53 protein-coding genes and 1 riboswitch are annotated in these 57,671 nt (G+C 50.0%); of the genes, 25 read left to right on the top strand and 28 right to left on the bottom strand.

Translation table 11 applies throughout. The features are described from left to right. Window positions 1-293 precede the first annotated feature (293 nt). Window positions 294-1,160: a glutamate racemase gene (gene murI, locus DES37_RS19085; RefSeq protein ID WP_110027352.1), complete on the bottom strand. Its 867-nt coding sequence runs from the start codon at window positions 1,158-1,160 to the stop codon at window positions 294-296. Next, a complete protein-coding gene (gene btuB, locus DES37_RS19090; RefSeq protein WP_110027447.1) occupies window positions 1,105-2,973 on the bottom strand; it encodes a TonB-dependent vitamin B12 receptor BtuB in 1,869 nt (622 codons plus the stop codon). Before btuB ends, murI begins: the two co-directional genes overlap by 56 nt. 69 nt (window positions 2,974-3,042) lie before the next feature. Further along, window positions 3,043-3,246: riboswitch (cobalamin riboswitch) on the bottom strand. Between the two features lie 115 nt (window positions 3,247-3,361). On the opposite strand from btuB, the gene trmA reads away from it, so the two are divergent. Continuing rightward, entirely contained in the window at window positions 3,362-4,462 is a 1,101-nt protein-coding gene (gene trmA / locus DES37_RS19095; protein ID WP_036115886.1) for a tRNA (uridine(54)-C5)-methyltransferase TrmA, read from the top strand. Window positions 4,463-4,516: 54 nt separating this feature from the next. Here the strand turns inward: trmA and DES37_RS19100 are convergent, their stop codons facing one another. Then, window positions 4,517-4,870, bottom strand: a complete 354-nt coding sequence (locus tag DES37_RS19100; RefSeq protein WP_036115883.1) for a YijD family membrane protein — start codon at window positions 4,868-4,870, stop codon at window positions 4,517-4,519. A 10-nt stretch (window positions 4,871-4,880) separates the two neighbouring features. Further along, on the bottom strand, window positions 4,881-5,519 hold the full coding sequence (gene fabR / locus DES37_RS19105) for an HTH-type transcriptional repressor FabR (RefSeq protein WP_036115881.1): 639 nt from the start codon (window positions 5,517-5,519) through the stop codon (window positions 4,881-4,883). Window positions 5,520-5,713: 194 nt separating this feature from the next. Between fabR and sthA the strand changes: the two genes are divergently transcribed. Then, window positions 5,714-7,114 carry a Si-specific NAD(P)(+) transhydrogenase gene (gene sthA, locus DES37_RS19110; RefSeq protein ID WP_036115879.1) on the top strand — a complete coding sequence of 467 codons (1,401 nt, stop codon included), beginning with the start codon at window positions 5,714-5,716 and terminating at the stop codon, window positions 7,112-7,114. Here sthA and oxyR read toward each other — a convergent pair. From oxyR to argC, 5 genes are all read right to left on the bottom strand, one after another. Further along, window positions 7,097-8,014 (bottom strand): DNA-binding transcriptional regulator OxyR, encoded by a 918-nt coding sequence (gene oxyR, locus DES37_RS19115; RefSeq protein WP_036115876.1) that lies wholly within the window; start codon window positions 8,012-8,014, stop codon window positions 7,097-7,099. The two genes, sthA and oxyR, sit on opposite strands and share 18 nt — an antisense overlap. A gap of 292 nt (window positions 8,015-8,306) precedes the next feature. After that, a complete protein-coding gene (gene argH, locus DES37_RS19120; RefSeq protein WP_110027353.1) occupies window positions 8,307-9,680 on the bottom strand; it encodes an argininosuccinate lyase in 1,374 nt (457 codons plus the stop codon). Window positions 9,681-9,766: 86 nt separating this feature from the next. After that, the gene (locus DES37_RS19125) at window positions 9,767-10,984 is read right to left on the bottom strand and encodes an argininosuccinate synthase (RefSeq protein WP_036115872.1); all 1,218 of its coding nucleotides are present in this window, start codon (window positions 10,982-10,984) and stop codon (window positions 9,767-9,769) included. Between the two features lie 70 nt (window positions 10,985-11,054). After that, window positions 11,055-11,831 (bottom strand): acetylglutamate kinase, encoded by a 777-nt coding sequence (argB, locus tag DES37_RS19130; RefSeq protein WP_072007007.1) that lies wholly within the window; start codon window positions 11,829-11,831, stop codon window positions 11,055-11,057. 14 nt (window positions 11,832-11,845) lie between these two features. Next, window positions 11,846-12,850, bottom strand: a complete 1,005-nt coding sequence (gene argC / locus DES37_RS19135; RefSeq protein WP_036115868.1) for an N-acetyl-gamma-glutamyl-phosphate reductase — start codon at window positions 12,848-12,850, stop codon at window positions 11,846-11,848. A gap of 191 nt (window positions 12,851-13,041) precedes the next feature. Here argC and argE point away from each other — a divergent pair, with 191 nt between their 5' ends. From argE to DES37_RS19150, 3 genes are all read left to right on the top strand, one after another. Continuing rightward, the gene (gene argE / locus DES37_RS19140; RefSeq protein ID WP_110027449.1) at window positions 13,042-14,193 is read left to right on the top strand and encodes an acetylornithine deacetylase; all 1,152 of its coding nucleotides are present in this window, start codon (window positions 13,042-13,044) and stop codon (window positions 14,191-14,193) included. Window positions 14,194-14,495: 302 nt separating this feature from the next. Then, window positions 14,496-17,147: a phosphoenolpyruvate carboxylase gene (gene ppc, locus DES37_RS19145; protein ID WP_036115866.1), complete on the top strand. Its 2,652-nt coding sequence runs from the start codon at window positions 14,496-14,498 to the stop codon at window positions 17,145-17,147. A gap of 177 nt (window positions 17,148-17,324) precedes the next feature. Then, the gene (locus DES37_RS19150) at window positions 17,325-18,425 is read left to right on the top strand and encodes a glycerol dehydrogenase (protein WP_110027354.1); all 1,101 of its coding nucleotides are present in this window, start codon (window positions 17,325-17,327) and stop codon (window positions 18,423-18,425) included. 67 nt (window positions 18,426-18,492) lie between these two features. On the opposite strand, the gene metF is transcribed toward DES37_RS19150, so the two are convergent. From metF to metB, 3 genes are all read right to left on the bottom strand, one after another. Then, a complete protein-coding gene (metF, locus tag DES37_RS19155; protein WP_036115860.1) occupies window positions 18,493-19,383 on the bottom strand; it encodes a methylenetetrahydrofolate reductase in 891 nt (296 codons plus the stop codon). Window positions 19,384-19,624: 241 nt separating this feature from the next. Beyond that, on the bottom strand, window positions 19,625-22,057 hold the full coding sequence (locus tag DES37_RS19160) for a bifunctional aspartate kinase/homoserine dehydrogenase II (RefSeq protein WP_036115857.1): 2,433 nt from the start codon (window positions 22,055-22,057) through the stop codon (window positions 19,625-19,627). A gap of 2 nt (window positions 22,058-22,059) precedes the next feature. Continuing rightward, entirely contained in the window at window positions 22,060-23,220 is a 1,161-nt protein-coding gene (gene metB, locus DES37_RS19165) for a cystathionine gamma-synthase (RefSeq protein WP_036115855.1), read from the bottom strand. A gap of 294 nt (window positions 23,221-23,514) precedes the next feature. On the opposite strand from metB, the gene metJ reads away from it, so the two are divergent. Further along, window positions 23,515-23,832 (top strand): met regulon transcriptional regulator MetJ, encoded by a 318-nt coding sequence (metJ, locus tag DES37_RS19170; RefSeq protein WP_036115853.1) that lies wholly within the window; start codon window positions 23,515-23,517, stop codon window positions 23,830-23,832. Between the two features lie 76 nt (window positions 23,833-23,908). Here metJ and rpmE read toward each other — a convergent pair whose 3' ends face one another. Beyond that, a complete protein-coding gene (gene rpmE, locus DES37_RS19175; protein WP_036115851.1) occupies window positions 23,909-24,121 on the bottom strand; it encodes a 50S ribosomal protein L31 in 213 nt (70 codons plus the stop codon). 204 nt (window positions 24,122-24,325) lie between these two features. Here rpmE and priA point away from each other — a divergent pair, with 204 nt between their 5' ends. From priA to rraA, 7 genes are all read left to right on the top strand, one after another. Further along, window positions 24,326-26,521: a primosomal protein N' gene (gene priA / locus DES37_RS19180; protein WP_110027450.1), complete on the top strand. Its 2,196-nt coding sequence runs from the start codon at window positions 24,326-24,328 to the stop codon at window positions 26,519-26,521. 150 nt (window positions 26,522-26,671) lie between these two features. Then, on the top strand, window positions 26,672-27,706 hold the full coding sequence (cytR, locus tag DES37_RS19185) for a DNA-binding transcriptional regulator CytR (RefSeq protein ID WP_036115848.1): 1,035 nt from the start codon (window positions 26,672-26,674) through the stop codon (window positions 27,704-27,706). 87 nt (window positions 27,707-27,793) lie between these two features. After that, window positions 27,794-28,771, top strand: coding sequence for a cell division protein FtsN (ftsN, locus tag DES37_RS19190; protein WP_110027356.1), 978 nt, complete (start codon window positions 27,794-27,796; stop codon window positions 28,769-28,771). A 136-nt stretch (window positions 28,772-28,907) separates the two neighbouring features. Continuing rightward, window positions 28,908-29,438, top strand: a complete 531-nt coding sequence (gene hslV, locus DES37_RS19195; protein WP_036115842.1) for an ATP-dependent protease subunit HslV — start codon at window positions 28,908-28,910, stop codon at window positions 29,436-29,438. 9 nt (window positions 29,439-29,447) lie between these two features. Continuing rightward, window positions 29,448-30,779: an ATP-dependent protease ATPase subunit HslU gene (hslU, locus tag DES37_RS19200; protein WP_110027358.1), complete on the top strand. Its 1,332-nt coding sequence runs from the start codon at window positions 29,448-29,450 to the stop codon at window positions 30,777-30,779. 146 nt (window positions 30,780-30,925) lie between these two features. Further along, entirely contained in the window at window positions 30,926-31,855 is a 930-nt protein-coding gene (gene menA, locus DES37_RS19205) for a 1,4-dihydroxy-2-naphthoate polyprenyltransferase (RefSeq protein ID WP_036115838.1), read from the top strand. A 135-nt stretch (window positions 31,856-31,990) separates the two neighbouring features. Then, the gene (gene rraA, locus DES37_RS19210; protein ID WP_110027359.1) at window positions 31,991-32,476 is read left to right on the top strand and encodes a ribonuclease E activity regulator RraA; all 486 of its coding nucleotides are present in this window, start codon (window positions 31,991-31,993) and stop codon (window positions 32,474-32,476) included. Window positions 32,477-32,529: 53 nt separating this feature from the next. On the opposite strand, the gene zapB is transcribed toward rraA, so the two are convergent. Next, window positions 32,530-32,775 carry a septal ring assembly protein ZapB gene (gene zapB / locus DES37_RS19215; protein WP_110027361.1) on the bottom strand — a complete coding sequence of 82 codons (246 nt, stop codon included), beginning with the start codon at window positions 32,773-32,775 and terminating at the stop codon, window positions 32,530-32,532. A 440-nt stretch (window positions 32,776-33,215) separates the two neighbouring features. Here zapB and DES37_RS19220 point away from each other — a divergent pair, with 440 nt between their 5' ends. From DES37_RS19220 to fpr, 4 genes are all read left to right on the top strand, one after another. Next, the gene (locus tag DES37_RS19220) at window positions 33,216-34,067 is read left to right on the top strand and encodes an MIP/aquaporin family protein (protein WP_036115832.1); all 852 of its coding nucleotides are present in this window, start codon (window positions 33,216-33,218) and stop codon (window positions 34,065-34,067) included. 22 nt (window positions 34,068-34,089) lie between these two features. Continuing rightward, window positions 34,090-35,604, top strand: a complete 1,515-nt coding sequence (glpK, locus tag DES37_RS19225) for a glycerol kinase GlpK (protein ID WP_036115827.1) — start codon at window positions 34,090-34,092, stop codon at window positions 35,602-35,604. Window positions 35,605-35,743: 139 nt separating this feature from the next. Then, a complete protein-coding gene (gene glpX, locus DES37_RS19230; protein ID WP_036115823.1) occupies window positions 35,744-36,754 on the top strand; it encodes a class II fructose-bisphosphatase in 1,011 nt (336 codons plus the stop codon). A gap of 93 nt (window positions 36,755-36,847) precedes the next feature. Further along, a complete protein-coding gene (fpr, locus tag DES37_RS19235; RefSeq protein ID WP_110027363.1) occupies window positions 36,848-37,594 on the top strand; it encodes a ferredoxin--NADP(+) reductase in 747 nt (248 codons plus the stop codon). Here the strand turns inward: fpr and DES37_RS19240 are convergent, their stop codons facing one another. Further along, the gene (locus DES37_RS19240) at window positions 37,595-38,014 is read right to left on the bottom strand and encodes a DUF805 domain-containing protein (RefSeq protein WP_036115819.1); all 420 of its coding nucleotides are present in this window, start codon (window positions 38,012-38,014) and stop codon (window positions 37,595-37,597) included. Window positions 38,015-38,127: 113 nt separating this feature from the next. Here DES37_RS19240 and DES37_RS19245 point away from each other — a divergent pair, with 113 nt between their 5' ends. Together DES37_RS19245 and tpiA are read left to right on the top strand one after the other, a co-directional pair. Continuing rightward, window positions 38,128-38,727, top strand: coding sequence for a DUF1454 family protein (locus DES37_RS19245; protein WP_036115816.1), 600 nt, complete (start codon window positions 38,128-38,130; stop codon window positions 38,725-38,727). 102 nt (window positions 38,728-38,829) lie between these two features. Then, on the top strand, window positions 38,830-39,597 hold the full coding sequence (gene tpiA, locus DES37_RS19250) for a triose-phosphate isomerase (protein WP_036115813.1): 768 nt from the start codon (window positions 38,830-38,832) through the stop codon (window positions 39,595-39,597). Between the two features lie 59 nt (window positions 39,598-39,656). Here the strand turns inward: tpiA and DES37_RS19255 are convergent, their stop codons facing one another. The 5 genes from DES37_RS19255 to cpxP form a co-directional block, all read right to left on the bottom strand. Beyond that, window positions 39,657-40,442, bottom strand: a complete 786-nt coding sequence (locus DES37_RS19255) for a CDP-diacylglycerol diphosphatase (protein ID WP_110027452.1) — start codon at window positions 40,440-40,442, stop codon at window positions 39,657-39,659. A gap of 88 nt (window positions 40,443-40,530) precedes the next feature. Beyond that, complete coding sequence (locus DES37_RS19260; RefSeq protein ID WP_110027365.1) at window positions 40,531-41,520, bottom strand: sulfate ABC transporter substrate-binding protein; 990 nt, start codon at window positions 41,518-41,520, stop codon at window positions 40,531-40,533. 149 nt (window positions 41,521-41,669) lie between these two features. Continuing rightward, a complete protein-coding gene (pfkA, locus tag DES37_RS19265) occupies window positions 41,670-42,632 on the bottom strand; it encodes a 6-phosphofructokinase (RefSeq protein WP_036115802.1) in 963 nt (320 codons plus the stop codon). Window positions 42,633-42,818: 186 nt separating this feature from the next. Beyond that, window positions 42,819-43,721: a CDF family cation-efflux transporter FieF gene (gene fieF, locus DES37_RS19270; RefSeq protein WP_036115800.1), complete on the bottom strand. Its 903-nt coding sequence runs from the start codon at window positions 43,719-43,721 to the stop codon at window positions 42,819-42,821. 123 nt (window positions 43,722-43,844) lie between these two features. Beyond that, window positions 43,845-44,348, bottom strand: coding sequence for a cell-envelope stress modulator CpxP (cpxP, locus tag DES37_RS19275; RefSeq protein WP_110027366.1), 504 nt, complete (start codon window positions 44,346-44,348; stop codon window positions 43,845-43,847). Between the two features lie 150 nt (window positions 44,349-44,498). On the opposite strand from cpxP, the gene cpxR reads away from it, so the two are divergent. The 3 genes from cpxR (at window position 44,499) to trmL (ending at window position 47,118) form a co-directional block, all read left to right on the top strand. Further along, a complete protein-coding gene (cpxR, locus tag DES37_RS19280) occupies window positions 44,499-45,197 on the top strand; it encodes an envelope stress response regulator transcription factor CpxR (protein ID WP_036115795.1) in 699 nt (232 codons plus the stop codon). Continuing rightward, window positions 45,194-46,570, top strand: coding sequence for an envelope stress sensor histidine kinase CpxA (cpxA, locus tag DES37_RS19285; RefSeq protein ID WP_110027368.1), 1,377 nt, complete (start codon window positions 45,194-45,196; stop codon window positions 46,568-46,570). Before cpxR ends, cpxA begins: the two co-directional genes overlap by 4 nt. A gap of 74 nt (window positions 46,571-46,644) precedes the next feature. Further along, the gene (gene trmL / locus DES37_RS19290) at window positions 46,645-47,118 is read left to right on the top strand and encodes a tRNA (uridine(34)/cytosine(34)/5-carboxymethylaminomethyluridine(34)-2'-O)-methyltransferase TrmL (RefSeq protein ID WP_036115788.1); all 474 of its coding nucleotides are present in this window, start codon (window positions 46,645-46,647) and stop codon (window positions 47,116-47,118) included. On the opposite strand, the gene cysE is transcribed toward trmL, so the two are convergent. The 5 genes from cysE to DES37_RS19315 all read right to left on the bottom strand — a co-directional run bounded on the left by cysE (window position 47,115) and on the right by DES37_RS19315 (window position 50,249). After that, complete coding sequence (gene cysE / locus DES37_RS19295; protein WP_036115785.1) at window positions 47,115-47,936, bottom strand: serine O-acetyltransferase; 822 nt, start codon at window positions 47,934-47,936, stop codon at window positions 47,115-47,117. The two genes, trmL and cysE, sit on opposite strands and share 4 nt — an antisense overlap. Before the next feature lie 76 nt (window positions 47,937-48,012). Next, a complete protein-coding gene (gene gpsA / locus DES37_RS19300; protein ID WP_110027370.1) occupies window positions 48,013-49,029 on the bottom strand; it encodes an NAD(P)H-dependent glycerol-3-phosphate dehydrogenase in 1,017 nt (338 codons plus the stop codon). Next, window positions 49,026-49,493, bottom strand: coding sequence for a protein-export chaperone SecB (secB, locus tag DES37_RS19305; protein ID WP_036115781.1), 468 nt, complete (start codon window positions 49,491-49,493; stop codon window positions 49,026-49,028). The genes gpsA and secB overlap by 4 nt, the downstream gene beginning before the upstream one ends. Before the next feature lie 52 nt (window positions 49,494-49,545). Then, window positions 49,546-49,797: a glutaredoxin 3 gene (gene grxC, locus DES37_RS19310; RefSeq protein WP_036115777.1), complete on the bottom strand. Its 252-nt coding sequence runs from the start codon at window positions 49,795-49,797 to the stop codon at window positions 49,546-49,548. 20 nt (window positions 49,798-49,817) lie between these two features. Next, window positions 49,818-50,249 carry a rhodanese-like domain-containing protein gene (locus tag DES37_RS19315; protein WP_036115775.1) on the bottom strand — a complete coding sequence of 144 codons (432 nt, stop codon included), beginning with the start codon at window positions 50,247-50,249 and terminating at the stop codon, window positions 49,818-49,820. 246 nt (window positions 50,250-50,495) lie between these two features. Between DES37_RS19315 and gpmM the strand changes: the two genes are divergently transcribed. Genes gpmM through DES37_RS19330 form a run of 3 tightly spaced genes read left to right on the top strand, consistent with a single transcriptional unit; the run spans window position 50,496 to window position 54,272 of the window. Further along, the gene (gpmM, locus tag DES37_RS19320; RefSeq protein WP_110027371.1) at window positions 50,496-52,043 is read left to right on the top strand and encodes a 2,3-bisphosphoglycerate-independent phosphoglycerate mutase; all 1,548 of its coding nucleotides are present in this window, start codon (window positions 50,496-50,498) and stop codon (window positions 52,041-52,043) included. 9 nt (window positions 52,044-52,052) lie between these two features. Further along, complete coding sequence (envC, locus tag DES37_RS19325; protein WP_036115770.1) at window positions 52,053-53,339, top strand: murein hydrolase activator EnvC; 1,287 nt, start codon at window positions 52,053-52,055, stop codon at window positions 53,337-53,339. Window positions 53,340-53,342: 3 nt separating this feature from the next. Next, window positions 53,343-54,272 (top strand): divergent polysaccharide deacetylase family protein, encoded by a 930-nt coding sequence (locus DES37_RS19330; RefSeq protein ID WP_110027373.1) that lies wholly within the window; start codon window positions 53,343-53,345, stop codon window positions 54,270-54,272. A 27-nt stretch (window positions 54,273-54,299) separates the two neighbouring features. Here DES37_RS19330 and DES37_RS19335 read toward each other — a convergent pair whose 3' ends face one another. From DES37_RS19335 to kbl, 3 genes are all read right to left on the bottom strand, one after another. Continuing rightward, entirely contained in the window at window positions 54,300-55,253 is a 954-nt protein-coding gene (locus tag DES37_RS19335) for a glycosyltransferase (RefSeq protein ID WP_110027375.1), read from the bottom strand. 96 nt (window positions 55,254-55,349) lie between these two features. After that, window positions 55,350-56,375, bottom strand: coding sequence for an L-threonine 3-dehydrogenase (gene tdh, locus DES37_RS19340; RefSeq protein WP_036115757.1), 1,026 nt, complete (start codon window positions 56,373-56,375; stop codon window positions 55,350-55,352). A 10-nt stretch (window positions 56,376-56,385) separates the two neighbouring features. Next, window positions 56,386-57,582, bottom strand: coding sequence for a glycine C-acetyltransferase (gene kbl / locus DES37_RS19345; protein WP_110027376.1), 1,197 nt, complete (start codon window positions 57,580-57,582; stop codon window positions 56,386-56,388). Window positions 57,583-57,671 lie beyond the last annotated feature (89 nt).

Below are 57,671 nucleotides of genomic sequence, written 5' to 3' on the forward strand. Positions count from 1 at the left end.
CTCTTTAAGACTTGATAATTTTTAGCGTCTTTCGACGTTAAGATATCAGTGCTTATGAGTGCCCACACAGATTGTCTGATAAATTGTTAAAGAGCGTTGCCACCGTATTTCCGGGTGGCGCGGGCTGCGTATATTACGCTTTCCCGCTGCAGAGTCAAGCATTTATTTTCACTTAACTTTGCCTGACAGGCCAGTTTGTTTGCCGTTGTGCCGTGTCAGTGGAGGCGCATTATAGGGCCTAATCTGAAGCTGGCAAGCCCTGTTTTGCAAAAATTTTATCAACCGTTGTTTTTTTACTCAATTGGAGATAAAAGCGGCAATACTTCAAGCTTTTGGAACCCATAACGAGATAAAACGGGCATTAAACAAGCAGTTTCCGGCGTGAGTGCCATACAGTAAGCAATATTCTCATCCGTTGACTTAGCATCTGGCGCTTCATGCTCTAATAGCCAGGCGGTTCTTCTTGCTATTGCCGCACCAGAATCAATCAAACGCGTACCTTCCGGTAATACCTGGGCCAGCTCTTCTTGTAACAAAGGGAAATGAGTACACCCGAGCACAACGGTGTCTGGCGGCTCAGCCATTTTTAACCACGGGCGCAAGATATGGCGCAGTTCATCAAGGGATACGGGTTGGCCATGTAATTTATGTTCAGCCAGTTCAACCAGTTCGGCAGACCCCAGCATTTCAATACGGCATTCATGAGCAAAACGGTCAATCAGTTCACGCGTATACGCCCTGCGGACGGTCCCACGGGTTGCCAGTAGGCCCACAACCCCGTTTGCTGTCAGGCGCGCGGCTGGCTTAATAGCAGGAACCACTCCCACTACGGGGAAAGCGAATTTTTCACGTAATGCGGGCAGAGAAACAGTACTTGCGGTATTGCACGCAATAACAGTCAGGGCAAGCGGAGTGCGTTTCTGGACGGCAGTAACAATGCTGACGACACGCTCAACGACAAACTCCTCACTTTTTTCACCGTAAGGGAAAGCGACGTTATCGAAAGCGTAGATGTAATGGAGATCCGGTAGAAGATGCCGGATCTCATCATAAACAGATAACCCACCGACCCCGGAATCAAAAACAAGGACGGTGGGTCTTGCATCAGAAGGTGTAGCTGCCAGACAAGTAGTACTCTCGTCCTGCAGTTTGGTAGCCATAAGCTGTCTCGTAATTTTTATCGAACAGGTTTGCTATTTTACCACGAACTGTCAGATGGGAGGTCACTGGATACGATGCAGCAATATCAACCGTGCTATAACTCGGCAAAATTTGTTGTGACGGATTGTAATCGGACGAATTATTGTCATAACGTTTTCCATAGTATTGCCATGATACATCCATACCTACATCAAACATCGTCCAGTCCAACTGGTATTTAGCCTGCCGTTTAGCACGACGAGCAAGAACCTCACCATTCTGGTCATTACGAGGGTCCATATACTGCAGCGTTACACGGTGGGTAAAAATGCCAGTATCAACACTGCCCGTCCATTCAATGCCTTTTATTGTTGCCGAATCAATATTGGCATAGGCACCGTCATAGGTTACCGGGTCAGTGTAATAGGTAATGAGGTTACGAATTTCTTCACGATATGCTGACAAACGCCAGTCAACAGGCCCACTTAACCCTTCCAGGCCAAACTCCCACTGGCGAGATTCTTCAGGTTTGAGGTCAGGGTTCGCAGCAATGCCAAAACGAGTCGATCCAAACTCTTGGCCAAGCGAAGGAGCCAGGAACGCAGTACCATAAGAAACAGATGCACGATACCCGTCAACGAATTCCCACCCTAATGCACTTTGCCAGGTGCTATGCCAGCCAAGCTGCTCATCATGATCGCTACGCCCGGATGCCTCGAGAGTAAAATCACCAACCTGCTGCTGTCCGGTCAGGTAGATACCGGTGTTATCTCGCTTATAAGTGTCAGAAACCGTGGTATCTGAAGAACGCAGGCGCTGTTGTTGCCAGTCAACGCCAGCACTCACCGAACCGTGTCCAACAACAATATTATTTCCCCATTGAATATTGCGTTGCTCTATTTGGTCCAGAGAGGTGCCATCGTTATAGCGCCCATAAATACTGCTGTAATTGTAATCTTTTTCTTTCTGATAGCTGGCAATAAGTTGCGAGGAGTATATCCCTGAGTTGAAGTGCATCCCTGCATCAAAAGAGCGGCTATAAAGCTGTTCTTCATCCGCACTGTATGCCGCACTATATGGCGCACTACCTAAATCGTAATCGGTGTTATTGCTATAGCCATATCCACGAATAAAACCATCAAGATTCTCGTTGAACTGGTGCTGTAAGCCGCCCCAGAAAGATTTACTACGCCAGCCATCACGGTCATTATCATGAGACCAGGTTGAGCCAGGCTGCACATTAAAGCCTTTAGTACTCTGATATGAGCCAGCAAGTGTAGCGACTGTATTATCAAAACGTTGGCGCCAGGCACCATCATACTGCTGAAAACCTTTTGACCCCGTCCCTACATTAATTTGAGATTTCGCATTGTCATCCTGGGTAATAATATTAATTACCCCACCAATTGCACCAGAGCCATAAACCGATGACCGTGGCCCACGGATATATTCAACACGTTGAACCAGAGATAGTGGAATTTGGTTGAAATCAACAGTATTTGAAATTCCTGGGCGAGCTACCGGAACACCATCAATCAAAACCAGAACATGGCTGGCACTGGTCCCCCGAATATACATAGAGGACGTTTGCCCCATACCACCATATTGAGCGATATCCACACCGGGTAAGCGACGCATCACATCATTCAGTGTTTTCGCCTGCCATTTATTAATTTCTTCTCTTGTAATGACTTCAGTCGGTGCCAGCACACTACTCACAGGCTGCTGAAAACGGCTGGCCGTTACGACCATGGTATTGGATTGATTGTCTTGCGACCAGGCAGAAAAAGCCGTGACAGAAGCGGCTGTCAGCAGCGAGAGTTTTTTTATCATCATTAAAATAAGCATCCGGAGATTCTTAAGGATGCCGCAGGCTCACTCCATAGCACGCGATGAGTGATCAATTGCGACGTGTATCCGGCAGGTCTTCGGGCTTAATGGTTTTACATGGATGAAAACTTCCCACCTGAATTCTGTTTAATGCAGAAAATAAGCAGTGTTTGCGATAAACGCCATCATCCAACCAACTATTACCGCTGCGCGTCAGCTCCAGATTTACACTGGATTCCCTTTTAACTCACGGAGGCCGGAAAATGCATGCTACATTCGCCCTATATAGATGTCCAGACTTCCGAAAATTGAATTTGATAATAACGGGGCTGGACAATACGCCACCATTCCCTACAATCCCCCGCGTAATTTCTTATTCAGGACAGCAGGTATGACCCCCGAACATCTCCCGACAGAACAGTATGACGCTCAACTGGCTGAAAAAGTGTCTCGCCTTAAAGCGATGATGGCCGCTTTTGCAGCGCCGGATGTAGAGGTGTTTCGCTCGCCGGTCAGCCACTACCGCATGCGGGCCGAATTCCGGGTCTGGCATGAAGGTGATGATCTTTATCATATTATTTTCGACCAACAAACCCGCCAGCGCATCCGGGTAGACAGTTTTCCGGCAGCAAGCGAGCTGATTAATGCACTGATGGTTGCTGTACTGGATGCCGTGCGCGCTCAACCCGTGCTGCGCAAGAAGTTATTTCAACTGGACTACTTATCCACACTGAGTGGTCAGGCAGTTGTCTCTTTACTGTATCACCGTGCGCTGGATGACGAGTGGCGTGCTGCGGCAACGCAACTGCGCGATACTCTGCGAGCACAGGGTTTCAATGTGCATCTGATTGGGCGGGCAACAAAAACAAAAATCATGCTCGACCAGGACTTTGTGGATGAAACGCTGCCTGTGGCCGGGAAACCAATGGTTTACCGCCAGGTGGAAAATAGCTTCACCCAGCCAAATGCAGCCATGAACATTCAAATGCTGGAATGGGCACTGAACGTGACTCAGGGCGCGACCGGGGATTTACTGGAGCTTTATTGCGGTAACGGGAATTTTTCACTGGCGCTGGCACGTAACTTCGACCGGGTACTCGCAACCGAAATCGCCAAGCCGTCGGTTGCGGCTGCACAGTACAACATTGCGGCAAACCATATCGATAATGTACAAATTATCCGGATGTCTGCAGAAGAATTTACCCAGGCCATGCAAGGTGCCCGGGCATTTAACCGCCTGGAAGGTATTGATTTACAAAGCTATCAGTGTAATACCATTTTTGTCGATCCGCCGCGTAGCGGATTAGATGATGAAACACTGAAAATGGTGCAGACTTACCCGCAGGTTTTGTATATTTCCTGCAACCCGGAAACCTTATGCAATAACCTGCAAACCCTTTCCCAAACGCACCACATTTCACGCCTGGCACTGTTTGATCAGTTCCCTTATACCCATCATATGGAATGTGGCGTATTGCTCCGCAAAAAATAAGCACACCAACAAAAAAGGCGCATCAGCGCCTTTTTTATTACCTGAAGCAGGTTATTAGCTGTTTTCGCTGCGCGCACGCAGTTTGTAAAAAATCCAAAACAGCAACACAACAGACAGCACTGATGGCAGGAAATTAGAACCAATTGACGGGTATTCAGCACGCACTACTGCACTGTATACCAACACGCCCAGGATAAAGCAGGCGGCGGCAATCCCCGGTAACCCTTCAGGCATAGTACGATTTTGGTAACGTTGATGCAGGCAATACACCGCCAGCACCAGAGATATTATGGGAAACAGGGAAAATGGTACAATTGAACTAAACAGCGCTGAACACGCGCCATTAATGGACAAACCGGCGATGAGCGCCAGTAGCAGAGTCGCTTTTTCTTGACCAGGTTGTTTCATTGCTCGTCCTTCACTCCTCGGAATGTTGTGCCATCTTTTCTTGTTCGCGGCGATACCAGTAGTAAGCCCCTTTAGAAATCATACGCAACTGTAACACCAGGCGCTCTTCAAGCTGCCGCCGTTGGTCTATATCGACATCCAGAGCTTCAGCACCCGCACTGAACACAATCGTGACCATTGCTTCTGCCTGTGCCTCTGTAAATGACCGCGGCATACGATTTTCGAGTTCTAAATAATCCGCAAGTTCCGCAATAAAATGTTGGATCTCGCGGGCAACCGCTGCCCTGAACGCAGCAGAAGTTCCCGAACGTTCGCGGAGAAGAAGGCGGAATGCATTGGGGTTGTTGCCGATAAACTCCATAAAGGTGGATACCGATGTCCGAATAACACTCCCACCACGGGCAATACGTTGCCTGGCCTGCCGCATCAACTGACGCAGCATAAGGCCACTCTCGTCAACCATCGTCAGCCCCAGTTCATCAACATCACGAAAATGCCGATAAAACGACGTGGGCGCAATACCAGCTTCACGTGCAACTTCACGTAAACTCAGGCTGGCAAAACTACGCTCAGCACTCAACTGGCTGAATGCAGCCTCGATTAACGAACGGCGAGTACGTTCTTTTTGTTGCGCTCTTACACCCATCATGGTCGCCTGAATCCTTCTACTCCTTGTGGCACTATACCAGAGAATCGAACCTGCTGACTTGTCCAGGATTGTGACTGATTGTTTATATGGGCAATATTACGTCAGAATAAAATTCACCCAATCTATATTGGGTTATTGTCCCATGAATGTTACTATCATGTTGCTCTAATGTATAAAAATAGGTAAGCCTTACCATGCCACATTCCTACGATTATGACGTAATAGTAATTGGGTCCGGCCCTGGCGGCGAAGGTGCTGCAATGGGTCTGGTGAAACAAGGGGCCAGAGTCGCCGTCGTTGAGCGATATCATAATGTCGGCGGTGGATGTACCCACTGGGGCACCATCCCGTCGAAAGCGCTCCGTCACGCAGTCAGCCGTATTATCGAATTCAACCAAAACCCACTGTATAGCGACCACTCCCGACTTCTGCGCTCATCCTTCGCTGATATACTGAACCACACTGAAAATGTTATTAGCCAACAAACCAGCATGCGCCAGGGGTTCTACGAACGTAACCACTGTGAAATTCACCAGGGTAATGCGTCGTTTGTCGATGAGCATACACTTGAGCTTGAATATCATGACGGTACCATCGAGCAGATAACAACAGAAAAATTTGTTATTGCCTGTGGTTCCCGGCCTTATCGCCCACAGGATGTTGATTTCTCCCATCCGCGAATCTACGACAGTGACTCCATCCTCAATCTGCACCATGAGCCGAAGCATGTCATTATTTATGGCGCGGGTGTGATTGGTTGTGAATATGCCTCAATTTTCCGGGGAATGAACGTCAAGGTTGACCTGATCAACACCCGTGACAGGTTGCTGGCATTTCTGGATCAGGAGATGTCAGATTCGCTTTCTTATCACTTCTGGAATAGTGGTGTTGTTATTCGCCACAACGAAGAGTACGAGCGAATTGAAGGTGTTGATGATGGTGTGATTGTCCACCTTAAATCCGGTAAGAAAGTCAAAGCCGATTGCCTGCTGTATGCCAACGGGCGCACGGGTAACACTGATTCACTGGCGATTGAGAATGTTGGGTTAGAAGCGGACAGCAGAGGGTTGCTGAAAGTAAACAGTATGTACCAAACTGCACAACCCCATATTTACGCAGTGGGGGATGTGATTGGTTACCCAAGCCTTGCATCTGCTGCCTATGACCAGGGGCGTATCGCGGCTCAGGCTATTATTAAAGGTGAAGCATCCGCACACCTGGTTGAAGATATCCCAACGGGAATTTATACCATTCCGGAAATCAGTTCGGTAGGTAAAACAGAACAACAGCTAACAGCAATGAAAGTGCCGTATGAAGTGGGCCGGGCACAGTTTAAACACCTGGCACGGGCGCAAATTGTTGGGATGAATGTTGGCACCCTGAAGATTCTCTTTCACCGCGAAACGAAAGAAATCCTGGGGATACACTGTTTTGGAGAGCGTGCCGCAGAGATTATTCATATCGGCCAGGCAATCATGGAACAGAAAGGTGGTGGTAACACGATAGAGTACTTTGTTAACACCACCTTTAACTACCCGACCATGGCAGAAGCTTACCGGGTAGCAGCGCTGAACGGCTTAAACCGCCTGTTTTAGCGCACTGTCGAAGTGACCAGCCATCTGTTTACGGATGGCTTCCGCCAGCTGTTCATAACGGCTGCGCAGCGGTGAGCCGGGGCGATATACCAGGCCAATTGTCCTGCGAGGTTCAGGTTTATAGCACGGCAGATAAACCACGCCATCACGGCGTTTTTCGTGAGGAACCGCGAGGGCTGGCAGTAATGTAATACCGCTGCCAGCCGCAACCATATTACGCAGGGTTTCAAGACTGGTTGCCCGGAAGTGCGTATCTTCATCGGCACCGGCTTCAAAACAGAACCCCATTGCCTGGTCACGCAGGCAATGCCCGTCTTCCAGCATCAACAATTTCTCGCCAGACAAATCGGACATCGGTACACGGTCACGATCAGCCCATGGGTGCCCTTCATAAATGGCCAGCAGCATCGGCTCATCGAACAGTGGAACTTCAATAAAAGCTTCACTTTCCTTCACTAACGCAAGGATAGCGCAGTCCAGTTTTCCACTATCAAGTTGCGCAAGCAACTGATGGGTTTGGGCCTCATGCAGGTACATTTCCAGTTTTGGAAAAGCCTGGTGAAGCGCCGGAATAATGTGGGGCAGGAGGTATGGCCCTACAGTAGGTATCAGGCCGATATGCAATGGCCCTGACATTGTCTCTCCCTGCTGGCTTGCCATTTCCTTGAGCACTTTCACTTCACGCAATACCGTGCGGGCCTGGTCCACCAGCAGCAAGCCTGCCTGAGTGAATAAGACTTTACGGCTGGTACGCTCCAGCAACATCACACCCAGTTCATCTTCCAGCTTACGAATTTGCCCACTTAACGTAGGCTGGCTGACATGGCAGGCATCGGCAGCACGACGAAAATGGCGGTGTTCGGCTAACGCGACTAGATATTCCAGATCACGAATGTTCATTCATCTCCCTCCGGGGCCACGATAGCCCTTGGCGATAGATAGAATAGCAATCAGCGATTATCCCTATCAAGCATCTTTTGCCATAATGCCTCTCACAGCAGCAAAGCACGTGAAATGACCCTCACTTATTGCTGCGACCAGAGATTCTCTCTGACATGAAAAAGCCAACGTGAACGTTTAGCGGACAGTAATGTCCGCTTTTTTTTGCCTGTTTAACACACACCGGTTCCTGGTTTGGTTCGGGGCACAAAAAAGCCCGACCAAAGCCGGGCGCTAAAGGAGCAAACAAAGATTAAACTAAACGCTGTTTCGCTTCTGCAATTGCCAGTGAGACCTGTGCGGGAGAAACACCGCCTTTGGCTGCACGTTTATCCAGGCAAGATTGCAGAGATAAAATGGGGTAGACATCCTCACCAATAGTGGCACTGAATTTTTGTAATTCCACCAGTGGTAAGGCTTCCAGCGCTTTACCCTGACGAATGGCTTCAACCACCGCTTCACCTACAATGTGGTGAGCTTCACGGAATGGCACACCTTTCGCAACCAGGTAATCAGCCAACTCTGTCGCATTCGCATAACCCTGCTCTGCTGCTTCCTGGCAACGCGGGCGTTTCACCTGAATGCCGTCCAGTACCAGCGCCGCCATATGCAGGCAATCCAGCCAGGTATCCAGTGCGTCAAACAGGCCTTCTTTGTCTTCCTGCATGTCTTTGTTGTAGGCCAGCGGTAACCCCTTCAGGGTCATCATCATGCCGGTCAATGCACCCTGAACACGGCCACACTTGCCACGAATCAGCTCCAGTGCATCCGGGTTCTTTTTCTGCGGCATCAACGAAGAACCGGAAGTAACACGGTCAGACAGTTCAACAAAACCAGCTTCGCCAGTATTAAAGAAGATAAGGTCTTCAGCGAAACGCGACAAATGCACCATGCCAATAGATGCGCCAGACAGCAACTCCAGCACATGGTCACGGTCGGAAACGCTGTCGAGACTGTTGCGTGTTGCACTGGCAAAGCCAAGCCACCCGGCCAGTTGTTCGCGATCAATCTCATAAGCAGTACCGGCCAGTGCACCACATCCCAGCGGGCTGACGTCAAGGCGCTTTAATGCATCCTGCAGGCGGCTTTCATCACGCGCCAGCATTTCGACATAAGCCAGGCACCAGTGGGCGAACGTAACAGGTTGGGCACGTTGCAAATGGGTATAACCCGGCATAACGGCATCCTGATTAGCTTCAGCCGTTTCTACCAGCGCTTTTTGCAGTTCACGGCTGGCACTGAGCAGATAAGTAATCTGGGATTTACACCAGAGTTTTAAATCAGTTGCGACCTGGTCATTACGGCTACGCCCGGTGTGAAGTTTTTTACCCAGTTGGCCTACTTTCTCGATAAGTTTGCCTTCCACCCAGCTGTGAATATCTTCAGCATCACTGGTCAGGATTGCTTCCGGCGACGCCTGAACTTCTTCCAGAAGAACGTTGAGTGCGGCTTCCAGTTGCAGTTGTTCATCTGCAGTCAGCACACCAACAGTGACCAACGCTTTAGACCAGGCGACAGAACCCACAATATCCTGCTCAGCCAGCCGATAATCAAAGCGTAATGAGTCGTTAAACTGCTTAAACCGTTGATCTGCTGCCTGAGTAAAACGCCCGCCCCAAAGTGCCATAATCCGCTCCGTAATACATGAATCCTGTTTAAAAAAGGCCCCCATATTGCCCGTGTCTACGCAACATGGGGGATAAAACTAAAAACTTATTTCTTCTGTTCGTTCAGCGCACGAATACGTGAAGACAGGGAGAACAAGCGAATGAAGCCGCCAGCATGGCTGTGGTCGTAAACTTCATCTTCACCGAAAGTCGCGAACTCTTCGCTGTACAGGCTGTTGGGTGATTTTTTCTGAATAGCAGTTACCCGGCCTTTATACAGTTCCAGTACCACTTCACCATTCACTTCACCTGCCAGGGATTCTGCAGCTGCCTGCAAAGACTGGCGCAGCGGTGCAAACCAACGGCCGTCATAAACCACGTAGGACATTTCCAGGCCAACCTGTTCACGCCATTTGAAGCTGTCACGGTCCAGTACCAGCTGCTCAACAGCACGCAATGCAGCCATCATAATGGTGCCCCCTGGGGTTTCGTAGCAACCACGAGATTTAATACCCACCAGGCGGTTTTCCACGATATCAACACGGCCAACGCCATGTTTAGAACCCAGAACATTCAGTGCTTCCAGGCATTTGAACGGGCTCATTGCTTCACCGTTCACGGCAACCACTTTACCGTGCTCAACAGTAATGGTGACTTGCTCAGCGGCATCCGGCGCTTCTTTCGGGTCAACAGTCCATACCCAGCAATCTTTATTCGGTGCATTCCACGGGCTTTCCAGCACACCGCCTTCAGTAGAGATATGCCAGGCGTTTTCATCACGGCTGTAAATTTTTTCCAGAGAAGCAGTTGTCGGGATGTCGCGCTCTTTCAGGTATGCCAGCAATGCTTCACGGGAACGCAGATCCCATTCACGCCATGGAGCAATGACTTTGAGGCCAGGAGCCAGGGCAGCCCATGCAGACTCAAAACGAACCTGGTCATTACCTTTACCAGTTGCGCCGTGAGCCAGTGCATCCGCACCCACTTTTTTCGCCACATCCACCAGCGCTTTAGCGATCAGCGGACGAGCCATGGAAGTACCCAGCAAGTAGCTGCCTTCGTACAGCGCACCGGTTTGCAGTACCGGATAAACATAATCACGAATAAATTCTTCACGCAGATCCACAACGTGGCATTCAATCGCTCCGGAACGCAGCGCTTTTTGTTCAACCCCTTTCAGATCATCACGATCCTGCCCAATATCCACTACGCAGGCGACAACTTCGCAGCCCTGATAGTTTTCTTTCAGCCAGGGAATGATAGCGGAGGTATCCAGACCACCGGAGTAGGCGAGAACAACTTTTTTGATGCCGTGATTTTGCATTTTCTTTTCCTTCAAGAGCGCATTAGGCCTGACCCTGCAGACCATATGGAGTCGTTAAACGTGTAGTGCGTTACGCAATGATACGGGTACCAATCGCAACACCATTGAATAGCGAGGGTAATTGCTCCGCATGGCGCCATGAGGCGATATCTACCGGGCGTCCAAGTGTACGCGCAGCATCCAGTGCAGCATTAACTTTCACAATCATCCCATCGGTAATGATGCCCTGAGCAATCAGTTGCTCCGCTTTTTCAGCTGTCATTTCAGCAATACGCTGGCCTTTACCATCCAGGATACCACTCACATCTGACAACAGGATTAAATCAGCACCCAGAGTTGCAGCCAGAGCCGTGGCAGCCTGGTCTGCGTTCACATTCATCAGCAGGCCATCTTCTGTTATGCCAATAGAACTGACTACCGGGAGAAACCCACCGGCTAACAGTGAGTTCAGCAAACGATCAGAGCCCGGTTTTGCCAGGCCAACATGGCCCAGAGACTCATCCAACTGAGTGACGGTAACACTGCCACCATCCGCAAGGCACAGCCCTACAGCATCAATATGGTGCTTCTGAGCCCAGGCGAGCAATGTTTTATTTGCCGTACCAGCCAGAGCCCCGGTGATAATGTCTATCTGGTCTGCTGGTGTAACCCGCAGACCATTTTTTTTCTGTACGGGCAGGGCAAGTTTCTTCATTAATTCATCAACCAGACACCCGCCACCATGGACGATAACCAGAGGGCGCTGGTGAGACTCACGGTACGTAACCAGTGCAGCAAACAGGCGTTCCAGCGCTTCTTCACTATCCAGCAGAACACCGCCTAACTTAATAATTAATGGATTCATCATCTCACCTGATTGCTTTAAATAAGAGCCTGAGTCTCTGTAAAACCGAACCGAATATTTGCGCACTGCATCGCCTGAGCAGCTGCACCTTTGAGCAGGTTATCTTCCGTGGCGACAACAATCAGATGCTGCCCCTGTACGGCAAAACCGATATCACAGAATGGTAAGCCAACAACATTCTTCAGTGCAGGCATACCTTTTTCATAAAGACGAACCAACGGCTTATCACCATAAGCCTGTTGGTACACCGCCGCAATTTGCTGCTGAGTGACTCCATCCTGCAAACGGCAGGTGATGGTTTCCAGAATGCCGCGTGGGAAGTTCCCCAGATGCGGGGTGAAAATAATATCAGCGCCAAGATGCGATGCGATTTCAGGCTGGTGCCGGTGGGTGAACACACCGTACGGCTGCAGGCTGACTTCACAGAAACTGTTAGACAGTGACGCTTTACGCCCGGCACCGCTCACACCACTGGTAGCATTGATAACCGGCCACTGAGTGAGATCCAGCAGGCCATTATCAATCAACGGTTTCAGCGCCAGTTGTGCGGCTGTTGGGTAACAACCCGGAACAGCAATTAAATCAGCCTGCTTAATTTTGTCTGCCTGCCATTCGGCAAGGCCATAAACGGCGCTGTCGAGCAAATCTGGGTGCTGGTGAGTAAAACCGTAATACTGGGTATAGAACTCAGCATTATTAACCCGGTATGCACCGGATAAATCAAACACGACACAACCCGCAGCAAGAAACTGCGGAGCCAAGTCATGGCTGACTTCGTGGGCAGTGGCAAGGAAAACGACATCAACACCCTGTGTAAATTCGCTAATATCAGACATAGGCTGAAGCGGCAAATCCACAATCCCTTTCAGTTGAGGGTGAAGACTTGAAAGTAATTTTCCTGCATCTGAACTTTGCGCAGACACTGTCAATGCGGTTATGTTCATATGAGGATGGCGATTCACATAGGAAGCAAGCTCTGCGCCGGTATAACCGCTGGCACCTACAATCAGCGTATTCAACATTGGGGTTGTATACCTTCTTTCCGTCATTTTTAACCTGGCTTCGGACTCTGCCGGAACCGCGTATTACTGGTTTACTCTTTGCCCTGTAACAGCAGAGCAAGAAAAGATTCATTTTTGAGCAATGTTAATGTATTTTTATTCATTAATTTTGCATGATTATCTATACTATTGTGACCCAGGACATGTCAACAGTGAAGATGAAATTACCGCCTTTTATCGAGATATATCGAGCGTTGATAGCAACGCCATCTATCAGTGCAACCGAAAGTTCACTGGATCAAAGTAATGCTTCTTTAATCAATTTGCTTGCAGGCTGGTTTGGCGACCTCGGGTTCCAGGTTGAAGTCCAGCCAGTCCCTGGTACACGTAATAAGTTTAATATGCTTGCCCGTATCGGCCAGGGTGCTGGCGGGTTGCTGCTTGCCGGGCATACCGACACCGTGCCATTTGACGACGGGCGCTGGACTCGCGACCCGTTTTCATTAACTGAACACGACAATAAACTTTACGGGCTGGGCACAGCAGATATGAAAGGCTTCTTTGCCTTCATTCTTGATGCACTACGTGATATCGATGTCACCCGCCTGACCAAACCGCTCTACATTTTGGCGACCGCCGATGAAGAGACCTCCATGGCCGGTGCTCGCTATTTTGCAGAAAATACACAAATCCGCCCGGATTGCGCCATCATTGGCGAGCCTACCTCATTGCAACCGGTGCGTGCACACAAAGGCCATATGTCCAGCGCCATCCGGATCACCGGGCAATCAGGACATTCCAGCGATCCCGCCCGGGGCATTAACGCCATTGAACTGATGCACGATGCAATTGGCCATATCATGGCGTTGCGTGACGACCTGAAATCCCGCTTCCACCATGATGCGTTCACCATTCCATATCCAACACTTAACCTGGGCCATATTCACGGCGGTGATGCATCCAACCGTATTTGTGCCTGCTGTGAATTGCATATGGATATTCGCCCGTTACCTGGCATGACACTGGATGATTTAAATGGCTTGCTGCAAGAGGCCTTATCTCCCGTCAGCAACCTGTGGCCTGGCCGTCTGGATATTTCCGAACTACATCCGCCAATTCCCGGTTACGAATGCCCGGTGAACCATGAACTGGTCGCAGTGGTGGAAACACTGCTCAACACACCAACAGAAGTCGTTAACTACTGTACCGAAGCGCCGTTTATCCAAACCTTGTGCCCTACTCTGGTGCTCGGCCCTGGCTCCATTAACCAGGCGCATCAACCGGACGAATACCTGGAAACACGGTTTATCAAACCCACACAAGAACTGATAACCCAGGTTATTCATCATTTTTGTTGGCATTAAATCAGTGGTAAGACCAATTCACTCTTTTGTATCAGGCAAAAGAGTGAATTAGTAATATTTAACATTTTCGCGCGAAAATAATCGGTATTTCCGCGTGAAAGTGCTGGAAATCAGTGTAATTCCATAAGAATTACTTATCGGGAGCCAGCAATATTAAATTTCATAAATTCACCAAATTTACGTGTTTGCTGAAGCGATTTCGCAGCAATTGACGAATGGAAACTAACGTGGCTTTATAAAAGGCGGTGTTTAACCCGCCAGGGTGAAAATCAATTGCATTTAGATGGGGTGTCTGGGGTCATATGAACGAACAATATTCCGCTTTGCGAAGTAATGTCAGTATGCTCGGCAAATTGCTCGGGGATACCATCAAGGATGTTTTGGGAGAACACATTCTTGATCGTGTAGAAACAATCCGTAAATTGTCGAAGTCTTCCCGCGCTGGCAACGACGCAAATCGGCAGGAGTTACTGAATACTTTACAGAACCTGTCTAAAGATGAGCTACTTCCAGTAGCACGCGCCTTTAGTCAGTTTCTGAACCTTGCCAACACAGCAGAACAATTTCACAGCATTTCAGCCAATGGTGAATCAGCGAATAGCCCTGAAATTATTGCAAAAACAATTAAAAAGCTAAAAGCACAACCCAATTTAACTGAAGCTGCGATAAAAGAATCATTAGAATCTCTGTCACTAGAATTAGTGTTAACCGCGCACCCGACAGAAATTACTCGCCGGACACTTATTCATAAAATGGTGGAAGTGAATAATTGTCTTAAACAACTGGATCACAGTGATATTCCGGAATATGAACGTAATCAGATAATGCGCCGTCTGCGCCAGCTAATTGCCCAGTCATGGCATACCGATGAAATTCGTAAACACCGCCCGTCCCCGGTTGATGAAGCTAAATGGGGCTTTGCTGTTGTTGAAAACAGCTTGTGGGATGGCGTGCCTGGCTATTTGCGTGAACTGAATGAACAGTTGGAAGAGCATCTTAACTACAAGTTACCTGTTGATTTCGTTCCGGTACGCTTCACTTCGTGGATGGGTGGCGACCGCGATGGCAACCCAAACGTTACCGCCGACATTACTCGCCATGTTTTATTGCTCAGCCGCTGGAAGGCTACTGACCTGTTCCTGAAAGATATACAGGTACTTATCTCTGAGCTTTCAATGGCAGATGCCACACCTGAACTGCTTAAACTGGCCGGTGATGAACATAGCGAAGAACCTTATCGCCATATCCTTAAAGGGTTACGCAGCCAGTTAATGGCTACACAGACCTGGCTGGAAGCCCGGCTGAAAGGCCAGAAATTGCCGCGCCCACAAGGCTTGCTGACGCAAAACGAACAATTGTGGGATCCGTTGTATGCCTGCTACCAGTCACTGCACGCTTGTGGCATGGGTATTATTGCTAATGGTGAGTTGCTGGACACGCTGCGCCGCATCAAATGCTTCGGTGTACCGCTGGTTCGTATCGATATTCGTCAGGAAAGTACCCGCCATTCAGATGCCATGGGTGAAATCACTCGTTATCTGGGCCTTGGCGACTATGAAAGCTGGTCAGAAGCAGACAAACAGGCATTCTTAATTCGCGAACTGAATTCCAAACGCCCGTTACTGCCTCGCCAGTGGCAGCCAAGCGAAGACACGCGCGAAGTGCTGGAAACCTGCAAAGTCATTGCCGAAGCGCCGCGTGGTTCTATCGCCGCTTATGTTATTTCCATGGCGAAAACGCCGTCTGATGTCCTGGCCGTACATTTACTGTTGAAAGAAGCGGGTATCGAATTCGCGCTACCAGTCGCACCGCTGTTTGAAACACTGGATGACCTGAATAATGCCAACGATGTGATGACTCAGTTACTAAACATTGACTGGTATCGTGGGTTTATTCAGGGCAAACAAATGGTGATGATCGGCTATTCCGATTCAGCCAAAGATGCCGGTGTTATGGCCGCTTCATGGGCACAATATCAGGCACAGGATGCGTTGATTAAAACCTGTGAAAAAGCAGGCATTGCATTAACACTGTTCCATGGCCGCGGTGGTTCAATTGGCCGTGGCGGCGCACCAGCTCATGCGGCTTTGCTGTCTCAACCGCCAGGCAGCCTGAAAGGTGGCCTGCGTGTTACCGAACAGGGCGAAATGATTCGCTTCAAATATGGTGTGCCTGAAGTCACTATCAGCAGTCTGTCGCTCTATACCGGGGCAATTCTGGAAGCCAACCTGTTGCCGCCGCCGGAACCGAAAGCCAACTGGCGCAACATTATGGACGAGCTGTCCGTGCTTTCCTGCAATATGTACCGGGGTTATGTGCGCGAGAACAAAGACTTTGTTCCGTATTTCCGCTCCGCAACACCTGAGCTGGAACTGGGGAAATTGCCACTGGGTTCACGCCCGGCAAAACGCCGCCCGAACGGTGGTGTGGAATCCCTGCGTGCCATTCCGTGGATTTTTGCCTGGACACAAAACCGTTTAATGCTGCCGGCATGGTTAGGCGCGGGCGCTGCACTACAGAAAATTGTGGATGACGGGAAACAGGACCAGTTAGAAAGCATGTGCCGCGACTGGCCATTCTTCTCCACACGCCTTGGCATGCTGGAGATGGTGTTTGCGAAAGCCGACTTGTGGCTGGCCGAGTACTACGACCAGCGTCTGGTGAAACCAGAACTCTGGCCTCTGGGCCAGGAGCTGCGCAAGCAACTGGAAGCAGACATCAAGCTGGTGCTGGCTATCGCCAATGATTCCCATCTGATGGCTGACTTGCCATGGATTGCGGAATCTATCACTCTGCGTAATATCTACACTGACCCACTGAATGTTCTGCAGGCTGAGCTGTTGCACCGCTCACGCCAGGCCGATGCCGAGGGCAGTGAACCTGACCCGCGTATCGAGCAGGCACTGATGGTAACAATTGCCGGGGTTGCCGCCGGGATGCGTAACACAGGCTAACTGTTTGAATACATAGCCGCTCAGCTTTGCACTGGCGGGTAAAACAAAAACCCGGGAGCATGCTTCCGGGTTTTTTATTCCTGCAATTTACCGCCTTCAGCGCAATATTTTCCTGTTTCTGCCGCAGTAAACTGCTCATTAGCGCACTCCCATCGCACTTATCGTTGGAGGTTTATCATGGACAGTATTACGGCATCACCCGGTAAATATATTCAGGGCCAGCATATTCTCAGCCGCGCCGGGCAATACCTGAAACCACTTGGGCAGCACTTTCTAGTGCTCGCAGACAGCTTTGTCGCCGATCTGGTGGAAGAGAAGCTGCGCCGTACCTGTGAAGAGCATCAAATTGATGTGGAATTCGCACTCTTTGGTGGCGAGTGTTCACAATCCGAAATTGACCAACTATGCATACTGGCACAAAGAGCAGATTGCGATGCAATTCTGGGCATTGGTGGCGGGAAAACGCTTGATACAGCAAAGGCTGTGGCTTGCCTGATGAAAAGCCCCATGGTCATTGCGCCAACAGTGGCATCCAGTGACGCCCCTTGCAGTGCGCTGTCTGTTATCTACTGTGAGGATGGTTCTCTCGACCGTTACCTGCCATTACCACATAACCCGGATCTGGTGCTGGCAGACAGTGCAATTATTGCCGGAGCTCCACCACGGTTACTGGCTGCAGGCATTGGAGATGCCTTGTCCACCTGGTTTGAAGCCCGCGCCTGTGCAAAAAGCGGCGCGGTGACCAGTGCCGGAGGCTTGCCTGGCAGAGCCGCTCTGGCACTGGCTGAACTGTGTTACCACACGCTCCTTGAATCGGGTGTTACTGCTGTCTCAGATGCACAACAACACAACGTCACCACAGCGCTGGAACGCGTTATTGAAGCCAATATTTACCTGAGTGGTATTGGGTTTGAGAGTGGTGGTCTGGCAGCGGCACATGCTGTGCATAACGGGCTAACAACCCTGCCGGATACGCAAAAAACGCTGCATGGCGAAAAAGTCGCGTTTGGTACACGGGTGCAGTTGATACTCGAAGATGCGCCACAGGAAGAACAGGCAGCGGTACTGAACCTGTGTCGCAACGTAGGTTTGCCCGTCACCTTAAGTGAATTAGGTATTACACAAGGGGTTGAGGAAAAAGCCCGCCAGGTTGCACAGGCCAGTTGCCAGCCAGACAACCCAATGCACAATATGCCAGGCAAGATAACACCACAACAGGTGTTCGACGCCATTTTACTGGCAGATGAACTGGGCCGTATGCAGCCCGCATCATCATAACTTCGGCGCTTTCGCAGGCCAGGGGGCTTATGCGCCACCTGGCATGACATCAGTACAAATTAGATAATTAGATCGCCGGGCGTACACCCAGAGTGTGGCAAATGGCATAACTCATTTCAGCACGGTTCAGTGTGTAGAAGTGGAAATCTTTCACCCCTTCCCGGCTTAAAATTTTCACCATATCCATAGCAATGCTGGCGCCCACCAGCTTACGGGTTTCCGGGTCATCATCCAGCCCGTCGAACATTGTCGCCATCCATTGTGGGACACGCACATTCGTCATTGTGGCGAATTTCTGCAGTTGCTTGTAGTTACTGACAGGTAAAATGCCCGGCACAATTTCAACATCAATGCCGGCAGCCGCGCAGCGGTCGCGAAAACGCAGGTAATTTTCCACATCGAAGAAAAATTGGGTAATAGCCCGGTTAGCGCCTGCGTCAATTTTCCGTTTCAGGTTAATTAAATCTGCCTGAGCACTCTTCGCTTCCGGATGCACTTCCGGATAAGCGGCAACAGAAATATCAAAATCCGCAACGTCTTTCAGTAACGCCACCAGGTCAGCGGCGTACATATCCGGTTTCCCGCTGCCAGGCGGCAGATCACCACGCAGCGCGACAATCTGGCGAATCCCGTTATCCCAGTAATCCTGAGCAATGGATTTGAGTTCGTCGCGAGTGGCATCAATGCAGGTTAAATGTGGTGCAGCCACCAGCCCGGTGCGCTCTTTAATATCTTTAATAATGCTGTGAGTACGGTCGCGCTCACCAGAGTTAGCACCGTAAGTAACAGAGACAAATTTAGGGCGCAGGCTGCTCAGCCGGTCGATAGAGTTCCAGAGCGTTTGCTCCATTTCACTGGTTCGTGGCGGAAAAAACTCAAACGAGACATTAATGTGCCCCTGAACCTCAGCCAGGCTCTGATTCAAAGCATCTCGCTGGTTGGCGTGAAAGAAACTCATACCTTACCTCATCACTCTTATCGCTGTTCTGTTATTTATTTACATCTATACGTTTAGACGTCCAGATGTAAAAATGAAGGAAAAGCCTCGCCTCGTCAACTGAAAAATTCTTGTGTGGCAGGAATAATTATCAGCCAACGTGAAAAAATTTCATGGATAAGTGATGATTTTTATACGCAGAAGGTGATGGCATACCGCCTTCAGGCCATCAGGCCCGAATAGCGGTATGAAATAGCAGGATTTAAAGCAGTTTTGCCAGTCGATTGATATCAGACTGAATGGCACCAGCAGTAACATCCCGCCCGGCACCCGGCCCGCGAATCACCAGGGGGTTATCCCGATACCAGCGGCTTTCAATGGCAAACACGTTGTCACAGGGCAGCAAGGAAGCTAACGGATGCTCCTGGCGTACCGCTTCCACACCAACCCGGGCTTTACCATTGGCATCAAAACGCGCGACATAGCGCAATACCAGCCCCATCTCTTGCGCAGCTTCCAGCCGTTGCAACATTTGCTCATTCAGTGCGTCGCCATTTTCGAAGAAATAGTCAACAGAACCAGATTCACAACCAACCGGAACCAGTGATTCTACCCGCACCTGTTCAGGTTCGATGTCGTACCCGGCCTCACGGGCCAAAATCACCAATTTGCGCATGACATCCTGCCCGGAGAGATCTACCCGCGGATCAGGTTCAGTCAGCCCCTGCTGCCAGGCCTGATCCACCAGATCGGTGAAAGGCACTGTGCCGTCAAATTGCAAAAACAACCAGGAAAGTGTTCCGGAGAAAATCCCACTGATCGCAAGGATCGAGTCACCACTGTCTCGCAAGTCGCGCACCGTATGGTTTACGGGTAAACCCGCACCCACAGTTGCGTTGTATAACCAGTGGCGCCCTGTTTTCGCAAACGCATCGCGAATCAGGCGGAATTTATCGCTGGAACTGGCTCCTGCCAGTTTATTCGCACTAATGACATGGAAACCGTGGCTGGCAAAATCCAGATACTGATCAGCCAGTTGTTCACTGGCAGTTACATCCAGCACCACCAGGTCATCGTACGGGTGAGCTCGCATCCACAGGAACAGCGCTTCTTCATCCAGCTCTACCGCTTCATCATTGAAGAAAGCCAGTGCCCGGCTGGCATCGAGCCCATCATAGCTCAACAAACTACGGCGGCTGTCCACCACCCCGGCCAGAATAAATTCAAACCCTGTCCGGGCGGATAATGATTCCTGCTCACGGGCAAATAATTCCAGCCAGCGAGAACCAATATTGCCTTTTCCAAACAGTACCAGACCAATACGCTTCTCGGCGCGGAACAAAGACTGGTGCAGCCCCTGAATCAGGTGTTCAGTTGGCCCGCTACGGAGTACCGCAACCAGGCTGATACCTTCATCGGATTGCCAAATAAACTCGACCGGCTGGTCTTTTAGCTGCTGCCAGAAACGATGGCTGTGCAGAGGATTACGGCACACACCAGCCCCTACCATTGCAACCAAAGCCAGCCCTTCACGCAGCACCAGTTCACCTTGCGGCGCAATATCCTGTAATTGCTGCCAGGCACTGTTCACCACTTCCGAGGTATAGCACAATTGCAACAGATGGCGGTCAGGATGCACGCCAATAGCAAGAGGGCGAAGTTGAGCGCGTTTCAGCACCGTATCCACCTCTTTTTGCGCCTGGCGGAAATCTTGTTCCGGTGCCAACTGGAGCTCAATCAAACACACGTCGTCGTGACTGGTCACAATACGAGCCCCAGTCCCGGAGGCTAATACGCGTTCAATACGCGTTGAGCCTTGCTCTGGGTTATAGCTACAACGCAACTGCAGGTCGATATCGCTGCCGGATACAGGCTGAAGGGTACGGGTATGCAGCACTGGAGCGGCAAGGCGAGCCAGTTCACTGGCTTCATCCAGGCGCAATAACGGCAGCAGGCAGGCATCACTCACCTTACGCGGATCTGCGCTATAAACACCAGCCACATCACTCCAGATAGTGACGCGGGAAACCCCTGCCAGCGCACCAATTTGCGTCGCAGAATAGTCAGAGCCATTGCGGCCCAGCAACACCGTTTCTCCGGCGTTGTTACGGCAAATAAAGCCGGTTACCACAATACGCTTGCCAGGATGCTGGACCAGGAGTTGTTGTAACAACGGATAAGACAGGCCTTCATTTACCTGAGGCTGTGCCGCACGTTCTGCCCGCATAAAATCGCGGGCGTCCAGCCAGGCTGCTTCCATCCCTTGCAACCTGAGGACCTCAGACATCAACCGGGCTGACCAAACTTCACCATGCCCGACAACTTCGGCATAAATGGCATCAGTGATTGTGCTGTCCAGTAATACAGCCAGGCGCTCCAGGTCATGAACAAAATCGGCAATCAGCCCATCAGCAATCTCAGCAGGCAATAACCCACTAATCAGTTCGGTCTGATAGCGGCGCAGCGCTTGCTGCACCTGGTGAGCAGAGAGCCGGTCAGTCTGGCTCAGTTTCAGCCAGCTAATCAGTTGGTTGGTTGTGCTGCCAGCGGCAGATACCACCACTAAATCGCCTGGGCAGGAATACTCTTCCAAAATTGTGGCCACCCGCAAGTAGCACTTCACATCGGCAAGACTGCTCCCGCCAAACTTATGTAACTGGCGGCCTGCGCCCCCTGCTGGTGCAGTAACACTCATACTTACCCCTCAGATGCAGCCCGGAATCCATTTTCCAGGTCAGCAATTAGATCGTCACCATCTTCTATTCCGGTTGAGATACGTAGCAACGTCTCAGAAATACCGGCAGCCGCACGCGCTTCTGCTGACATTCCGGCATGGGTCATCGTCGCGGCATGGGAAATTAAGCTTTCAACCCCACCCAAAGATTCCGCCAGTGTAAAGAGAGAGAGCCCTTTGAGGAAGCGGCGTAATGTTTGTTCGTCACCATCCAGTTCAAAACTGAGCATCGCACCAAACCCTTTTTGCTGGCGTACAGCAATATCATGCCCTGGGTTTTCAGGAAGTGATGGGTGATAAAGACGCTTAACCAGGGGCTGTTTTTTCAGATAGTCCACAATGGCAAGTGCATTGCGTTGAGCGAGTTCAACTCGCGGTGCCAGGGTACGAATCCCACGTAGCAGCAAATAGCTGTCAAAAGCGCTTCCTGTTACCCCGATATTGTTTGCCCACCAGGCAAGCTCTGTCGCCATATCGGCATCTTTGGCAATCACGGCGCCCGCTACGACATCAGAATGCCCGTTAAGGTATTTGGTGCAGGAATGAACCACCAGGTCCGCGCCCAAAGCCAGCGGGTTTTGCAACGCGGGGCTCAGGAAAGTGTTATCAACAACAGTGATTGCACCGGCAGCTTTTGCCGCCTGGCAAATTTTTGCGATGTCCACGACACGCAGTAAAGGGTTGCTCGGGCTTTCTATCAGCACCAGTTTGGGGTTCTGTGCCAGAGCCGATTCCAGTGCAGCTTCATCATTCTGGTCAACAAACTGTACACGGTAGCAACCACGTTTCGCCATGCTGTCGAATAACCGGTAGCTGCCGCCATAACAATCATGGGGCGCAACTAACAGGTCGCCGGGGTTCAGGAAAATAGCCGTCAACAAATGAATGGCAGACATGCCCGTATTCGTCATAACTGCACCGGCACCACCTTCCAGTTCAGCCAGTGTACGCTGGACAACATCGCGCGTTGGGTTGCCACGGCGAGAATAGTCATGCTCGCGTGGTGAATTGAAATCAGTGAAGTTATAAGTCGTGGAGAGATGAATCGGCGGCACAACACAACCGTACTGTTCATCATTGTTTAATCCGCTACGTACAGCAATTGTGGCTTGTTTGCGTGTCATGGTGAGTATCCCTGGCTGACACCTGAACCGGCAGGCGCGTAATACAGTAATCAGAAGACAGCCAACAGAGTAAACAGAGTTAACATAGACGTCAATACATCTGGACATCTAAACTTCTTTGCGTATAGATTGAGCAGAGCGCCAATAACCGTTAAACTTATACGCTTAAGATCCGCAACACAGCAACGCTGTCTAAAAACGTGCGAATCTGTGTACGGTAAAAATTTACTTTAATGGTCAGTTCCCGCAAGGGGTTGGGCCTTTTTTAATGACTGAGAGGACTAAAGGTATCTCATGGCTGAATGGAGCGGCGAATATATCAGCCCATACGCTGAGCACGGTAAGAAGAGTGAACAAGTAAAGAAAATTACGGTTTCCATTCCTCTGAAAGTGTTAAAGATCCTCACTGACGAACGTACTCGTCGCCAGGTAAATAACCTGCGCCACGCAACGAACAGTGAATTGCTGTGTGAAGCATTTCTCCACGCATTTACCGGGCAGCCGTTACCAGACGACGATGACCTGCGTAAAGAGCGAAGTGATGAAATTCCGGAACATGCAAAAGTAATTATGCGTGAGCTGGGAATAGACCCGGATACATGGGAATATTAATCCGGTGCAGCGTTATCATCAGATAACAGATGCAAAAAAGGCGCCTCTCGGCGCCTTTTTTGTGGCTGGCAAAATCTTACTTGCTGCCCGGAATGCTGAAACGTTTGTTGAAACGTTCAACACGACCGCCGGTATCAACAACACGTTGTTTACCAGTGAAGAACGGGTGGCATTTACCACATACGTCCAGGTTCAGGTCGTGACCCACGGTAGAATGGGTTTTGATGACGTTACCGCAAGAACAAGTTGCAGTAATTTCTACATAATTCGGGTGAATATCTTTTTTCATGGAAAACCTCAGGTCTAAGGCCGCGTCGCTCTTCCAGCCCTAACGCCAGACACCACGCGAAGTTGATAGTAATGTTTTTGAGTGCGAAATTGCACATCAAAGGCGGCGAATCATACAGAAATTAACCAGGGTATGCAAACTGATCCGCACACAACCGCAGCCACAGTGTACACTAGGCTGCCTTTTTTTGCTTTGGAAGCGCTGATGCCCGTTGCCCACGTTGCTTTGCCCGTTCCGCTAAACCGCACTTTTGACTATGCCGTACCTGAAAATATGGTGCTGATAGCAGGCTGCCGAGTCACCGTGCCTTTCGGAACGCAAAAACGCACAGGTATTGTGGTCAGTATTGATGACTCCAGCGAACTCCCTCTGGCAGACCTGAAAACTGTGCAAGAAGCACTGGACAGCGCACCGCTTTACTCAGCATCTTTATGGCGTTTACTCCAGTGGGCCGCTAACTACTACCACCACCCGATTGGTGAAGTGCTGTTCCACGCCTTACCCATTCCATTACGCCAGGGTAAACCTGCTCTGTTGTCGCCGCAAAGTTACTGGTTTGCTACCGAACAAGGCATGGCAACGGACCTGAATGGGTTAAAACGTGCGCCAAAGCAACAGCAAGCGCTGGCGGCTCTTCGCCAGGGCCCGGTGCTGCGCCAACAAACGACAGAACTTGACCTGAACGATTCCGCTCTCCAGTCATTGCGCCGTAAAGGGCTGTGTGACATTCGCCAGGAAGAGCCAGCAAGTTCGCCATGGCAAAACACATTCACACTTGCTCAGGAGCGCCTGCGGTTGAATACCGAGCAGGCAATGGCGGTTGGGGCAATTCACGGTGACGATGACCATTTTACTGCCTGGCTACTGGCGGGTATAACCGGCTCCGGGAAGACAGAAGTCTACCTGAGCGTGCTGGAAAACGTGTTGGCACGAGGTAAACAGGCGCTGGTACTGGTGCCAGAGATTGGGCTTACACCACAAACCATCGCCCGTTTTCGCGAACGATTTAATGCTCCGGTAGATGTGCTGCATTCAGGGCTGAATGACAGTGAGCGGTTAGCCACGTGGATCAAAGCCAGCCGGGGTGACTCCGCGATTGTGATTGGTACGCGTTCAGCGTTGTTTACCCCATTTCGCAACCTGGGCGTTATCGTTATTGATGAAGAGCATGACAGCTCCTATAAGCAACAGGAAGGTTGGCGTTACCACGCCCGTGATCTTGCCGTGTGGCGTGCTCACAGTGAAGACATTCCCATTGTGCTTGGGTCTGCCACGCCTTCGCTGGAAACGCTGTATAACGTCCAGCAACGCAAATATCGCCAACTTAAACTGACCCGGCGGGCAGGAAATGCTCGCCCGGCAATGCAACACGTTCTGGATCTGAAAGGCCAGTCACTTCAGGCTGGTTTATCTCCGGCACTGATTAACCGCATGCGCCAGCACCTTGAAGCGGATAACCAGGTGATTTTATTCCTGAACCGGCGCGGATATGCACCGGCTTTGCTGTGCCATGATTGTGGCTGGATTGCTGAATGCCAGCGGTGTGATCACTATTACACCGTTCATCAACGTCAGCGGCACCTGCGCTGCCACCATTGCGACAGCCAGAGGCCGATTCCTCACCAATGCCCGGGGTGTGGTTCAACCCACCTGGTACCCGTCGGCACGGGTACAGAACAACTGGAAGAAAGCCTTGCCCCATTTTTTCCTTCAGTACCCATTTCCCGTATTGACCGTGACACAACCAGCCGTAAAGGCGCACTGGAAAAACACCTTGAGGCGGTTCACCGTGGAGGGAAGAGGATCCTGATTGGTACCCAAATGCTGGCTAAAGGGCACCACTTTCCCGATGTCACCCTGGTCGCCTTGCTGGATGTCGATGGTGCATTATTTTCAGCTGATTTCCGCGCCGCAGAGCGCTTCGCTCAACTGTACACTCAGGTATCAGGGCGAGCCGGGCGGGCTGGCAAACAAGGCGAAGTTATTTTACAAACTCACCATCCCGACCATCCCTTACTACAAATTTTGCTCGCAAAAGGTTATGACGCATTTGCCAGCCAGGCGCTGGCTGAGCGGCAAAAAGTCATGTTGCCCCCCTGGAGCAGCCATGTGCTTATTCGCGCTGAAGACCACAACAACCAGCATGCTCCGGTCTTCTTACAGCAATTGCGCAACCTGCTTCAGGCGAGCCCGGCGGCAGACCAACAACTGTGGTTGCTCGGCCCGGTTCCGGCTCTGCAACCCAAACGTGGTGGTCGATTCCGCTGGCAACTCTTGCTGCAACACCCTTCACGCGCCCGTCTTCAACAAGTATTGGCAACTGCACTGGTTCTGGTTAACACCCTGCCTGGGGCGAAAAAAGTAAAATGGATGCTGGACGTCGATCCGATTGAAGGATAATTCGCCAGAAGAATGCGAGGATGCTCTGAAAAACAACACAGATCACACTTCAAATGAAAGAGTTGTAACAACTTGCTGCGATTATCTGATAAAAATGTGAACAGCATCAGATAAAATGCATCATTTGCGGTTTCGGACGAGGAGAGCACGTTGAAGGCGAACAAAAAAGTCGTGGCCCCCACGATGAAAGATGTGGCAGAAAAAGCAGAAGTGTCCACAGCAACAGTCTCTCGCGCATTAATGAACCCCGAGAAAGTTTCGCAGGCAACACGCACTCGGGTTGAACAGGCCGCTATTGAGCTGGGCTATCTGCCGCATGCTCTGAACCGCAGTGCCAAACGCAACGACTCCCGCACCCTGCTGGTCATTGTGCCGGATATTTGCGATCCCTTTTTCAGTGAAATTCTGCGCGGTATCGAAACCACTGCGGCACAGCATGGCTACCTGGTGTTAATTGGCGACTGCGCCCACCAAAACCAGCAAGAAAAAAACTTTATTGACCTCATCATCAGTAAACAAATCGATGGCATGCTACTGCTCGGCTCCCAACTGCCTTTCGATGCCAGCCGCGAAGAGCAACGCAACCTGCCGCCAATGGTGATGGCGAACGAATTCGCACCTGAGCTGGAACTACCAACAGTTCACATCGACAACCTGACTGCGGCTTTTAATGCTGTCGCCTGGTTGTTACAGCAAGGTCATACTCATATTGCCTGTATTGCCGGCCCCGAAGAGATGCCGCTCTCACACTACCGCTTGCAAGGGTATATTCAGGCCCTGAGGCGCAATGGCATCACGGTAGACTCAAACTATATTGTACGCGGCGATTTTAGCTATGAAGCCGGCGCGAGTGCGCTTGAGCAATTGCAACGCCTGCCTGTTCCGCCCACCGCCATATTTTGCCACAGTGATGTCATGGCGCTGGGTGCACTTTCATGGGCAAAACGCCACGGCCTGCGCGTACCACAGGACCTGTCTATTATGGGTTTCGACGATATTGCATTATCACGCTTTTGCGACCCGCCACTCACCACCATGGCGCAGCCCCGCTTCAAGATTGGCGAGGAAGCGATGCTGCTGCTTCTGGAACAGTTGAATGGGAACACCATCAGCCCGGGCTCCCGTTTGCTTGACTGCGATCTGGTCATCAGGGAATCGACTGGTCCGGCAAAAACAGGGATTTAACGCTTTCGGAATCCTTAATCTGGTCAAACTCCCGCCCCTTAAGTAACATGGCGGACTGATAAATACGATATTCACAGCGAAACGATAGTGGCACAACGAGATTACGTACGTCGTGGGCAATCGACGCCGGCACGGCGGAAAAAAGGAAATTCCCGCAAAAAGCAGGCTCAGGGGTCTGCACTCTCTCCAGTGATGGTTGCCGTTGCGGCTGCTGTTCTGGTGGCTTTTGTTGGCGGGCTTTACTTTATTACCCATCATAAAAAAGAAGAAAGCGAGGCGCGAAGCGGGCAAAGCATTCCTGGCAATGGTCTGCCGCCGAAGCCCGAAGAACGGTGGCGCTATATTAAAGAGTTGGAAAATCGCCAGCCAGGCATCCGCACGCCTACAGAACCCTCTTCAGGAGGGGAAATTAAGAATGCTGATCAGCTAACCAATGAGCAACGCCAGTTACTGGAGCAAATGCAGGCAGATATGCGCCAGCAGCCTACACAACTGAGTGAAGTGCCCTGGAATGAACAAACGCCAGAACAACGCCAGCAAACATTGCAGCGTCAACGCCAGGCCGCCGCGGCACAACAACAGGCACAGCCTTCGGGTGCGTCATCCCGCGCGGCGGCGACTCAGTCTCAGCCTTCAACAACGCGTAATACACAAACTTATTCGCACTCTTCCCCTGTGCGGGCACCCACATCAGCCTCACCTTATGAAGACCTGATGCAAACGCCTGCGCATACATCCCAAAGGGAACAGACGCGGAGTACCACTGCAACCCGAACCGAACAGCCTGCGCCTGTCACACAGGTACAGGAACCGGCCAAAACTGCAGAGAAAAAAGATGAGCGTCGCTGGATGATACAATGTGGCTCATTCCGCGGGTCAGACCAGGCCGAAACTGTGCGTGCGCAGTTAGCATTTGAAGGTTTTTCTTCACATATTACCGTGAATAATGGCTGGAACCGGGTAGTCATTGGCCCGTTGAAAGGGAAAGATAATGCTGACTCTACTATCAGCAGGTTGAAGATTTCCGGCCACACAAACTGCATCCGTATCGCATCCGGGGGTTGAAACCCCCAATTTTCCCCCCATCTATAATTTCATTCTCTTCCGGGCATTTTTTGGTGAGCTGTAGTACTGGCAGCAAATAGTACAGGCAAACCCGGCCCGGAATACCCTCATTCAGCTATCCACAAGGGGTCTGCTCGTGACAACAATAGTAAGTGTACGCCGCAACGGCCATGTAGTAATCGGTGGCGATGGTCAGGCCACGCTGGGCAATACCGTAATGAAAGGTAACGTCAAAAAAGTACGTCGCCTCTACAATGACAAAGTCATTGCGGGTTTTGCTGGCGGAACAGCAGATGCCTTTACCTTGTTTGAACTGTTCGAACGCAAACTGGAAATGCACCAGGGTCACCTGGTCAAAGCCGCGGTTGAACTGGCCAAAGACTGGCGTACTGACCGTATGCTGCGCCGCCTGGAAGCGCTACTGGCTGTAGCGGATGAAAATGCCTCACTCATCATTAGTGGCAATGGCGACGTTATCCAGCCCGAAAATGACCTGATTGCGATTGGTTCTGGTGGCCCTTATGCCCAGGCCGCTGCTCGTGCATTACTGGAAAACACAGAGTTAGGCGCACGCGATATTGTCGAAAAAGCGTTGGGTATTGCAGGTGATATCTGTATTTACACCAACAGTTTCCAGACCATTGAAGAATTACCGTCAAAAGTTTAAGGACTGCCCATGTCTGAAATGACCCCACGCGAAATTGTCAGCGAACTCGACAAACACATTATTGGTCAGGACGCAGCAAAACGTTCTGTCGCTATTGCGCTGCGTAACCGCTGGCGCCGTATGCAGCTTGATGAAGAGCTGCGCCATGAAGTGACACCAAAAAATATCCTGATGATCGGGCCAACAGGTGTCGGTAAAACTGAAATAGCCCGCCGCCTGGCAAAACTGGCTAATGCGCCGTTCATCAAAGTGGAAGCAACCAAATTCACCGAAGTGGGCTATGTTGGTAAGGAAGTAGATTCCATTATCCGCGATCTGACCGATGCCGCCGTGAAAATGGTTCGTATGCAGTCCATTGAAAAAAACCGTTATCGTGCAGAAGAAATGGCAGAAGAACGGGTTCTGGATGCGCTGATCCCACCGGCAAAAAATAACTGGGGCCAGTCTGAAGCTCCCCAGGAACCCTCTGCTGCGCGCCAGGCGTTTCGCAAGAAACTGCGTGAAGGCCAGTTGGACGATAAAGAAATAGAAATCAACCTTGCGGCCGCACCTATGGGTGTTGAAATCATGGCTCCTCCAGGTATGGAAGAAATGACCAGCCAGCTTCAGTCCATGTTCCAGAATCTGGGTGGGCAGAAACAAAAGCCGCGTAAGCTGAAAATCAAAGATGCGATGAAGCTCCTGGTGGAAGAAGAAGCCGCAAAACTGGTGAATCCGGAAGAACTGAAGCAGGACGCAATTGATGCCGTTGAGCAGCATGGCATCGTGTTTATCGATGAGATCGATAAGATTTGTAAGCGTGGTAATGCTTCTGGGCCGGATGTGTCCCGCGAAGGCGTACAACGCGATTTGCTGCCTCTGGTTGAAGGTTGTACGGTATCCACGAAGCATGGGATGGTGAAAACAGACCATATTCTGTTTATTGCTTCTGGTGCATTCCAGGTTGCCAGCCCGTCAGACCTTATTCCAGAACTGCAAGGCCGCTTGCCTATTCGCGTAGAGTTGCAGGCACTGACCACTGAGGATTTTGAGCGGATCCTGACAGAACCGAACGCGTCCGTCACTGTACAGTACAAAGCGCTGATGGCAACCGAAGGGGTTGATATTGCCTTCACTGACGACGGTATTCGCCGCATTGCTCAGGCTGCATGGCAGGTCAATGAAACCACTGAAAACATTGGTGCCCGCCGTTTGCACACTGTGCTGGAACGCCTGATGGAAGATATTTCGTTTGATGCCAGCGAGATTGGTGGTGAAACCATCACTATTGATGCCGCCTATGTCAGCAAGCACCTTGATGAACTGGTGGCAGACGAAGACCTGAGCCGGTTTATTCTGTAATCACCTGGCACCCGCGGGTATCACGACACCAATGGGTAACACTCTTTCAGGTTAGGCCATGTACCGTGTACAATTCGGTTCCGAGCCTAATCCTGTTCATTTCAATGGGGGCATCGCGCCCCCATTTTTATTGTTGGCGATAAAACATGACTGATGCCCAACCTGTGAGTGTTGCCCGCGCGTGGTTTGAAAGCCTGCGTCCTCGTACACTGCCCCTGGCGTTTATTTCTATTGTTGTGGGGAGCGTTCTGGCCTGGTGGCAACATACTTTTGATCCGCTTGTTGCGGCGCTGGCTTTGTTAACCGCCGGGTTATTACAAATTCTTTCAAATTTAGCCAATGATTATGGCGATGCACTTAAAGGCAGTGATAAGCCAGGCCGTATAGGGCCATTGCGGGGTATGCAAAAAGGCCTGATCAGTGTGCCTCAAATGAAAGTTGCCCTGATTATCACCGTTACACTAACCTGCCTGTCTGGCCTGGCCCTGGTGCTGGTCGCCTGCCATACCCTGTCTGACTTGTTTGGTTTTCTCTTGCTGGGCGTGCTGGCTATTATCGCCGCGATTACCTATACCGTTGGCAATAAACCTTATGGTTACATGGGCCTTGGTGACATATCAGTACTGATTTTCTTTGGCTGGCTGAGTGTTGTGGGAGCCTGGTATTTACAAACTCACCAACTGGCAGTTTCTATCTTCATTCCTGCGACTGCAACCGGGTTGTTAGCAACAGCGGTACTGAATATCAATAACCTGCGAGATTTAGACAGCGACAGGGAGAATGGTAAAAACACGCTCGCTGTGCGCCTTGGGCCGTATAACGCCCGCCGTTACCATGTCATGTTGCTTATCGGTGCTCTGTTATGCTTTGCCTTGTTTAATTTATTTTGGCTGAAGCAAGTATGGGGATGGTTGTTTGTGCTCTCGGCTCCATTACTGCTGCGCCAGTGCCGTTATATTCTGCGGGAAACCAACCCGGTAGCAATACGCCCAATGCTTGAAAAAACAGTGAAAGCAGCCTTGCTGACCAATATCTTGTTCATTGCAGGCATCATCATCAGCCAATGGGGCGGATAACTGACCCACATCAACGCATCCTGCGGTTTTTTAAGGACAATACGCAACAGGCTGAAAATTACTCATTACAGCAGGACATCGCCAGACATTAAGCGATATACTGAAAACTACCAGCGGCAACTAAGTGTTAATCCTATGAAATACGATACTTCAGAGTTGTGCGATATCTACCACGAAGATGTTAATGTCGTCGAACCGTTGTTTTCTAACTTCGGTGGGCGTCACTCCTTTGGTGGACAGGTCATCACAGTAAAATGTTTCGAGGACAACGGGTTGCTGTATGAGCTTCTCGAAGAAAATGGCCGTGGGCGTATCCTGGTTGTGGATGGCGGTGGCTCAGTACGTCGTGCACTGTTCGACGCCGATCTGGCTCGCCTGGCTATGCAAAACGAATGGGAAGGCATTGTTATATACGGTGCTGTACGCCAGGTGGATGATCTGGAAGAAATGGATATTGGTATTCAGGCTATTGCCGCGATTCCTGTGGGTGCCGCGGGAGAAGGTACCGGCGAGAGTGATATCCGGGTCAACTTTGGTGGTGTAACGTTCTTTTCAGGCGACCACCTCTACGCAGATAACACTGGCATTATTCTTTCTGAAGAACCTCTGGATATCGAATAGGCGTACTATTGGGCGCAGACATCACTGCGCCCAAAAGGCCTCGCCTGGGGAAATTAAACCTCTTCCATTTTTCCCAACAGTGCCTGTAAACGCTCTTGCCAGACACCCTGCTGCTCTTTCAGTTGGTTATTTTCCTGCTCCAGCGCTCCGCGGTTTTCCTGTGCAAGCTGTACTTCCTGCGCCAGGTTGTTGTTCTTTTCTTTCAGCTCTTCGATTTCCATCTGCAACAGCGTGATGGTATCAATAGCCTGTTGTACTTTGGCTTCCAGTTTTTCAAACACTTCAAATGACATTGTCATACCTCTCCTGAATTACAAAGGCGCTGATGGATGACTATCCTGTCCCGCTTCGGCGACGCCTTAATGATATACGTTACATCACGCAAGACTTCGATTGTAAGAAGCCTGACAGCCCCTGTCCAGCGAGATACCGGGCTGTTTGCGGATTGCAACACTTTTCAGCATTTGCTGAACCTCACACGCCACTGTTCAGCCCAATTGTTAATATATCCGTTAAAAAAATGAGGTATTTCTTATCACGCCCGATAATTATCCAGCTCAACAGTCTGGTCTGCGCAGCGCGAAAACGCTCATTTTCTTGACGACGCACACAAAAATCACTTTCGATATTTCTCGTTTTTGCTCGTTAACGATAAATTAACAGTATGTCTACACGACATGGCGGGTTATTGGCTTACCCGTACAAACAATAATCATTAATTTACCTTCAGGACCCGATTATGAGTCAAACTTCAACCTTAAAAGGTCAGTGCATCGCCGAATTTATTGGTACCGGGTTGTTGATTTTCTTCGGTGTTGGCTGTGTTGCCGCTTTAGTTGTCGCAGGCGCAACATTTGGCCAGTGGGAAATCAGTATCATCTGGGGTTTGGGGGTGGCTATGGCCATCTATCTGACCGCAGGCGTATCCGGCGCACACCTCAACCCGGCAGTCACTCTTGCATTGTGGCTGTTTGCGAACTTCGAAGGGCGAAAAGTTGTGCCCTTCATCTGCTCACAGTTTCTCGGTGCCTTCTGCGCCGCAGCTCTGGTTTACGGGCTTTATTACAACCTGTTTATTGATTACGAGCTAACTCACCATATTGTTCGCGGAACACCAGAAAGCCTGCAACTGGCAGGTATTTTCTCTACTTACCCAAATCCCCATATCAACTTCTACCAGGCTTTTGCTGTTGAGATGGTAATTACCGCCATTCTTATGGGCGTCATTATGGCACTGACCGATGATGGTAACGGGATCCCGCGCGGCCCGCTCGCACCGCTGTTAATTGGCCTGCTCATTGCGGTTATTGGTGCGTCGATGGGGCCATTAACCGGATTTGCCATGAACCCGGCACGTGACCTTGGCCCGAAGACATTCGCCTGGCTGGCTGGCTGGGGAGACATCGCCTTCACTGGCGGGCGTAACATCCCTTACTTCCTTGTTCCGGCTTTTGGCCCTGTGGCTGGTGCCATTCTGGGAGCATTTGGCTACCAGAAATTAATCGCCCACCATTTACCTGGTAAAAAACCTGTTGTAGAAACATCAAATTCATCATCGCCTGCGGTGGCGCAACAAAAAGCCTCGCTGTAATTCGACTTAAGGACACACATTTATGACCACAGAGAAAAAATACATCGTCGCACTGGACCAGGGCACCACCAGTTCCCGGGCCGTGGTAATGGATCACGATGCAAACATCGTCAGTGTCTCCCAACGCGAGTTTCAGCAAATCTACCCCAAAGCGGGTTGGGTTGAACACGACCCGATGGAGATCTGGGCATCACAAAGTTCCACTCTGGTGGAAGTGCTTGCCAAAGCAGACATTCGTTCAGACCAGGTAGCCGCGATAGGGATTACCAACCAGCGTGAAACGGCTATTGTCTGGGAACGCGAAACCGGCAAACCTATTTACAATGCTATTGTCTGGCAGTGCCGCCGTACCGCTGAAATTTGCGAACAACTTAAGCGCGATGGCATGGAAGAATATGTGCGCCACACGACAGGCCTGGTCATCGACCCCTATTTCTCCGGCACCAAAGTGAAATGGATCCTCGACCACGTTGAAGGCTCGCGGGAACGCGCCCGTCGTGGGGAGTTATTATTCGGTACCGTTGATACCTGGCTTATCTGGAAAATGACTCAGGGCCGGGTGCATGTCACCGATTATACCAACGCCTCCCGTACCATGCTGTTCAACATCCACACGCTGGAATGGGACGACCGCATGCTGGAAGCACTGGATATTCCTCGGGAAATGTTGCCGCAAGTACGTAAATCCTCTGAAGTCTATGGCCAAACCAACATTGGGGGGAAAGGCGGGACACGTATTCCTATTGCCGGGATTGCAGGTGACCAGCAGGCTGCCTTGTTTGGGCAGTTGTGTGTAAAAGAAGGGATGGCGAAAAACACCTATGGCACTGGCTGCTTTATGCTGATGAACACAGGCAAGCAGGCCGTCACCTCCAGCCATGGGTTGCTCACCACCATTGCCTGCGGACCAACTGGCGAAGTGAATTACGCGCTGGAAGGGGCGGTCTTTATGGGTGGGGCATCAATTCAGTGGTTGCGGGATGAAATGAAACTCATCAGTGATGCAACGGACTCTGAATACTTTGCCACTAAAGTCAAAGACACCAACGGCGTGTATGTTGTACCAGCATTTACCGGGCTCGGCGCCCCTTACTGGGACCCTTATGCACGTGGTGCAATCTTCGGTTTGACTCGCGGTGTCAATGCCAACCACATCATTCGTGCCACCCTGGAATCTATTGCTTACCAGACACGCGACGTACTTGAAGCCATGCAGGCCGATGCCGGTGTACGGCTCCACGCTCTGCGGGTTGATGGTGGGGCTGTCGCCAACAACTTCCTGATGCAATTCCAGTCGGATATTTTGGGTACCCCGGTTGAGCGCCCTGAGGTCCGGGAAGTCACAGCGCTGGGTGCCGCATACCTGGCGGGCCTGGCGGTGGGCTACTGGCAAAATCTGGATGAGCTGAAAGAAAAAGCGGTTATTGAGAAAGAATTCCGCCCGGGTATTGAAACTACCGAACGGAATTACCGCTATGCAGGCTGGAAAAAAGCGGTTAAACGCGCTCTCGCCTGGGAAGAGCATGAAGAGATGTAACTGACTGATAAAATATTTAAAAGCCACATCTGATGTGGCTTTTTCATTTTAATCATCCCCCTGCAAAGCAAAGGGGTTTTACCCCCCTCTTTCCCCACTGTGCTACACTCCGTCGCAATTCTTCCGTTGTGGATTTGCTATGAAACGAGAACTTGCTATCGAATTTTCCCGTGTAACTGAAGCTGCAGCACTTGCTGGCTATAAGTGGCTTGGGCGGGGAGATAAAAATGCCGCAGACGGCGCGGCGGTGAATGCCATGCGCATCATGCTCAATCAGGTCGATATTGACGGGCAAATTGTTATTGGCGAAGGGGAAATTGATGAAGCCCCTATGCTGTATATCGGTGAAAAAGTGGGGACCGGTAAAGGCGACGCAGTGGATATAGCTGTTGACCCCATTGAAGGCACCAGAATGACTGCGATGGGCCAGGCCAATGCACTGGCTGTACTGGCAGTTGGCGATAAAGACTGTTTTCTGAATGCACCCGATATGTATATGGAAAAACTGATAGTGGGCCCGGATGCCAAAGGTGCTATCGACCTCAACCTGCCACTCAGCGAAAACCTGCGCAATATCGCTTATGCAATGGCAAAACCATTGAGTGAACTCACCGTCACTATCCTGGCAAAACCCCGCCATGAGAAAGCCATTGAGGAAATGCAAAAGCTGGGAGTGCGCGTTTTCGCCATTCCTGATGGTGATGTGGCAGCCTCTATTCTGACATGCATGCCGGATAGCGAGGTTGATGTCCTGTATGGTATTGGCGGTGCACCAGAAGGTGTGGTGTCTGCAGCTGTCATTCGTGCTCTGGATGGTGATATGCAGGGCCGGTTAGTCGCCCGCCATCATGTGAAAGGCGATACCCCTGAAAACCGCTCACTGGGCGAAAAAGAATTACAACGTTGCCAGGAAATGGGCATTGAAGCTGGCAAAGTGCTGGCACTCAGCGAAATGGCCAAAAGTGATAACGTGATTTTCTCGGCAACCGGCATTACCAAAGGTGACTTACTCGATGGTATTTCCCGTAAAGGAAATATGGCGACGACAGAAACCCTGCTTATTCGTGGTAAATCACGCACAATTCGCCGTATCCAGTCCATTCACTACCTCGATCGCAAAGATTCGGGTGTACAGGTGTATATTGTGTAACCGTTTGTCTTCTTGAGCTTTCCAGCCCTTTTGGGCTGGAAATGTTACGCAGACCTGGCGAAGATTAATTAAACATCATCACAGGAGTGCATTATGGCTGACTGGGTTACCGGCAACGTTATCAACATCAATCACTGGACAGAGACACTGTTCAGCCTGACACTCAACGCCCCTGTCGCGCCTTTCACCGCCGGGCAATTTGCCAAACTAAGCCTGGAAATTGACGGTGAGCGCGTCCAGCGAGCGTATTCTTATGTCAATGCACCAGCTAACCCAAATCTTGAGTTTTATCTGGTGACCGTTCCGGGCGGTAAACTAAGCCCACACCTGAGCGCCCTGAAACCTGGCGATCCGGTACAAGTTACCGCATCCGCTGCGGGCTTTTTTGTGCTGGATGAAGTTCCTGATTGCCAGACGCTCTGGATGCTGGCAACAGGTACGGCTGTCGGGCCCTATTTATCTATACTGCAGCAAGGTGATGACCTCGAACGCTTCGAACATATCGTCCTGGTTCATGCCGTACGCCATGCCGCTGACTTAAGTTACCTGCCATTAATGCTCTCGCTCCAGCAACAGCTGGGCGACAAGCTGCGCATTCAAACCGTAGTCAGCCGGGAGACCACCACGGGGGCACTCACCGGGCGGATACCTGCATTGATAGAAAGTGGCGCATTAGAAGCTGCGACAGGGCTGGCTCTGGACCCCACCACCAGCCATGTGATGTTGTGTGGCAACCCGGACATGGTTAGAGACACACAGGCACTGCTTAAAGAAACCCGTGGTATGGCAAAACACTTGCGCCGCCGCCCGGGGCACATGACGGCGGAACATTATTGGTAATTAACGGTATTTAACTTCCTGCGTTGTTTTACCGTATTTATTTTCTCCCTGGGTGCCTAAAAACGCGCCCAGGTCGAGGAGCATCATCACCATAATCAGAGTGGGTATAAAGCGCCCGACGGCCCAAACCCAAATGCCGCCCAGCACACTCCAGTTCCCCGCCAGCAACATCCAGGCAAGAATCATTAAAAACGCCCAGGCCCCCGATTTGCCACGGTCATGCAACCGCTTCACTACAACGGCTGAAGTCGGCCACAGCAGGCAAACCAGAATAAATGCCGCGGTTTGTGTGTTGAGCATTTGATTACCGGCAAGTGTAAACAGCAGCGACATAGCCACTGCCCACGCAACAATCCAGACCCAGAAATCACGGCGGCCAATACGCCCCCGAAAAGAAAACAACCAAAGCTGTATGGTCATAAATGTACCCTGCTTATCATAATGCGGATAGTTTACCCTGGGTGGAGCTGTTTTTGACAAGCGCACAGGATATCGTTTTAATCGTTTCACCAATCTCAGGGGAGTGAGAATGAATGAAATACTTGTTAACCGCGCTTGCAGCACTCACATTATTGACTTGTGCGGCCTACGGCAAAGCGGAACAAGGAGAAACCAAAGCGCCTGTCGCTGCGTACCTGCTACCCGGTGCGCCGGTGTTCGATATCTCGATTTCCGATTTCCGAGAACGTTTCAATCACGAAAACCCCACATTACAACTCAATGAATTTCGTGCCATTGAGGTCAACGACCCGAAAGTTTTATTACTGCGTGCTGCAACAAAAATTAATGAGAATCTCTATGCATCGGCAGCGCTTGAGCGGGCAACGCTCAAAATCAAAAGCATCCAGATAACCTGGTTACCGATTCAGGGGCCAGAACAGGCGAACGCGCGGGCAAAAGCGCTGGCCTGGATGAAAGCGTTAATCAATCATTTCAACCCTAACTATTCGGCACAGCAAAGTGCAGATCTGCTCACTAAATTGCTGTCTGCCGGGAAAAACAAAAGCTATTACGCTCAAACCGAAGGAGCGTTACGCTATGTTGTGGCAGATGACGGTGAAAAAGGGCTAACTTTCGCTGTTGAACCGGTTAAGCTGGCGCTATCTGAAGCGCTTGAAAACAGCAATCAATGATAAAAAGCAAAGCCTTTCGAGCTGTGAATCTCTATACTGTGTTACAGACCCGCTGCCTGCCATGGCAGCACTATTTTTATTTCTTACCACCTGGAGAATAAGATGCGACATCCCTTAGTGATGGGTAACTGGAAACTCAACGGCAGCACACACATGGTTCACGAGCTGGTGACTAACCTGCGTAAGGAATTATCCAGCGTTGTGGGTTGTGGTGTTGCGATTGCCCCTCCAATGATGTACCTCGACCTGGCAAAACAGACTGCAGCAGGCAGCCATATTCACCTGGGCGCGCAAAATGTTGACCTGAACCTGTCTGGCGCATTCACTGGCGAAACTTCCGCTGCAATGCTGAAAGATGTGGGTGCAAAATATATTATTATTGGTCACTCCGAACGCCGTACCTACCATGCTGAATCCGATGAACTCATCGCTAAAAAATTCGCGGTCCTGAAAGAACAAGGCCTGATCCCGGTTCTTTGCATCGGTGAAACTGAAGCAGAAAACGAAGCAGGTAAAACTGAAGAAGTTTGTTCCCGCCAGATTGATGCCGTGCTGAATACTCTTGGTGCTCAAGCTTTTGAAGGTGCAGTTATCGCTTATGAACCTGTGTGGGCGATTGGCACTGGTAAATCTGCCACCCCGGCACAGGCTCAGGCTGTTCACAAATTCATTCGTGATCACATTGCAAAAGCTGATGCGGCAATTGCTGAACAAGTTATCATCCAGTACGGCGGCTCCGTTAATGCGGCCAACGCAGCTGAACTGTTTGGCCAGCCGGATATCGACGGTGCATTGGTTGGTGGTGCTTCACTGAAAGCAGATGCCTTCGCAACTATCGTTAAAGCAGCAGCAGAAGCGAAAAATGCCTGATAAGCATTAATCGCCCTGCGGTTAAGGCCCTGTAGCATGCACTACGTTGTGGTGTCTGTTCAGGGCTTTTGTGTTTCTGGCGCAGTCAAAATTGCACAGGTATGATCCTGCAACACTTCTGCTGATGCCGGATTGCCGTGCAATAAATCACGCTCTGTTGCCAGTGCCAGCAGTTTACCGCTCTTCAGTGCCACCAGCGCCAGGCTGAAATGCCCCATCTGTTTTGCTGCTCCACCAACCTGCTGCGCAAAGTTAATAAACAGACTTTGGTTTTGCAGCTCTTCAGGGGTTAATGTCCGTGCCAGCCACTCTTCACCGGCCAGATTATCCGGGAATGGCTGCCATTGCGCCCCAACGGCATACTGAAATTTATCAATGGCTTGGCGAATATCATTGCGCAGGCAGGAGATATGAATATGTAACTGGTTCTGTGTTCTGCCAGTGGGTGAATTTATTGCCAATGAAATCGCAGTATCCGGTATGGGCGCCCCTCGTTTTTCTGCCATCACACCACGTTCATGCCAGGCGTCCCAGAAAAAATTAGGCGTTGTGGGGGAAAGCAGTTCAGGGCTTTCAATGCCTGTTATACGTTCAACTGGCATGAGCAAAAATTGCAGCGGGCCATTGAGATCCTTCAATAGCACATAGCCTTGTTGCAGGTTTACTTCCTTACAAGGTGCCGGATTGTGATTCTTCTGCTCACCCGGTACGCATTTTTCACTGACAATGCGCCACAGGGCCCCGGCCTTCCACTCTCGTTCATGCCAGTACCAACCTCCTGCTGCACCAGCTACAACTAACACTACGAGAAATAACCCTAAATACTTTTTGCGATGACGGACCATCATTGTGCTCCTGAACGTAAAAAGACGATGACCTGACAGCCATCGTCCTGTTTTTTATCTCAAATCACAATGACAGTTTTGTTAACAATCACCGCTGGCTGATCTGGTCAAATGTACCACCGCTGGCAAAATGTATTTTCTGTGCCTGAGCCCAGCCGCCAAATTTTTCATCAATAGTGAAAAGTTTCAACTCAGGAAACTGTGCACTGAACTGTTTAGCCACTTCCGGGTCTCGGGGGCGGTAAAAGTTACGGGCAACAATCTCCTGCCCTTCATGGGAGTAGAGATGTTGCAAATATGCCTGGGCGATATCGCGCGTGCCTTTTTTATCCACCACTTTATCGACAACCGACACCGTCGGTTCAGCCAGAATCGATTCACTTGGCGTCACTATTTCAAACTGCCCGTGTCCCAGCGTCTTCTCCGCCAGTAGTGCTTCGTTCTCCCAGGCAATTAACACATCGCCAATTCCCCGTTCAACAAAGGTGTTCGTTGCACCTCGCGCCCCGGAATCAAGCACTTCAACATTATGATATAGCGCCTTAACAAATGCCTGAGCCTTCTCCTGAGAACCATTATTGTTATCCAGCGCATAGCCCCAGGCAGCCAGGTAATTCCAGCGTGCACCACCAGAGCTTTTTGGATTCGGAGTAATCACCGAGACGCCTGGTTTAACCAGATCATTCCAGTCATGAATATTTTTCGGGTTGCCCTTGCGCACCAAAAAAACAATGGTTGAAGTATAAGGCGCTGAATTATCTGGTAACCGTTTGATCCAGTCTTTAGCAATGCGCCCACGCGCAGCAATCGCGTCAATATCCCCTGCCAGAGCCAGCGTCGCTACATCGGCATCTATTCCATTAATAATTGACGTTGCCTGTTTACCTGAACCGCCATGAGACTGGCGAATAATCACATTGTCGCCCGTTTTCTCTTTCCACCAGGCACTGAACGCTTTGTTATATTGCTCATAGAGTTCACGCGTTGGGTCGTAAGACACATTTAATAATTGGATGTCTTTAGCCATTACACTGGCAGAAGCCAGCAGCAAAACCACACCAGGAAGCCACTTTTTCATAACGGGTTCTCTTATCAGGTCGAATGGTGTCAGCCTGCCAGAAAATTTCACGCTAATTAAAGAATTAAAAAAAATTGGCTATAACTATAAGGAATAATTAAAGAGATAAAAAAGCCGGAGAGACGCTCCGGCTTGTTGTGGGTGGGCTGTCAGTACAATTTCTTCGCGCAGTTCAGCCAGTCGCCCTTGAATGGGCGTTTCATATTTTCAATGGCGTCGATAATATCGTGGTGTACCAGTTTTTCATTCTGTGTACCCACACAACGGCCACCGTATCCCTGCAGCAGCAGTTCAATAGCATAAGAGCCCATACGAGAAGCCAGAATACGGTCGTAAGGCACCGGAGAACCACCACGCTGAATATGGCCCAACACGGTAGAACGTGTTTCACGGCCTGTTTCAGTTTCAATGTATTTGGATAATTCATTCACATCGCAAATGTGCTCAGTAATCGCAACAATCGCGTGTTTCTTACCTTTGGCGATACCGGCTTTAATTTCGGAAACCAGATCTTCGCGGTTAAACTCAACTTCCGGCAGCACAATAAATTCACACCCGCCGGCAATGGCAGCAGCCAAAGTCAGATCACCACAATAACGCCCCATTACTTCAACAATAGAGATACGCTGGTGAGATGACGAAGTATCACGCAGGCGGTCAATAGCTTCAACAACGGTGCTCAGTGCTGTGAAATAACCGATAGTGTAATCCGTACCAGCCACATCGTTATCAATAGTGCCAGGCAGACCAATACATGGGAAGCCCATTTCAGTCAGGCGTTTTGCCCCCATATAGGAACCATCCCCACCGATCACGACCAGTGCATCAATGCCACGTTTTTTCATGTTATCAATTGCGACACTGCGAACATGCTCTTCACGGAACTCAGGGAAACGCGCGGAACCCAGGAATGTCCCACCGCGGTTAATCATATCGGACACACTATAACGGTCCAGGTTAATCATACGGTCTTCATACAAACCCAGATAGCCATCATAAATCCCACAAACTTCCAGACCTTCTGTCAATGCGGCACGCACAACTCCACGAATCGCTGCGTTCATGCCCGGTGCGTCACCACCGCTTGTCAAAACACCGATTTTTTTAATCATGACTACCTCTGAACTTTGAATGCAAAAATGAATACTGTTGCCAGAACCGCCTGCGGATAAACTGGGGTTACTACGCTTACCGCAATAGTATATCAACCGGTTCTTGCTGAATTGATTCAGGTCAGGCCAAATGATGGTTATTTATACTGAAAATGGCGACCTGGCTCACTTTTTTACACCTCTCCATTAACGCTCGAAATGTCCCTGTAATTCCAGCGGCACTACCGAACAAGGATCCTGATGAATAATGACATCTGCGCCAGGAAAGTGGTCACGAATTGCCTGTTCCACCGCTTCAGCAATTCGATGTGATTCCACCAATGGCAAATCGTCGTCCATTTCCAGATGCAATTGAATAAAACGAGTCGGCCCTGACTGCCTTGTCCGCAGATCATGGGTCCCTTTTACTTCAGGCCATTGACCAGCGATGCGAATAATTTCCTGATGGTCACTTTCCGGCAGGGCTCTGTCCAGCAAAGACTGAACGGCTTCATACCCCATACGTAAAGCGTTATATAAAATATAAATGCCAATACCTAAAGCGAAGAGTGAATCTGCACGGTGCCATCCATACCATGACAGGCCCAGCGCAACCAGGATGGCTCCATTCATCATAACATCAGACTGATAATGAAGCATATCTGCCCTGACAGCCTGGCTACCGGTTCTGCGGACCACCCAACGCTGGAATGTCACCAAAATGATAGTACTTATTAATGCCAGAACGGTGACAATCACACCGACACCTGCATCACGCATCGGCTCTGGTTGTGCAATGTGTTGAATTGCCGAGAGAAATAAAAATAATGCCGAGCCTGAAATAAACATACTCTGTGCAAGAGCTGCCAGAGACTCGGCTTTACCATGCCCAAATGTATGTTCATCATCTGCTGGCTGAAGGGAATAGCGAACTACCAACAGGTTCGTTAAGGATGCAGCAATATCGACCAGTGAATCGACTAACGATGCCAGAATGCTCATTGATCCTGTTAACCACCAGGCAACTATTTTAATGCATAACAGTATGCAAGCAGTTGTCGTTGCAGCTAAAGCCGCACCGCTAACAAGACGGCCATAATTTTGATTCATAACACCTCCAGGAAGCCTGGATGCCAGTATAATCAATCTGAGTGTTTTTAAAGGCAAAAAAAAGCCCCGCCGGTTGGCGGGGTAAGACAGGGATGGTGTCTATGGCAAGGAAAACAGGGTTCATCACTGGTTACTACGATTACTGCTATAAAACTCTTCAGAAGACACATTCTGTCGCTCTGCAATTTCGCGCAAAGCGTTCATTCGTTTATTGTGCTTCTCTTGCAAAAGCGCTTTCTGCTCAGACGTTAACAGGCTGTACATCTGGTGCTGTACCCGGGCCATCTCGACCTGGCGCTCCACCTGTTCTTGTGCCATCTTTTCTGCCTGAGTACGAACAGCACTTTCATCAAACTGATTTTCTGTGACCAGCTTATGCATGGTCTCAATTTCATTCAGGTTTACAGGCGGTAAACTGTGTCTCGCCCTTTGCATTAAATCTCGCATCTGCTGTCGCTGTTGTTCGGTTAAACTAATACCATCGAACATGTGACTTTCAATATTGAAACGTGATGCGTTATTCGTTTGCTGGTGCCAGTTATCTGCAAAAAATGTTTCATCGGCATGGCTGGTACTGCTGATAAAAACAAGCGCTGATGCCAGAGAAACTGCGATAACTTTGCACATTACATGCTCCTGAATCCTTATGCTCCGTGAGTCGACGTTATGCAGTCTACGATTAACGCTGCAAACATGCGTCAGGGGGTGTAAAACAACGTAAAGTCATGGATTAGCCGTGCTGGATGACGTAATTTCTGCCTCGGAGGTATTTAAACAATGAATAAGATACTGTTAGTTGACGATGACCGAGAGCTTACATCCCTGTTAAAGGAATTGCTCGACATGGAAGGTTTCAATGTATTGGTAGCTCATGATGGGGATCAGGCTCTCAGCCTCCTTGATGACAGCATCGATCTTTTGTTGCTTGATATCATGATGCCCAAGAAAAATGGCATAGATACACTGAAAGAACTCCGGCAAACATACCAAACCCCTGTCATCATGCTGACAGCACGTGGTAGTGAACTGGATCGTGTTCTGGGGCTGGAACTGGGGGCAGATGATTACCTGCCAAAACCTTTTAATGACCGGGAACTGGTTGCCCGTATTCGCGCAATTTTACGTCGCTCACACTGGAGTGAGCAGCAACAAAGCAACGACAACGGCACACCAACACTGGAAGTTGACTCACTGAGCCTGAACCCAGGGCGCCAGGAAGCCAGCTTTGATGGGCAAACGCTGGAACTGACCGGTACAGAGTTTACGTTGCTGTATTTGTTGGCTCAGCACCTTGGGCAGGTTGTCTCCCGCGAACATTTAAGCCAGGAAGTGTTAGGTAAGCGGCTGACCCCTTTTGACCGGGCAATTGATATGCATATATCCAACTTGCGCCGTAAATTGCCAGAACGTAAAGATGGGCACCCCTGGTTTAAAACATTACGTGGCCGTGGGTATCTGATGGTGTCCGCTTCATGATAGGCAGCCTTACCGCCCGTATTTTTGCTATCTTCTGGCTTACGCTCGCTTTGGTGCTGATGCTGGTGTTGATGTTACCCAAACTCGACTCCAGGCAAATGACCGAGCTGCTCCAAAGTGAGCAACGCCAGGGCATGATGATAGAGCAACATGTTGAAGCGGAACTGGCTAATGACCCACCGAACGATTTGATGTGGTGGCGGCGTCTGTTTCGTGCCATCGATAAATGGGCACCACCAGGCCAACGCTTATTGCTGGTCACCAGTGAAGGCCGGGTTATTGGTGCCCAACGCAATGAAATGCAAATTATCCGTAACTTTATCGGTCAGTCGGATAACGCAGCACACCCACAGAAGAAAAAATATGGCCGGGTTGAGCTGGTCGGCCCTTTTGCCGTTCGTGACGGCGAAGACATGTACCAGCTGTACTTAATTCGTCCGGCAAGCAGCTCTCAGTCTGATTTTATTAATTTATTGTTCGACAGGCCGTTACTGTTGCTCATTGTCACAATGTTAGTCAGTTCTCCGCTCTTGCTATGGCTGGCATGGAGCCTGGCGCGCCCTGCACGCCAGCTTAAACTGGCTGCGGATGAAGTGGCCCATGGGGATCTTCGCCAACATCCTGAGCTCGAATCAGGCCCCCAGGAGTTTCTGGCTGCCGGTTCAAGCTTCAACAAAATGGTCACTGCACTCGAAAGGGTGATGACCTCACAGCAGAGGCTACTATCTGATATTTCCCATGAACTGCGTACACCGTTGACTCGCCTTCAACTGGGTACCGCTCTGTTGCGGCGGCGAGCTGGTGAAAGCAAAGAGCTGGAGCGTATTGAAATGGAAGCCCAGCGCCTGGACAGCATGATTAATGACCTGCTGGTCATGTCGCGTAATCAGCAAAAAAATGCGCTGGTTAGTGAAACGATGAAGGCTAACCAAATCTGGAGCGAAGTGCTGGACAACGCGGCATTTGAAGCAGAACAGATGGGCAAGTCACTGGAAGTCACCTATCCGCCAGGTCCATGGCTGCTTTATGGCAACCCTAATGCGCTGGAAAGTGCGCTGGAAAATATTGTGCGCAACGCGCTGCGTTATTCGCATACCCATATCGCAGTAAATTTCTCGGTTGATAACCAGGGGATTACTGTCACTGTGGATGACGATGGCCCAGGCGTCAGCCCGGAAGACCGGGAGCATATTTTCAGGCCATTTTATCGCACAGATGAAGCCCGGGACCGGGAGTCTGGTGGTACAGGGTTGGGGCTGGCTATTGTTGACAGCGCCATTCAGCAGCACAGGGGCTGGGTTAAAGCCGATGACAGCCCGTTAGGCGGGTTACGCTTAGTGTTGTGGTTACCGCTTTATCATCGTACAAGCTGAGGCCTTCACGGGCCTCTCGTTTTACTGCACGGTTAAATTTGCTATTCTTGCGCCCCTGACCAGGGGGTTGTTGTATGTTGAATATTGTTTTGTTTGAGCCCGAGATCCCACCGAATACCGGGAATATTATTCGCCTGTGTGCCAATACAGGTTTCCGTCTGCATATCATTGAACCCATGGGTTTTACATGGGATGACAAGCGCCTGCGCAGAGCCGGGCTGGACTACCATGAGTTTACGGCGGTTATACGCCACCATGACTACGCGGCTTTCCTTGAAAAAGAACAGCCTGGACGGCTTTTCGCACTCACCACAAAAGGTACCCCTGCACACAGCGCAGTGGCATATCAGCAAGGTGATTATTTGATGTTTGGCCCGGAAACACGCGGCCTGCCAGCATCTATCCTGGATACCTTTCCTGCCGAACAGAAAATTCGTATTCCCATGGTTGCTGACAGCCGGAGTATGAACCTGTCGAATTCGGTTGCAGTGGTAGTTTATGAAGCCTGGCGCCAACTGGGTTACGATGGCGCAGCACCACGCCGTTAAATGCCATCTCCATCTTCAAAACCGTGATTCAGGGCATTAAAGAGCTGGTCCATATCCATTGATGGCTTCTCGCTATCGGGCTTACCGACTACACGAGCCGGCACCCCCGCTGCGGTGGTATGTGCAGCAACGGACTGTAGCACAACGGAACCAGCTCCAATTTTTGCTCCCCGCCCCACTTCAATGTTGCCGAGAATTTTTGCTCCCGCGCCAATCATAACGCCTTCACGAATCTTCGGATGGCGATCACCGCTGGTTTTACCTGTCCCGCCCAGCGTCACTGACTGGAGGATAGACACATCGTCTTCCACCACAGCCGTTTCACCGATCACAATCCCCGTTGCGTGATCCAGCATGATCCCACGGCCTATGCGGGCAGCGGGGTGAATATCCACCTGAAAAGTCACTGATACCTGGTTTTGCAGAAAAATCGCCAGAGCTTGCCGCCCCTGGCCCCACAACCAGTGGCCAATACGATAAGCCTGTAATGCGTGAAAGCCTTTCAGATATAACAATGGCGTTGAATACTTATCTACCGCCGGGTCGCGTGTTCGCACAGCCTGAATATCACAGGCCGCGGAAGCTATCATTTCAGGATCGGCAGAGTAAGCTTCCTCCACCACTTCACGAATGGCAATCGCTGGCATAATGGCTGAAGAGAGTTTATTCGCCAGCATATAACTGAGCGCACTACCCAAATTTTCGTGTTTAAGTAATGTCGCATGATAGAAACTCGCCAGCATCGGCTCACAATCGGCCAATGCCCGGGCTTCGGCTTTAATGTTATTCCAAACCAGGTCAAGTTCTTCACACGGCATTGCTTTCTCCAGACAGAAATAAGAAACCGGCGACATAGACATATGCCACCGGTTTTAATCATAAACACGCGTTCCGTCAGTGACTGCTTTCATCCTTGCGCGCCCGACCAAGAAGTGTCAGCGCGGCATCCCGGGCATCTTTATTACAGTATAATACCTGATAAATTTGCTCAGTTATTGGCATTTCTACACCATAACGTTGTGCCAGAGCCCGAACCTCTTTGGTATTTCGGTACCCCTCGACAACCTGGCCAATTTTATCCTGGGCAGACTGCACATCAGCCCCCTGGCCCAGCATCATACCGAAGCGCCGGTTACGAGACTGGTTGTCAGTACAAGTCAGGACTAAGTCACCTAACCCGGCCATTCCCATGAAGGTCGTTGGGTCTGCACCCAAAGCGGACCCCAGACGCGACATCTCTGCCAGCCCACGGGTAATCAACGCGGTTCTGGCATTAGCACCAAAACCAATTCCATCAGACATCCCGGCACCAATAGCAATCACATTCTTCACCGCTCCGCCCAACTGCACCCCAATAAAATCTGGGTTGCTGTACACACGGAAGCTTTTCCCGCAATGCAACAGATGCTGCAGGTCAGCCGCAAACTTGTCATCTGTGGCCGCCAGCGCAATGGCCGTTGGCAAGCCAGCCGCCAGTTCTTTAGCAAAGGTTGGGCCTGACAATACTGCCAGTGGGATAGTGTCACCCAGCTCATCCCTTGCAACATCCTGCAGCAAACGCCCGGTCTCTGCTTCAAGGCCTTTTGTGGCCCAAACGACACGAGCATCGGGGCGTAGCAATGGTTTAAGCTGGCGCAGAACATCACCAAAAACATGGCTTGGCACTACAACCAGAACATCACGGCTGGCAGCAAGTGCTTTTGCCAGAGAGCTTTCTGGATGGAGCGTGTCAGGGAATGCGACGTCAGGAAGGAATGCGGCATTGCATCGCTCTGCCGCAAGTGTGGCGATATGGGCGGGATCATGCCCCCATAAAACCACATGGTGGCCATTACGTGCGACGGTAATGGCCAGTGCTGTGCCATAAGAACCGGCACCAATCACTGTCATGGAGGCATTCATTGTCATCAGGCGTCCTGATGTTCTTCCGTACCTTCACCTGACTGCTGCTGCAGGTAATTCATAAACAGCGCGTCAAAGTTTACCGGAGCCAGGTTCAACTGAGGGAACGTACCACGGGAAACCAGGCTGGTAATGCATTCGCGAGCATACGGGAACAGAATGTTAGGGCAATAAGCACCCAGGCAATGCGCCAGTTGTGTGCCCTCAATGCCGCCAACAGTAAAAATACCGCCCTGCTGAACTTCACACAGGAAAGCTGTTTCTTCTTCTACTGTAGCCGTCACAGTGACACGCAAAACCACTTCGTACACATCATCAGCTAACTGACTGGATGCTGTATCCAGATCGAGTTTTACTTCTGGCTGCCAGTCTTTCTGAAAAATGTGTGGTGCATGGGGCGCTTCGAAAGAAATATCCTTGGTGTAAACGCGCTGAATCTGAAAAGACATTTCAGTATTATTTTGTTCTGACATGTGTCAACCCTTAACGTTTTGTCCTTAATCTCATTAATGGACAGCTAAAAAATTAGTTTAACAGGGGATCAAGTCCACCACGTGCGTCCAGCGCATACAAGTCGTCACAGCCACCGATGTGCTGTTCATCAATAAAAATCTGCGGAACTGTACGGCGCCCACTACGTTCCATCATCTGGGCGCGCAGCCCATCATCTCTGTCAATGATGATTTCGTTGAAAGAGACACCTTTACTGCTCAGCAGTGCTTTAGCTCGTGAGCAGTAAGGACAGGTTGTTGTGGTATAGATATCAATATTGGCCATCACAACTCCTCATTTACCGGTTATTTACCGCGTACCAGAGGCAAATTCTCACCACTCCAGCCCGCAATACCTTCTTTCAATACGGTCACTTGTTCGAAACCCGCTTTACTCAGTGCACCAGCCAGTTCCTGTGAAGACATACCGTTGGCGTCAACTACAATGATGGGTTTGTTTTTATGTTTTTCAAGCTCGCCCACATTGCCGGCTTTGATTTCGTTAGGCAGCACGTTGATTGCATTGGCAATATGCCCTTTACGGAAATCATCACGCTGGCGCACATCCACGACCACCGCATCTTCTTTGTTAATCAACCGTGTTGCTTCACCACGTGAAATCACTTTCACTTTAGAGGCAAGGCCTTTGAAAGTAGTAACCAGCACAGCCAGTAATAAGCCAACCCAGGCGATACTCAGCACCGGATGACGGCTAACAAATTGCATAATCTCTTGCATGGGGGGTTGTAACTCCCGAATCAGTGAAAAAACCAGGAAAGGAGTATACCTGCGCGTTGTTCTAAATACAGCCAAAGAGCATCAGGTTATGCATTTTCTGCTGCAAGTGGTGAAAAAAAACATCAACCCACCCGAGATATGTGAGCTGGCCCCACGCTTTCTTTGATCTTCCGGGGCTATTTACTGGGGCCAGCTGTAGTAAAATTACGCAAAAGAATTGTGTCTTTTACGTAAGAGGTTGTTGCAATGTCGGTTTCTAAAAAACCTATGGTTCTGGTTATTCTTGATGGTTATGGCTACCGTGAAGATAAACAGGATAATGCCATTCTGAATGCTAAAACCCCGGTAATGGATAGTTTGTGGGCACAACGTCCACACACTTTGATTGACGCCTCAGGCCTTGAAGTTGGCCTGCCTGACCGCCAAATGGGTAACTCCGAAGTCGGTCACGTTAATCTGGGCGCGGGTCGTATCGTTTACCAGGATTTAACGCGTCTTGATGTTGAAATCAAAGAACGTACTTTCTTTGAAAACCCAGTATTAACTGCCGCAGTTGACAAAGCTGTTGCTGCAAATAAAGCCGTTCACATTATGGGCCTGATGTCTCCTGGTGGTGTGCACAGTCATGAAGACCACATCATGGCAATGGTGGAACTGGCGGCTGAGCGTGGCGCAACAGCCATTTATCTGCACGCATTCCTTGATGGCCGCGACACCCCGCCACGTAGCGCTGAAGCGACACTGAAACGTTTCGAAGATAAGTTCGCGACTCTGGGTAAGGGCCGTATCGCGTCTCTGATTGGCCGTTATTACGCCATGGACCGTGATAACCGCTGGGATCGTGTTGAACTGGCTTATGACCTGATGACTCAGGCTCAGGGCGAATTCCAGGCAGACAGCGCGGTTGCCGGCTTGCAGGCTGCTTATGCCCGTGATGAAAACGATGAGTTTGTTAAACCAACAGTTATTCGCGCGGCGGGTGAAGCCGACGCAGCAATGCAGGATGGCGATACTTTAGTTTTCATGAACTTCCGCGCAGACCGTGCTCGTCAAATTACTCGCGCATTCGTCAATTCTGACTTTGATGGTTTCTCCCGTAAAAAAGTGGTGAACTTCAGCGAATTCGTCATGCTGACAGAATATGCCGCAGACATTAAAACCGCCTGTGCATACCCACCAGCCTCACTGGCTAATACCTTTGGCGAGTGGATGGCGAAAAACAATAAAACTCAGTTACGTATTTCTGAAACCGAAAAATATGCTCATGTCACTTTCTTCTTTAACGGTGGTGTTGAAGAGCCGTTCCCGGGGGAAGATCGCGTACTGGTGAATTCTCCGAAAGTTGCGACTTACGACCTGCAGCCAGAAATGAGTTCAGCAGAACTTACCAGCAAGCTGGTCGCTGCAATCACCAGCGGGAAATACGACACCATTATCTGTAACTATCCTAATGGCGATATGGTAGGTCACACTGGCGTCTTTGAAGCCGCAGTGACTGCAGTCGAAACGCTGGACAAGTGTGTTGAGCAAGTAGTTAAAGCCGTAGAATCTGTTGGTGGTCAATTACTTATCACCGCGGACCATGGTAATGCAGAACAAATGCGTGACCCGTCTACCGGCCAGGCACATACTGCTCATACCAACCTGCCTGTACCACTGATTTATGTTGGCAATAACGCAACAAAAGCAGTAGATGGCGGAAAACTGTCTGATATCGCGCCCACCATGCTGAACCTGATGGGCATGGAAATCCCACAAGAGATGACTGGCAAGCCGCTGTTCATCGTGAAATAATCGCTCCCCATGAGGGGAAAAGCGATTTTTTCAATAACCTGTGTCTCATTGAAGCCTCACCGCTCAGCTTTGAAACACATCTTTTACGCCAGCGTGATAAGCGCTGGCGTATTGTTGCGCCCGTTATCTGCACTGGCAGATGACAAGCAACAGCTCCAGTCTATCCAGCAAGATATTGCCGCGAAAGAGCGTGCTGTGCGCCAGCAAATGCAGCAGCGTACAGAGCTCCTGGCTCAGCTCAAAAAACAAGAGCAGGCCATTGCGGCTGCCAGTAAAAAACTCCATGAGACGCAATCGACACTCGCCACGCTGGATAAGCAAATCGCAGATATGAGTGCCTCAATCGCTCGCCTCGAAAAGCAAAAAGCGATGCAGGAGCGTAACCTGGCAGCACAGCTGGATGCGGCCTTTCGCCAGGGTAAACATTCAGGTCTGGAAATGTTACTCGATGGAGAGCAAGGCCAGCGGAATGAGCGCCTGCAGGCCTATTTTGGCTATCTGAATCAGGCTCGGCAGGAAACAATCGAGCAATTAAAACAAACCCGTGCCGAAGTCGCTGTACAACGCAGCCAATTAGAAGATAAGCAAACTGAGCAACAAACTCTGCTCTATGAGCAGAAAGCACAACAAGAAAAGCTGGAAGCCGCGCGAGATGAACGGCAAAAAACTCTGCGAGGTTTAGAAGGATCTATCCAGGCAGGCCAGCAGCAACTTAACGAAATGCGCCAAAACGAGGCCCGCCTGCGTAACAGCATCGCCCAGGCTGCCGCTGCCGCAAAAGCCCGGGCAGATAAAGAAGCCCGTGAAGCGCAGAAAATTCGCGATCGTGAACAGAGTGCCGCCAAAAAAGGCACCACATACAAACCAACACCCAGCGAACGGGAATTAATGGCAAGAACCGGTGGTTTAGGGGCTCCACGTGGCCAGGCATACTGGCCAGTGCGTGGGCCAATACTTCATCGGTATGGCGAACAACTGCAAGGTGAGTTACGGTGGAAGGGCATTGTCATTGGTGCCAGTGAAGGTACCGAGGTCAAAGCTATCGCGGATGGACGGGTAATCCTTGCTGACTGGCTTCAGGGTTATGGCCTTGTTGTCGTTGTCGACCACGGGAAAGGTGATATGAGCCTGTACGGATACAACCAAAGTGCGCTGGTCAGTGTCGGCGCACAAGTCCGGGCAGGGCAACCAATCGCACTGGTGGGCAGCAGTGGAGGCCAGGGTCGCCCCTCTCTCTATTTCGAAATTCGCCGCCAGGGTCAGGCGGTCAATCCACAACCGTGGTTGGGAAGATAAGTTTTGCTTCAGTTTCGTCAACTCGCGCTTGCCGCATCTACACTGCTACTTTGCAGCACCTCCGTTATGGCTGGTCGCCTCGCTATCGTTATTGATGACTTTGGCTACCGCCCACATACAGAAAACCAGGTTATTGCCTTACCCGCCCCCATATCTGTCGCTGTGTTACCCAATGCACCCCATGCCAGGGAAATGGCAACTAAAGCTCACGATGCCGGGCATGAGGTGCTGATACATTTGCCCATGGCACCCATTAGTAAACAGCCCTTAGAGGTTGATACACTGCGACCAGAAATGAGCAGTGCAGAAATTGACCGCATTGTACGTGATGCCGTCGACAAAGTGCCTTATGCCGTTGGGCTTAATAACCATATGGGTAGCGCAATGACCTCAAGCCTGTTTGGCATGCAAAAAGTAATGCAGGCGCTGAACAGCTATAACCTCTATTTTTTGGATAGCATGACCATTGGCAACAGCCAGTCAATGCGCGCGGCGACGGGTACACATGTCAGGGTCATTAAGCGCAATGTGTTTCTTGATGATACTCAGAATGAAGCAGATATTCGTTACCAGTTTAACCGCGCAATTAAGCTTGCACGCCATAATGGCTATGCCATAGCGATTGGGCACCCGCACCCAACCACCGTCAAAGTACTGCAGCAGATGGTCTATAACTTGCCACCGGATATTACGTTAGTCCGGCCGAGTAGCCTGCTTAATGAGCCGCAGGTTGGAAATTCGGAACTAAATAAGAGACCGTCGAATGATATCACTCAATCTTTACATACTCCATTTAATGGTTTAAAGCAATGTATAACTATGCAAAAACCAAAACCTGTTTATTTAAACCGTTTTTTTAGTGTGATGGAAGAAAGTATTCATGAGAGTACATTGGTAAATTACTTTTTTCATCAATGGCGAGGCTGGAAATGATAAAGGCCTGCCGTAGGCAGGCTTTTATTATTTTCTCAAAAATGAAAGATAAAGCCGAAACAAAAACCACATCTTACGAGTACTGTTAGCGCCTCTTATAAGATCGATAAAGTGGATGTTCTTGAGAAATTGAGATCTTGCATAAGACTTATCCTTAGTCTTCTTACGATACATACCAAAAAAGTGACGTGCTTCTTCTACTGCATGAATCAAAAGTGCTCGTCTCACTTCAGTATACTTGGGTTCATTTGCCCAAGAAATCAGCTGACTTATTACACCAACATAGCTAAGGGTTCGTGAATCGAAATATTTTTTACTGTGGGTAATTGAATTTTTATTATCACAATACACATAATCTGGCTTATTAGAAATATAAAAACGGCCATTACCAAGCGCCAGTTCAGTAGTCCATAAAATATCTTTATGGCTACTCCCCAGTTGAAAAGTCAGCTGCAACTGGTTTATATAATCTGATCTGACAATTTGTAACCATAAATAATGGGGCCACTCACGAACACAGACAACATGGTTAATCCAGTTGAATCCATTTATCGTCTCGTTGTAGAGTTGATGATGATGAATAGTGTTACTGTAATCATCTTCTCTTCGCGAGTTTCGCCAACCATTAGCAAAGTAGACATCCACATTATGGTAAGTAGCCTGGTGAAAACGCTCCACGATCATATCATCAGTGAAATCATCATCAGCATCCAGTAAAATAAGCCACTCACCGCGACGAACAGCAATGCCTGTGTTACGAGCAGCGTAAACACCTTGATTTTCCTGATGTATTACAATTAAGCGTGGATCGTTAAAGGATTGCAAGATTTCTACAGTGTTGTCTGTTGACCCATCATTAACAATAATGACTTCAAGATTTACTCTTCTTTCCCGTAGAATTTTTTCTATCATTGCTCTTAAAGGGTCACCACCATTATAAACAGGAATGACGACACTTACATCTATCTTCGACGTGCTCATCTAACCTTCCATCGCCTTTTGCTAAGGCTGGAAGTATAAGGTAAATCTACAGATAAAAGAAACCAGGCTCCGGACAGAGCCTGGAAAAATAAAAAATCATTCCCAGTTCAGCACAACTTTACCAGACTGGCCGGAGCGCATAGCGTCAAACCCTTTCTGGAAATCATCAATACTAAACTGGTGGGTAATAATGGGGGACAAATCCAGCCCGGACTGAATCAGAGCCGCCATTTTATACCAAGTTTCAAACATCTCACGCCCGTAGATGCCTTTAATAAACAGCCCTTTAAAAATAACTTTACTCCAGTCTATTGCCATCTCTGCAGGCGGAATACCTAACATGGCAACTCGCCCGCCATGATTCATGGTCTCCAGCATTGAACGAAAGGCAGGCGGTGCACCAGACATCTCCAGGCCCACATCAAAACCTTCGGTCATCCCTAACTCAGCCATGACACTTGCGAGGTTTTCATTAGCAACATTAACAGCCCGAGTAACACCCATCTTACGAGCTAAATCCAGGCGATATTCATTGACATCAGTGATAACGACATTACGGGCACCAACATGTTTCGCCACAGCTGCAGCCATAATGCCTATTGGGCCAGCACCGGAAACCAGTACATCTTCACCCACCAGGTCGAAAGACAGGGCAGTGTGCACAGCATTACCAAAGGGGTCAAAAATTGCTGCCAGCTCATCAGGAATATTGTCCGGGATCTTAAACGCATTGAATGCCGGAATGACCAGATATTCAGCGAAACACCCTGGTCGATTTACCCCCACACCAATGGTATTACGACATAAATGAGTACGCCCGGCACGGCAGTTACGGCAATAACCACAAGTAATGTGCCCCTCACCGGAAACCCTGTCACCCGGTTTAAAGCCCTTTACTTCTTGCCCAACTTTAACAACTTCACCCACATATTCGTGCCCAACCACCATCGGCACCGGGATAGTCTTTTGTGACCAGTCATCCCAGTTATAAATATGTACATCGGTACCACAAATCGCCGTTTTCCGGATTTTAATCAGGAGATCGTTATGCCCCATTTCAGGTTCAGGCACATCGGTCATCCAGATCCCTTCTTCTGCCTTCAATTTTGATAATGCTTTCATCACAAAACCCTCAGGCTATAACGCCCAGTTGTTTGCCAATTCGAATAAAGGCATCAACCGCACGCTCAATTTGTGCTGTTGTATGTGCCGCAGACATTTGAGTACGAATACGCGCCTGACCTTTCGGTACCACCGGATAGAAGAAACCAGTTACATAAATACCCTCTTTCTGTAACTCACGGGCAAAGTTCTGAGCGATAACCGCATCTCCCAGCATAACCGGAATAATGGCATGATCGGCCCCAGCCAGGGTAAACCCTGCTGCAGTCATTTTCTCCCGGAATAAACGGGCATTGGCCCACAGTTGCGCACGCAGGCTACCGCCGTCTTCCAGCATTTCCAGTACCTTGATGGAGGCAGCAACAATGGACGGAGCCAGTGAGTTAGAGAACAGGTAAGGACGGGAACGCTGGCGTAACCACTCAACCACTTCTTTACGCGCTGCGGTGTAACCACCAGAAGCGCCACCAAGTGCCTTACCCAGCGTACCGGTAATGATATCCACACGCCCCATGACATCGCAGTATTCGTGGGTTCCCCGCCCGTTGTCACCGACAAAACCAACAGCATGAGAGTCGTCAACCATTACCAGAGCGTCATACTGGTCTGCCAGGTCACAAATGCCTTTCAAATTAGCGATGACCCCATCCATTGAGAACACGCCATCAGTGGCAATCAGTATATGGCGGGAACCGCCATCGCGAGCCTGTTTCAGGCAGCTTTCCAGCTCGGCAAGGTTGTTATTGGCATAACGGAAACGCTGCGCTTTACACAAACGCACTCCATCAATGATAGAGGCATGATTCAGAGCATCAGAAATAATTGCATCTTCCGGCCCTAACAAGGTTTCGAACAACCCACCATTCGCATCAAAGCAGGAGGAATAGAGAATGGCATCTTCCATTCCGAGGAATGAAGCCAGCTTCTTCTCAAGTTGCTTGTGGCTGTCTTGTGTACCACAAATGAAACGTACGGACGCCATACCAAAGCCATGGGTATCCATCCCACATTTTGCTGCTTCAACTAATGCCGGGTGATTAGCTAAACCAAGATAATTGTTTGCACAAAAGTTAATGACCTTGCTACCACCCGCCAGGGTGATATCAGCCTGCTGCGCGGAAGTGATAATACGCTCTTCTTTAAATAAGCCTTCTGTACGTGCCGCTTCCAGATTCGCCGCTAACTGTTGGTAAAAATCCCCTCGCATCACCATTCTCCAGAGATGAAAAAATTTGGCATATATTACCGAAACCTTGCACTTTAAACGAGATGACACAACAGTGTTTACGCACTTTG

The organism is Mangrovibacter plantisponsor, from assembly GCF_003182475.1.
Taxonomy (GTDB): domain Bacteria; phylum Pseudomonadota; class Gammaproteobacteria; order Enterobacterales; family Enterobacteriaceae; genus Mangrovibacter; species Mangrovibacter plantisponsor.

Bases quoted from the DNA above. Each gene is read 5' to 3' on its own strand.
- ppc (WP_036115866.1), top strand. From the start codon at position 14,496: ATGAACGAACAATATTCCGCTTTGCGAAGTAATGTCAGTATGCTCGGC.
- DES37_RS19160 (WP_036115857.1), bottom strand. From the start codon at position 22,057: ATGAGTGTTACTGCACCAGCAGGGGGCGCAGGCCGCCAGTTACATAAG.
- fabR (WP_036115881.1), bottom strand. From the start codon at position 5,519: ATGATGGGTGTAAGAGCGCAACAAAAAGAACGTACTCGCCGTTCGTTA.
- DES37_RS19100 (WP_036115883.1), bottom strand. From the start codon at position 4,870: ATGAAACAACCTGGTCAAGAAAAAGCGACTCTGCTACTGGCGCTCATC.
- tdh (WP_036115757.1), bottom strand. From the start codon at position 56,375: ATGAAAGCATTATCAAAATTGAAGGCAGAAGAAGGGATCTGGATGACC.
- pfkA (WP_036115802.1), bottom strand. From the start codon at position 42,632: ATGATTAAAAAAATCGGTGTTTTGACAAGCGGTGGTGACGCACCGGGC.
- kbl (WP_110027376.1), bottom strand. From the start codon at position 57,582: ATGCGAGGGGATTTTTACCAACAGTTAGCGGCGAATCTGGAAGCGGCA.
- cysE (WP_036115785.1), bottom strand. From the start codon at position 47,936: ATGCCGTGTGAAGAACTTGACCTGGTTTGGAATAACATTAAAGCCGAA.
- DES37_RS19220 (WP_036115832.1), top strand. From the start codon at position 33,216: ATGAGTCAAACTTCAACCTTAAAAGGTCAGTGCATCGCCGAATTTATT.
- fpr (WP_110027363.1), top strand. From the start codon at position 36,848: ATGGCTGACTGGGTTACCGGCAACGTTATCAACATCAATCACTGGACA.
- DES37_RS19125 (WP_036115872.1), bottom strand. From the start codon at position 10,984: ATGCAAAATCACGGCATCAAAAAAGTTGTTCTCGCCTACTCCGGTGGT.
- DES37_RS19260 (WP_110027365.1), bottom strand. From the start codon at position 41,520: ATGAAAAAGTGGCTTCCTGGTGTGGTTTTGCTGCTGGCTTCTGCCAGT.
- menA (WP_036115838.1), top strand. From the start codon at position 30,926: ATGACTGATGCCCAACCTGTGAGTGTTGCCCGCGCGTGGTTTGAAAGC.
- rpmE (WP_036115851.1), bottom strand. From the start codon at position 24,121: ATGAAAAAAGATATTCACCCGAATTATGTAGAAATTACTGCAACTTGT.
- fieF (WP_036115800.1), bottom strand. From the start codon at position 43,721: ATGAATCAAAATTATGGCCGTCTTGTTAGCGGTGCGGCTTTAGCTGCA.
- sthA (WP_036115879.1), top strand. From the start codon at position 5,714: ATGCCACATTCCTACGATTATGACGTAATAGTAATTGGGTCCGGCCCT.
- argC (WP_036115868.1), bottom strand. From the start codon at position 12,850: ATGTTGAATACGCTGATTGTAGGTGCCAGCGGTTATACCGGCGCAGAG.
- metJ (WP_036115853.1), top strand. From the start codon at position 23,515: ATGGCTGAATGGAGCGGCGAATATATCAGCCCATACGCTGAGCACGGT.
- zapB (WP_110027361.1), bottom strand. From the start codon at position 32,775: ATGACAATGTCATTTGAAGTGTTTGAAAAACTGGAAGCCAAAGTACAA.
- argH (WP_110027353.1), bottom strand. From the start codon at position 9,680: ATGGCACTTTGGGGCGGGCGTTTTACTCAGGCAGCAGATCAACGGTTT.
- argB (WP_072007007.1), bottom strand. From the start codon at position 11,831: ATGATGAATCCATTAATTATTAAGTTAGGCGGTGTTCTGCTGGATAGT.
- glpK (WP_036115827.1), top strand. From the start codon at position 34,090: ATGACCACAGAGAAAAAATACATCGTCGCACTGGACCAGGGCACCACC.
- gpmM (WP_110027371.1), top strand. From the start codon at position 50,496: ATGTCGGTTTCTAAAAAACCTATGGTTCTGGTTATTCTTGATGGTTAT.
- murI (WP_110027352.1), bottom strand. From the start codon at position 1,160: ATGGCTACCAAACTGCAGGACGAGAGTACTACTTGTCTGGCAGCTACA.
- metF (WP_036115860.1), bottom strand. From the start codon at position 19,383: ATGAGTTTCTTTCACGCCAACCAGCGAGATGCTTTGAATCAGAGCCTG.
- trmA (WP_036115886.1), top strand. From the start codon at position 3,362: ATGACCCCCGAACATCTCCCGACAGAACAGTATGACGCTCAACTGGCT.
- btuB (WP_110027447.1), bottom strand. From the start codon at position 2,973: ATGATAAAAAAACTCTCGCTGCTGACAGCCGCTTCTGTCACGGCTTTT.
- DES37_RS19245 (WP_036115816.1), top strand. From the start codon at position 38,128: ATGAAATACTTGTTAACCGCGCTTGCAGCACTCACATTATTGACTTGT.
- glpX (WP_036115823.1), top strand. From the start codon at position 35,744: ATGAAACGAGAACTTGCTATCGAATTTTCCCGTGTAACTGAAGCTGCA.
- metB (WP_036115855.1), bottom strand. From the start codon at position 23,220: ATGACACGCAAACAAGCCACAATTGCTGTACGTAGCGGATTAAACAAT.
- cpxR (WP_036115795.1), top strand. From the start codon at position 44,499: ATGAATAAGATACTGTTAGTTGACGATGACCGAGAGCTTACATCCCTG.
- DES37_RS19240 (WP_036115819.1), bottom strand. From the start codon at position 38,014: ATGACCATACAGCTTTGGTTGTTTTCTTTTCGGGGGCGTATTGGCCGC.
- tpiA (WP_036115813.1), top strand. From the start codon at position 38,830: ATGCGACATCCCTTAGTGATGGGTAACTGGAAACTCAACGGCAGCACA.
- DES37_RS19150 (WP_110027354.1), top strand. From the start codon at position 17,325: ATGGACAGTATTACGGCATCACCCGGTAAATATATTCAGGGCCAGCAT.
- rraA (WP_110027359.1), top strand. From the start codon at position 31,991: ATGAAATACGATACTTCAGAGTTGTGCGATATCTACCACGAAGATGTT.
- DES37_RS19315 (WP_036115775.1), bottom strand. From the start codon at position 50,249: ATGCAAGAGATTATGCAATTTGTTAGCCGTCATCCGGTGCTGAGTATC.
- DES37_RS19255 (WP_110027452.1), bottom strand. From the start codon at position 40,442: ATGGTCCGTCATCGCAAAAAGTATTTAGGGTTATTTCTCGTAGTGTTA.
- priA (WP_110027450.1), top strand. From the start codon at position 24,326: ATGCCCGTTGCCCACGTTGCTTTGCCCGTTCCGCTAAACCGCACTTTT.
- hslU (WP_110027358.1), top strand. From the start codon at position 29,448: ATGTCTGAAATGACCCCACGCGAAATTGTCAGCGAACTCGACAAACAC.
- trmL (WP_036115788.1), top strand. From the start codon at position 46,645: ATGTTGAATATTGTTTTGTTTGAGCCCGAGATCCCACCGAATACCGGG.
- DES37_RS19335 (WP_110027375.1), bottom strand. From the start codon at position 55,253: ATGAGCACGTCGAAGATAGATGTAAGTGTCGTCATTCCTGTTTATAAT.
- secB (WP_036115781.1), bottom strand. From the start codon at position 49,493: ATGTCAGAACAAAATAATACTGAAATGTCTTTTCAGATTCAGCGCGTT.
- grxC (WP_036115777.1), bottom strand. From the start codon at position 49,797: ATGGCCAATATTGATATCTATACCACAACAACCTGTCCTTACTGCTCA.
- cpxP (WP_110027366.1), bottom strand. From the start codon at position 44,348: ATGTGCAAAGTTATCGCAGTTTCTCTGGCATCAGCGCTTGTTTTTATC.
- envC (WP_036115770.1), top strand. From the start codon at position 52,053: ATGAGGGGAAAAGCGATTTTTTCAATAACCTGTGTCTCATTGAAGCCT.
- cpxA (WP_110027368.1), top strand. From the start codon at position 45,194: ATGATAGGCAGCCTTACCGCCCGTATTTTTGCTATCTTCTGGCTTACG.
- oxyR (WP_036115876.1), bottom strand. From the start codon at position 8,014: ATGAACATTCGTGATCTGGAATATCTAGTCGCGTTAGCCGAACACCGC.